This is a genomic window from Streptomyces tanashiensis, from assembly GCF_014648895.1.
GTDB classification, from domain to species: domain Bacteria; phylum Actinomycetota; class Actinomycetes; order Streptomycetales; family Streptomycetaceae; genus Streptomyces; species Streptomyces tanashiensis.
In genome coordinates this window covers 1-57,671 of sequence record NZ_BMRZ01000010.1, presented here as the reverse complement: position 1 = coordinate 57,671, position 57,671 = coordinate 1, and the positions used below count along the sequence as shown (strand labels likewise).

Genomic DNA, 57,671 nt, shown 5'->3' with positions numbered 1-57,671 from the left:
GGCGCCGGGTGCTGGACGCCCGCGAGGACGTCGCGGCCGAGGGGCGGCAGCAGATCGGGTACGAGCGGATGGAAGGGGGTGGCCAGACCCGCGTGTTCCACCTCTCCTCGCCCGATACGGTCATGGAGATCGGCCAGGAGTGGTCGGTTGCTGAGTACCCCTACAGCCGGACCATCGACCGCGGCGAGGTGACCAGCTACACCGGCGATACCGCCGTGCTGCGGATGACGCGGCCTGCATCGGTGCTTCCCTCCCGGGGTGTTCTCCTACCGTTTCTCGGGCCGAGTCAGGTCGCCATCAACCGTCAGCGCGATGCTCTGGGCGCTGTTGCTGCTGGCCAGACAGCCAACCCTCGCCTCCGGCAAATCATTGATGATCCTGCGACCATTGCTTCGAGGCCGCCGGCAGAGGTCACCAGCTGGTTCCGTGCCGACCTCGACAGGAGCAAGCGGGACGTCGTCACCCACGCCCTGAGCAGTCAGGAGCTCCTGCTTGTCGAAGGGCCGCCCGGCACTGGCAAGACCACCGTGATTGCCGAGATCGTCGAGCAGACCCTCAAGCGCGATTCGCATGCCCGGATCCTTATCGTGTCCCAGACCCACATCGCCATCGATAATGCGCTCAAGCGCATCGAAGACGCCGGCATCCAAGGCCTCGTCCGCTTGGGCAACGTTGGCGATCCGAGGGTGGCCGAGAGTGTTCAGCCGCTGCTGCTGGACCGGCAGATCAAGAAGTGGACCCAGGGCGTGCGGGCGCGGGCGGAGAAGTACCTGGACGCGGTGGCTACAAGACGCCAACTGGAGGCTCGTCACCTCAAGGCAGCCGTCGTGCTGGAGGAACTCGCCTCCGTGGCGGCCAGCCTCGCGCACGTGACGGCCAAGCTCGCGGAGTTGTCGAACCGGCCGGCTCCCGATCGAACCACCTCCGCCAGGGATCTCGCCGAGGAGCTCGTCACCACCCGCGCCCGCCAGGAGCAGCTCCTCCAGCAGCGCTCCGAGCTGTTCGCTCAGGTCCAGTCCATGCTCACCGGCGAGCTCACCCTGCGCGAAGACCTCAGTGCTGCCGACGCCCGTGATGCTGTTGAGGTCCTCCTCGGCCCGTCCGGGCCCGGACGGGAGCTGATGGATCTGCTGCGCCTGCAGGGTGAGTGGCTGCAGCGCATCGGCACCGACCAGAACCTCATCGGCGCGTTTCTCCGCACCCGGCAAGTCATCGGCGGTACGGCCCTGGGGTTCCTCGGCCACCGCGCAGTCAGGGATCTGGAGTTCGATCTGTGCATCTTCGACGAGGCGTCGAAGGCGACCGCGACCGAGGCGCTAGTACCGCTGGCCCGTGCCAAGCGATGGGTCCTGGTCGGCGACACCAACCAGCTGCCGCCCATCGATGAGGATCTGCTGCGCGACGAGAAGGTCATGGCTGACCATCAGCTCATTCCTGAGCTCGTGCAGACCACGCTGTTCCAGTACCTCGCCAACCACACGAATGAGCCGGTCAAACACCTGCTGCGCGAGCAGTATCGGATGACGCCGGCGATCGGCAACATGATCAGTACCTGTTTCTACAAGGGACAGCTGATCTCGCCCAGCAACCATGAGCTAACCGGATATGCCACGATCAACAAGCCGGTGCTTTGGCTGGACACCAGCGCGCTGCCCGGCCGACGTGAGTCCGACCGGAGCTCTGCCGAAACCAGCATCTCCAATCCCCTGGAGAGCAGGCTGGCGATGAGCCGTTTGGAGGTCATCGACCAGGCCATCGACAAGAAGGTCATCCAGGTTCCCGGCAGCAGGAAGCTGGACGTGCTGGTCATTGCCCCGTACGGGCGCCAGGTCACAGAGCTCACACGACGACTGGCTTCTCTGAAGCTCAAGCACATCACCCCAGAGGTTCTGTCGGTGGACGCCGTGCAGGGCCGTGAATGCGACCTCGCCGTGTTTTCCGTGACCCGCAGCAACGCCCAGGGACGTTTCGGGTTCCTCGGCCAGCCCTACTGGCGCCGCATCAATGTCGCCCTCAGCCGCGCCCGCTTCGGTCTGATTATCGTTGGTGACGCCGGCTTCTGCCGCAGCAAGCCCGGGGCCCTGCGCGACGTCCTCGACTACATCGGCGCTCACCCGCAGGAGTGCGAGATCCGTGACGCATAGTTTCAGCCCGGACAGCCTGCTGGCTGTCCGCTTTCACAACGCCCGCCCTGGCCTCGAGCTGATCACCGTCATCGATGCCGCGTTGCCCGTCGCCCTGGTCACGGCCGACGTACTCGCCCAGGACAGCAAGAACCTGCCGTTGTTGGACGAGTTCGTGCTGCGGCTGGTCCAGCAGGGGGTGACCAGCCAACGCGGCATCTCCGGAATGCTCGGCCTGCCTGAGCGCATGGTCGACCAGACCCTCGCCGAGTTGTTCCGTTCCGACGACCTCAGGTGGGCTCCGCCGGCACCAGGAACCGAGCCCGCCAACCTGCGGCTCCGACTGACGGACAAGGGCCGCGTCACCGCCGAGACGGCGGCTGCCGTGGAGCCTGTGCGCGTCAACCAGGCCGTGGTGTACGACCAGATGTTGTGGAAGGTGGCTCCCTACAACCGGAACGCCACCATGCGACGCGGCCAGGCTGAGGATGACGGTCTGATCATGCTGCCCGCCGCCCGGTCCGGGCCCGTTGAGGACGGCGACATCACCGCGGCCGACATTACCGCCCTGCTCCGCGAGAATGGCACGACCAACCGCGAGGTACTCCAAGTCAAGAGCATCTCCCAGGCCCCGTCACGTCGTGTGCTGCCCGTCAAGATCCTCGTGTACGCCGACGAAGAACGCGCCGACATCCAGCTCGGCGTCGTCGTCGACGGCGAGCTCAGTCACGCCCACGAGCTTGTCCTGATTGGCCACGGTGGCGCCAAGGCGCTCGGCATCACCGTTGCCCCGCCGCCCGAACGCCCCGTTCTCGAAGCCGACCTGGAAGCAGCTCGGGTGCCGCTTCAGGAAGTCACCCAGCACCGTGCGGAGCAAGCTGCCTTCCAGCTTGGCGCCCAGAACCCTTCCCCAGCACCGCCGGCGGCATTGGAGCCTCAGGCGGACGAGATCCGTGCCATTGGTGTCTTCGAGCACCCGGAGATCCTTGAGCAAGCCCTCACCCACGCCCGTCGCCGTCTGTTGCTCATCTCCCCGTGGATTAAGAACGCGATCATCACCACCTCGTTCCTTGGCAAGCTGGAGGCCCGCCTGAACCGTGGCGTGAAGATCGACATCGCCTACGGTTACGAGGAGAACGACACCAAGACCGACCCGGCGGCCGTCCGCAAGCTCAATAACCTCGCCGCCCGATACCAGGACAAGTTCACCTTCACCCGCCTGAAGAGCACGCACGCAAAGGTCCTCGTTTACGACGACGTCTGGGTCACCACGTCCTTCAACTGGCTCTCCTTCAAGGGCGATCCCGACCGAACCTACCGGATGGAAGAAGGAAGCCTCGTCCGCAACCGGCAGATCACCGATGTCCAATACACCCGCTACCTCGAACTGATTGACGAACAGCGTCGGTAGCTGTATCCAAACAGAGTTCCGGTTTCGCAGTTCCGCATCGGGGAGCAGCGGCTTCGTCGTGGCACTGTGGCGCGCTCGACCGCCGTGGGCAGACTGATTAGCGCGATGCGTGGTCGTTGAGTCGCGCCCATCGAAGGTCAAGCGGCATCACTGTCAGTGCAGCTGTCACCCTGCTGGTCATGACGCACACGGAATTCGGGAACATCTCGTTTCTCTGGGGCTGGTGGACTTTCTTCGAGGCCGTGTGGATCGCCACGCTGTGGCGGAGCCGCACCCGTGTACTGGGCGGCGGAGTGTATCGCCTACCTGGGGTGAGGCGTGTTCGTCGCAACGCTGCCGAAAGGCGCGTCGATGCTCTGCTCGCTGAACTGGAGCGCCTCGATGTACCGGCGGAAGCCTGGCCGGACAGGTGCGACCTCGTTGACCGGTGGCACCGTATCGTCGCCGGGCGGTGCGTCTCAGCTCTTCTGCAGGTGGTTCCCGTCGTGGTTACGGTGGTTCCGTTCTGGTGGGCAGCGTGGTCCGGGGGCGCGGTCGCGCCTTGGATGCCCGGGGTCGTTGCTGGCTTCACTGCCATCTCGCTTACGCTCATGGCGGCTGACTACAGGGCTGCCGTTGTTTCGGACGCGGCTGGGGTCGCTACGGTGGATTCAGTCCGCTTCTTGGAGTTGGTCCTCTTCCCGGCCAACCGCCGTACGCAGGATTCGGCACTTGAGGTATACGGCAGGGGCCTCAGTCGGCTCTGTAACTCTCTGAGTGCGCAGGCACGCCACACAACCCGCACGATGCCGCCGGAGGCCCGTGAAGGGGCGAGGGTCACCGCAGAACGCCTGATTGCGGCACTTTCCAGTGCAAGCCAGCGCTACCTCTTCTCTCAGGGAGCAGACCGCGACAGAGCAGTTCGAGACATGGCCTTGCTCGCTGCGGGCGCTCTACGTCAGAGCTGCCGCCCACGTCACCAGCACGACAGTCTGGTGATCATTGAGGGCGTACTCCTGGCGGAAGCGCCAGAGGTGGAGGTGGTGGGGGCAACGGCTGAGCCGCTTAGGGACCGCCTACTCGCGGGTTTGGGAAGGATGGCTGTGGCTGTGGGCCTCGTTGTCGGGGCATTCCTCTTCCCGGAAGGGGGCATCGTCCCCGATCTCTTGGGTGCTGCTGGGCTCGCCAGCATTGCCTTGGTGTGTGCACCCCTCCGCGAGGCCTTGCATCGAGCCAGGGAACTTATTGTCGGCGGCTCGCCCACCAGCGTCGGTTCCCCTGAGCTGGAGGTAGGAGCGCCGGCTTCTCCCGCGGCGGCGTCCTGCGCTCGATGTGCCGGCCGCGAAGGGGGGTCACGGCAGGGAGAGTAAGGAACGGCAGGCACGGCGGCAGATGACATGGTGACCAAGGAGAGTGGGCGGTCTGCTTGTGGAAGACGTTGAGGTCCGGAGAGGCGTGTCCCCTGATGGCCATGACGCTCATTTGACGCTCCGGGCCGCAGAAAGGGTGCTCGGAGCGGGCGCAGAAGCGCGGTGACCTGCGACTATGAGGGTCTCGGGTTCGGCTGACGTCTTTCCGATGACGCACCACGTGGAGTGCGTGGCGATCCTGGAGCCGGTGAAGAAGGGCGACTGACCTGGGGTTTTGTGGGTGCGCGGTGTGGGCGTTGCGGACTTGGCCCTGCAGCAGCTCTCCGAGGGGGGAGGAGCTGCCGACGACACTACAGGTGAGGGCAAGGTGCCGCAGGGTCGCGTGAGTTGACATGACTCGGAGGCTGCTCCACGTGCTGGAACAATGCCTCGCGGGGTCGGCATCGCGCTGATTGACGGGTCTACTCCGCAGGTACCGTCAGCGGGGAGCGCACCGTCGCCGGCGAGTCCCGCCCTGGCACGCCCTCACCGCCTACCTCCGTCTGGCCGCCCGGGACGAGCACGGCCTGTGAACCAGGGCCGACAGGCCGTTCCGGTGTTGCTCTGTCCCATGAGCCGGCGGCCTCAGGCGGTGACCCGTTCGGGGAGGAAGGGGCTCGGGATGCCGTGCCAGGAGACACGCAAGGCGTCCCTCGCCCGCGTGCAGGCGACGAACAGCAGACTCAGTTCGCCCATGAGATCCTCTCGGTGCTGCTGGGGATCGACCTCCTCCGGAGTGAGGGCGCTCTGCATCGGTACGACCGTGTCGCTCACACCGGCGACGGCCACGCAGCGGAATTCGAGCCCCTTCATGCGATGCATGGTCCCGATCCGGACTCCGTCACCGGCTGCCACCGACGCCCCCAGGACGAGCGAGGGAATCCCCGCCTGCTCCAAGGCCTGGGCGATGTCCTTGCCCAGCTGGACGTACCGCACGGCGACACCGATCTCGTGCGGCGCGACCCCCGTCCCGATCCACTCGGAGATCCGGGCGACCAGGCCCGCGATCTCCTCTGGCTTGGTGGCTGCGCCCCCGAGTTCCGGCCTGGCGCCCCGGTACGCGGACCGGTAGCCGACGAGTGATTCCTGCCCGCCGTCCATGTCGTCCACGCTCGCGTCGGCGAGGAGCCGGGTCGACCAGGTCAGGATCTCCTTCGTCGTGCGGTAGTTGATGCGCAGCCGGGTCGACCGGCCGGACACCGAGATGCCGAGACCACGCAAGGACACCCGGTTCCCGTAGATCCGTTGGTGGGTGTCGCCCGCGATGAAGAGGTCGTCCGGCCCCGGGGCGACAAGAGCGCGCAGCATGCGCCACTGGGCAGGGTGGAGGTCCTGCGCCTCGTCGATCACCACATGGCGGAAGGGGCGGTCCCCGCCTCGGTCCTGAAGGATGCGTGCGGCCTCCGCGCACACCTGGAGGAAGGTCCACTCGCCGGCCCGGCGCAGCTCCTGGGTGAACGCTTCGACGGCGCGCCACACCTGGGCCCGCTTGAGCGGGCTGAGGGCAGCTCCCCGCCCGGAGCGGGAAGCCTTCAGGTATGTCTCCGGCGACCGGAGGTCCTGGGCCAGGATGACGTGCCGCCATTCGTGGTCGAGGAAGACGTCGGTGAAATCGATCTCCAGCCTCTGGGCCGCCCGGCTCCAGCGGGTGAGGATCTCCTTCTGTGCGGCTACCAGCGCCAGCGGTGCGCCGTGGTCCTCCCGGACGATCTGGTTGGCCAGGGCGTCCACGTTGACGACTCGGATCTTCGCCCGCAGCGCGGGCTCGGGGATCAGGAGTTCGAGGTTGCTGCGCAGGTCGGCCGCGAGGTCGCGGGTGAAGGTGGTCAGGAGGATCGCCTCGTCGGGTGCGTCCGCCGGCAGCTGCTGGGCGAGGTGCAGGGCACGGTGCAGCGCGACCACGGTCTTCCCGGTGCCGGGGCCGCCGGTGACGCGTGCAGGACCCGTGTACGAGGAACGGTAGGCGAGCTTGCGCTGGCTGGGATGGAGGAAGATCCGCCAGGCATCGAAGGGCCGGGACAGGATGTCCGTCAACTCGTCGGGGCCGGAGACGAGCGCGATCCGCCCCTGGGACCGTGCCATGGCCGCGGAGAACTCGTCCTGCTCGACCGGGGTCGCGGGCGGCTCGGTCCGTGGAGCCCGTGCTTCGCGCGGTGTCGCGGAGCGCTGCTCCAGCTGTACGGCGACGACCTCGCGCCACACGTCCTCCGGCGTCATGCCCGCCGCAAGCCCGGCCAGCACGTCGTACTGCTGCTCGGGAAGGATCTTGTGCAGGGCGTCGAGATGGGCTTCGGTGCCGAGATGCCGGACCAGGGGAAGCAGGTCGGCATCGATGCCCAGCTTGATCAGGTCCTTGTCGGCGACCCCTCCGAACAGCCGCTCGGTGCCTTCGGCGGAACCGGGCCGGTCGTCCGGAAGGGGGTCGATGCCGGCCGTCGCGCGTTCCAGAGCGACGTCGTCGCGCAACTCGATTCCATGGGTGGCCGAGTTGACGGTCGCCCTGTGCTTGGCCGCCCAGGCGATGGCGTCGTCGTGAGGCATGACCTTGAGCAGGAGGAAGCTGTCCCCCACCTCCGGAGCCAGCACCACGCCGCGCATGAACTGGTTGATGCGGATGGTCCGGATACGCGGGTCGCGGGACTTCTCCAGCTTCTCCAGGTGCAGGCCCGCGTGCCGGTGCTCCCGGAACTTGTCGAAGACCTCATGCACACGTTTCTGGACAGGCTTCTCCAACTTGGCGAACTCCAGGAGGAAGTCCTTGTGGATTCCCAGTGTCGCCATAGTGCGCCCCCGGTCGTACGGTCGTCGATTCCGCTGATCACCGTACCCGGGTACGGCACAATGGCGGGCCGACGGGGCAAGAGTCGGGGAGGGGATGGGCGTGCACGCGCAGGAGACGACGTTCAGCAAACTGGTGCACGGTGAGACGCAGTTCCAGGTCCCGCTGTATCAGCGCACCTACACCTGGCAGCGTGACGAGCTGCGGCAGCTGTGGGACGACGTGCTGGAGCTCGTCGAGGACAAGCTGGAGGGCAGGGAGCCGGCGGCTCACTTCCTCGGGTCGGTGGTGCTCGCGCCCGAGCGGATCGCGGCGGGCGGGATGCAGCGCTGGCTCGTCGTGGACGGCCAACAGCGGCTGACCACGCTGATGCTCGCCTTCACCGCCCTGCGGGACCGGCACCGGGCTCAGGGGCGGGAGAAGAAGGCAGCCCGGATTCACGACCTCATCCTGGTCAACGGCTACCAGGACGGGAACGACCACTACCGTCTGCTGCCGACGCAGGCCGACCGTGAGGCGTTCGTCGCCTGTGTGGAGTCGCTCCCCACCGCCGGTGGTCCGGGCAACATCGGTGGCGCGTACCGGTTCTTCCTGGCCGCTCTGACCGAGGGCGAGGAGCGCGCCGGCGAGGAGTGGACCGCCGCCGTGGAGTCCGTGCTCAGGAACTTCCTCTCCATCGTCTCGATCACCGCCGCCGAGGGCGACAACGTCTACCGGATCTTCGAGTCCATCAACAACACGGGTGTCGGCCTCAGTCAGAGCGATCTGCTGCGCAACTACCTCTTCATGTGCCTCCCCAAGCGTGGCGAGGCCGTCTACCGCACCCAATGGCTGCCGATGCAGGAGCTGCTCGGCCCGGCCAGGCTGGAGCTGCTCGTCTGGCTCGACCTGGTCGTCGACGGTGACAACCGGGCCAAGCAGAGCGAGATCTACCGGGACCAGAAGAAGCGTCTCGAACCGATCAGTTCGGACGAGGACGCACTGGAGGCGGAGGTCTCGCGGCTGTATGTACGGGCCGGTCGCCTCATGCGGATCGTCGAGCCGTCGAGGGAGAGCGATCCTGGTCTGCGCGAGGTCCTGGAGCGGCTCGCCCGCTGGGGCGGCCAGACCCACTATCCGCTCGCGCTTCAGCTGCTCGACCGGCTGGACGAGGGGGACTGCGACCCCAAGGAAGCGAGCGCCGCCCTGGCGTACGCCGAGAGCTACATGGTGCGTCGCCTGTTCGCCGGGAACTCCACCACGGGCAACAACCGCACCTTCATGGAGCTGCCCAAGGAGGTGGAGAAGGAACTGGAGAACGGGTGTTCGCTCGCGGACGCGGTGCGACGCGCTCTGTCCTCCAAGACGGGGACGCGGGTCTGGCCCTCCGACGCGGTGACACGGGAGTCGATCCGCAGCCGACCCTTCTACAAGTCGGGGCGTTCGCACCAGCGCTTCGAGATTCTGCGCCGCTTCGAGGAGAGCTACGCCGCCAGCGAGCCCGTCGACTACGGCAAGGCGAAGCTCACCGTGGAGCACGTGCTGCCGCAGCACCCCGCCCAGCAGTGGTTCGACCTCCTCGCGGAGGAGGCCGGAGAGGCCGAGAGCCCGGAGGAGCTGCACAGCCAGCTGGTGCACACCCTCGGCAACCTCACGCTCTCCGGCGACAACACCCGTCTCTCCAACCACCCCTTCCACCGCAAGCAGCAGATCCTCGACTCCAGCGCCCTGCGCATGAACCAGCACATCGCGGCCCAGGAGCGCTGGGGGAGGGCGGAGATCCTCGCGCGCGCCGAGGAGATGAGCGACCGGGCCGTGGAGCTGTGGCCCGGGCCCATCGACGGGGTGGTCCACGCCGACGCCGAGTGGTTCGGCTGGGGAGAGCTGCGCCGGGCACTGCTGAGCATGCCGGCCGGTACGTGGACGACGTACGGTGACCTCGCCGCCCTCATCGGTACCCATGCCGTCGCGGTCGGCAGCCACATCAGCACCCGTCCCGCCCTGCACGGTGCCTATCGCGTGCTGATGGCCGACGGCAAGATCTCGCCCGGTTTCCGCTGGCCCGAGGGACAGGAGAACGCGCCCGACCCGCGGCGCGTTCTGGAGTCCGAGGGCATTCCGTTCGACGAATGGGGTCGCGCTCGCCGGGCCCATCGGCTCACAGCGGCGGACCTGGCCGCTCTGGTGGGCAAGGACGACTTCGAGGACGAGGCGCCGGTCCGAACCGCCGAGGGGGCGGGAGACTCCGGAGATATCCGCGACGGGGAGACCGCGGCGGCACGCTTCGAGACGCTGTTGCGCGACAACCAGACGCCCGGCACCGCGGAGGGAGTGCTCGCGAGCCTGCGGTTCTGGGAGGAGCAGGGAGGCTCCCTCGACTACGGGAAGAAGAGTGAGACCAGCTGCTTCCCGATGCTGTCCCTGGGCGGCGCTCCTGCCCGATCGCTCTGGCCCCTGGCCCTGTATCCGGTGACGGGCACCGCCGAGGTGGTCTTCCAGCACCTGAAGCGCCGTCCGCCCTTCGACGACGAGATGCCGCGGCGTGAGCTGATGGCGCGGTTGAACGAGGTGGAGGGCGTCGACCTCGCGGAGGCGAAGCTGGACCTGCGTCCCTCGTTCCCGCTGGAGGTCTTCGCCGGCCACGGCGAGGAGCTGCGAGGCGTCCTGGAGTGGTTCGTCCACACGGTCGCGCTGGCGGAGGCCCGTCGGCCCGTCGACGACGTTCCCGAGGGTCCCGCGTGAGCCCGCCCGACGCGACCTGACACAGTCGAGGGCCCTGGCCGGATCTGCCCTTAACGGAAGATCACTGCTCGGTTACTCTGCCGGGCAGTGATCGGTGTCACTCCGGGCGTGGGTGCGTGGCGGGTGGCCTGCGACCGGAGCGCGGGGGCGGATGGAGCACAACAACCACCAGGGGTGGTACGGGGAGACCTTCGTGGCCGTCATCGCCGCCGCGGCGGGATTCCAGGTCGCTGTGCCCTATCCGGACATCGGCAAGGACATGATCCTCGGGCGGGACCACGAGGACCCCGAGCTCGACGTCCAGATCGCCCTTCAGGTGAAGACCCGGAGGATCGGCGAACTCGACGTCACCGACGGCCTCAAGATCACCCTGACGATCGACCAGTTCAAGCGGTTGCGCGGCCGCCGGCAGGTGCCCTGCTATCTGGTGGTCGTCCTCGTGCCGCAGAACCCCGCCTCCTACATCCAGGTGAGCGAGCTCGAGTTGATCCTCTGGCACGCCGCGTACTGGGTCTCGCTGGAAGACCGCCCGCTGCCGATTCAGCAGGGACAGAAGAGTGTCACTGTCACTGTCCCGAGGGAGAATCTACTCACGGTCGACGCGCTGCACGATTTCTTCCACCGGGCGTGCGAGGAGGTACCCGCACCATGACGGCAGTAGGGGTGCCCGAGCGCGAGCTGGAGCGGCTGCGGCCGCGCGACGTGGAACGGTATCTGCGACAGAGGGGCTGGAGCCCGAGCGGCCGAGTCCGCTACAGCACCCGCTGGGAGCGGGAGTCGGACGGTCGGCCGCGCCGCGTACTGCTTCCCATGGACAGCGAGCTCGCCGACTATGCGGATCGCATGGCCGATCTGATCGGCGCGCTCGCCGAGCTGGAGGGGCGGCCCCCGGCCGCCGTGCACCAGGACCTGACCCTGTCCGGCCTCGACGTGCAGTACATCCGGACCATGCCGCGCACGCCCTCGGGCACCATCCCCGTACAAGCGGCGGTGCTCGCGGTCACGAGCGCGCGGGACCTGCTGATGGCGGCCGCGTGCGACACCGTGCTGGACGGGCCGAGGCTGGTCCACCCGCGGCGCAAGCCCCAGAAGGCCAAGGACTTCGTCGACAGGGCCCGGTTCGGCCCGTCGAGTCCTGGAAGCTACGTCTTCCAGGTGCAGGTGCCCCTGCCGGAGGAGGCGGCGTCGCCGGGACAGCTCTTCGAGGACGTGCCCGAGTGGGACATGGCGCCGGAGCCGTTCGCCCGTAAGGTCTCGCGCCGGATGTACGGGGCGGTGTCGGCCGCGCGCTGGGCAGCGGGGCTCGCGAACAGGCGAGACGACTCCGACCCGTTCGTGGCGGGCACCCGCCTCGGTATCTCGGCGGACCTCTGCGAAGCCCTCGCCGGCATGGGCGGGCACGATGGGCGAGACTCGCCGACGCTCCACGGCTTCTCCCTCTCGTTCGCCTGGTCCCCGCGCTGGCCGGCTCCCGCCGACACCGCCCCGGTTTCGTTCTCCCCGAGGGACGTCCACGTCCTACGCGAGGGCGCTCAGGACCTCCGGCGTCAGGCGCCCGAGCGCGGCGTGACGATCGTGGGCCGGACCACGAAGCTCAAGCGCGCCGCAGACATCGGCCCCGGCGATGTGACCGTCGTGGCCCGGCTGATGAGGGAGAACGGCGACCTCGTCGGTCAGGAGCGGCAGATCCACATCCACCTCACGGAAGCCGAGTACGACCGCGCCACCGACGCCCACCGGGACCGGCGGGACCTCCGGATCGAGGGCGACCTGACACGGCGCGGCAACTATCACGAGCTGTCCCGGATCACCGGTTTCGACGTGCTGTGACAACACCGGTACGCCAGGTGTCCGGCCGTGCCAGAGTGGGCCCGGTGGGCCGCCGCCCACGTGCTTGAATGGCTGTGTTTGACGTATTCGCCCAGGCCGGGGCGGTAAGAGGAGTGTGCGGAGAGCGATGACGACGCCGACCACCGACCTGGCAGGTGTGGCACACCGGGCGGTCCGCCGTAGCGCCGAGGCCCGGGACGAGCGGGCGGTCCCCGAGATCGGCGACCTCGTCGAGGTCCGGGGCCTGCGCTGGGTCGTGGCCGAGGTCGACCAGGGCGGGGCCGACACCGGTGGGACCGGCAGGCCCGGCGCGGGCTCACTGGTGACCCTCAACAGCGTCGAGGAGGGCCGCTACAACGACACCCTCTCCGTGATCTGGGAGGTCGAGCCGGGGCGCCGGCGGCTGCCCACCGGTTCCCTCCCCGACGTCTCGGCCGGCAAGTTCGACCCGCCGGAGCGGCTCGCCGCCTTCCTCGACGCCGTCCGCTGGTCGGCGGTCACCTCGGCGGACGTACGGACGCTCCAGGCGCCCTTCCGGTCCGGCGTCGCCATCGAGCCCTACCAGCTCGAACCGGTGTCCCGGGCCATCGCGGCGCCCCGCGTGAACCTGCTCCTCGCCGACGACGTCGGCCTCGGCAAGACGATCGAGGCGGGCCTCGTCGCCCTTGAGCTGATCCTCCGCAACCGCGCCCACAAGATCATGATCGTCTGCCCGGCCGGTCTCACCGTGAAGTGGCGGGACGAGATGGCCGAGAAGTTCGGCCTGGACTTCACAGTCATCGACTCCGAGCGCAGCGCCGAGGTCCGCCGCACCCACGGAAGCGCCGCCAACCCCTTCAACATCTACCCGCTGTCGATCGTCAGCCTCCCCTGGCTGCGGGGCGCCAAGGCCCAGCGCCTGCTCTCCGAGGTCCTGCCCGCCCAGGACTCCGACGCCGACACCGCCGTACCCGCCAAGCGCCCCTTCGACCTGCTGATCCTCGACGAGGCGCACCACGTCGCCCCCTCCGCGCCCAAGCAGCTGTACCCCGTCGACTCGCAGCAGACCAAGCTGATCCGCCGCCTCGCCCCGTACTTTGAGCACCGGCTCTTCCTGTCCGCCACCCCGCACAACGGCTACCAGGAGTCGTACACCGCCCTCCTGGAGATCATCGACGGCCAGCGCTTCGCCCGGGGCGTCGAGCCCGACCCGGATGCGGTCAAGGACACGGTCGTCCGCCGCCTCAAGGACGACATCCGTGATCCGAAGACCGGCGAACGCCGCTTCCTGAAGCGCGGGACCAAGGCGCTGCCCGTCGACTACACCGAGGAAGAGCGGCGCATCCACCAGCTCCTCAAGGAGTACGCCGCGCTGCGCCGCGCCAAGCTCGGCACCCGCTTCAAGGGCGGACGCAAGGCCGCCGATCTCGTCACCCTGCTCCTGAAGAAGCGCCTCTTCTCCTCCCCGGACGCCTTCGCCCGCACCATCGAGGTCTACCTGGAGACCCTGCGGACCAGGAAGCAGGAGGCGGCCGAGGAGATCCAAGACTGGCAGGAGACCTTCTTCGACGACTACGCGGACTACGAAGACGAGCCCCTGGCGGATGCCGAGGATGACGCCATCGCCCGCGCGACCACCCTCCAGCCCAGTACGGACGGCGACGAGGCCGGCCTCTTGGAGCAGATGCGGGAGTGGGCCGTCCGCCACCAGGCCCAGGCCGACTCCAAGGCCCGCGAACTGATCGACTACCTCAAGGCGGAGTGCCTGACCGCCGACGGCGGGCACTGGCTCAACGAGCGTGTGGTCGTCTTCACCGAGTACCGCGACACCCAGATCTGGCTCCAGAACCTCCTCCGTGACCACGGCCTCGGCGGCGACCGCGTCGCCCTCCTCCACGGCGGCATGAATGCCGAGGAACGCGAGCAGCTCCGCCTCGCCTTCCAGGCCGAGCCCACGGAGAACGACGTCCGCATCCTGCTGGCCACCGACGCCGCCAGCGAGGGCATCGACCTTCAGCGGCACTGCCACCGCCTGGTCAACTACGACATCCCCTTCAACCCCAACAAGCTGGAACAGCGGATCGGCCGCATCGACCGCTACGGCCAGACCACCGCGCCGCAGATCGTCCATTTCATCGGCAGCGGCTTCGAGAAGACCCTCGACACCTACGACGCCGACCTCGAATTCCTCTCCCGGGTCGCCATCAAGGTCGCCCGTATGGAAGAGGACCTGGGCAAGGTCAACGCCGTCCTCGCCGAGGCCGTCCAGCGGCGGATGACCGGCGACCTCGGCGCCGACTTCGACGTCGACCGGGCCGAGATGTACGCGAACAAGAAGGCCCGGCGCGGCGGCAACGTCACCGCCGAGCGCGACGCCCAGGCCCAGGCCCAGCGCCTCAAGGAGCAGGTCGACGCCACGGTCGACACGCTCGGCATCACCCCGGGCAGGGTGGCCCGGGTCGTCTCCACCGCCCTCCCGCTCGCCCGCCAGCACGACATCCGCCCGGTCCCCGACGAGCGGGGTCGCGCGGACGGCTTCTACGAGGTCCCCACGCTCACCAGCTCCTGGGAGCGTGCCACGCAGGGCCTGGCGGACAAGCTGCGCCCCGAGATCCAGCGCCCCATCACCTTCGACGCGGCCTCGGCGAAGGGTCGCGACGACGTGGTCCTCGCCCACCTCGGCCACCCCCTGGTCTCCATGTCCACGCGCCTGCTGCGCGCCGCCGTGTGGAACAAGAACCAGGCCGGCCTCGCCCGGGTCGCCGCCGTCGTCAGCGACCACCCCGAGCTGGAGACCACCCTCGTCGGCGCGTTCGCCCGCTTCGTCCTCGTCGGCGCGGACGGCATCCGCCTCCACGAGGAGGTGCTCCAGGCCGGCGGCTGGCTCCGCGAGGAGGCCGGAGCCCCGGCCCGCTTCAGCCGTCTGGAGAAGGTCACCACAGTCCGCGAGATTCTCGACGACGCCCTCACCGACTCCACCCAGGCCTCCCCGCTCCTCCGCGACCGCCTCACCACGGCCTGGCCCCACGTGGGCGAGGGCCTCGTCTCCTCGCTGGAGTGGCGCGCTCGCAACCGCCAGACCGCCCTGGAGAGCCGCCTGGAGAACCGCCGCCGCGACGAGGCGGAGCGGATCTCCGCCCAGATCGACCGCTTCCGGGACTCCCTGCGTGCCGCCATCGGCAGGACGGACACCGAGGAAGGCCAGCTGGAGCTGGAGTTCGAGGAGGCCGAGCAGCAGCGCCGCGACCGCGAGAACTGGGAGCGGCGCGTCCACGCCCTGGAGAGCGAGAAGGAACGCGAACTCGCCTCCGTCGCCGCGCGCTACGCCGACCCCAAGCCGCTCCTCTTCCCCGTCGCCGTCGTCTTCGTCGTTCCCCGCCGGGAGGCCGTCAAGTGAGCACTAACCGTACGAACGGCCCCGGCGGCCGGGGCCGAGCCCGCGGCGGAGCCTTCCGCCCGGCGGCTCCCGACGGCAAGCAGCAGCACCTCGACTGGCTCAGCCTGGTCGACGTGTCCGGCCCCTTCCTCACCCTGCCCGTCCTGCTCAAGGCCTGGCCACAGCTCGACGCGATCGACAAGCCCCTACGGACGAGCCTCCGCTACGAACACGGGGTCTGGCTCTCCGACCCGGCGGCCGGCCAGGAGGCGTGGACCGACTTCATCCTCGGCGAACTCCTCGGCTGGGGAGACGCGTTGCGGACGGGCGCGAGCCTGACCGAGCGCCTCGCCGTCGACATCCCGGAACACGACGGCGAGCGGGCGGCCCCCACCTTCGCCCTCCTGGAGCCCGGCAGCACGGCCACCGACACGGCCTCCCTGGTCGCCGACTGCGCGATCCTCGGCCTGTCCGTCCCCGCAGGCCAGCACCCCGCCAAGCGTGTCCCCGCCTCCACCTGGTCGGCCACCCCCATCGACCGCATGGCCCACCTCTGCCGCCACCACGGCATCGAGCTCGGCCTCGTCACCGACGGCCGCTGGTGGGCCCTTGTGTGGGCGCCGCGCGGCGGCGTCACCACCTCCGCCGTCTTCGACAGCGTCGACTGGCCCGCCCCCGCCGAACGCGTGGTCGTCCGCGCCTTCCGCTCGCTCCTCAGCCGCCGCCGCTTCTTCTCCGTCGAGGACGACGAGATGCTGCTACCGCTGCTCCGCGAGTCCCTGGACAGCCAGGAAGACGTCACTGACGCCCTCGGCGTCCAGGTCCGCCAGGCCGTCGAACTCCTCGTCGAGGCCATCGGCCGCGCCGACATCAACGAACGCGCCGAAGGCCGCCGCGGACTCGCCGAGGTCCCCGCCCACGACGTCTACCGGGGCGCCGTCGCCATCATGATGCGCGTCGTCTTCCTCCTCTTCGCCGAGGAACGCGGCCTCCTCCCCAGCGACAACGAGCTGTACGTCCAGTCCTATTCGGCCGGTAGGCTGAGCAAGGACCTTGAGGACCGGGCCGCTGAGACCACTGAAGAGGACCTGGAGCTCTCCTGGGCCGGCTGGCACCGGCTCATCGCCCTCTTCAACGCGGTCTACGGCGGAGTCGACCACCCGTCGTTGTCGATGCACGCCTACGACGGCTCGATCTTCGACCCCAACGCCTTTCCGTGGCTGGAGGGCCGAGGCACCGGCGCCGACGATCCCACGGACCCGCTCCCGATCGACGACCGCACCGTCCTCCACATGCTCCAGTCCGTCCAGTACGTCTCGATCGGCACGGGCAAGAAGCGCGAGCGCCGCCGCCTCACCTTCCGCACGCTGGACGTCGAGCAGATCGGTTACGTGTACGAGGGCCTGCTCTCGTACCAGGGCCGGCGCGCCGAGGACACGATCGTGGGCCTGGTGGGCAAGCCGGGCCTGGAGGCGGAAGTCCTCCTGACCCGCCTGGAGTCCCTGTCCCGCACGCACGGGGACGGCCTTGGCGCTGCCCTCGCGGACGAGTACAACAAGACGACGGGCCTGGGCGCGGCGGCCAAGGTGACGAAGGCGTTGGCCCCCTTGGACGACGCGGCGCGGGGCGAGGCCCGCCGCAAGCTCCTCGCGGCGACCGGCGGTGACGCGGAGCTCGCGGAGCGCCTGCTCCCCTTCCACGGCATCATCCGCCCGGACCTGCGCGGCCTCCCGGTCGTGATCCGGTCCGAGCCCTGTACGTGACGGAGTCCTCGCTCCGCAAGAACACGGGCACGCACTACACCCCGAAAACCCTGGCCCAGCAGGTCGCGGACGGGGCGCTGGAGCCGCTGATCTACGAATACGGCCCGCTGCAGACGGCGGACCGGACGCAGTGGCGCCCGAAGTTGGCGGACGACCTGCTGAAACTGAAGGTCGCGGACATCGCGATGGGCTCGGCGGCGTTCCTGGTGGCGGCGTGCCGGTACCTGGCCGTCGCGCTCGTGGAGGCCTGGAGCCGGGAGGGCGACGAGCGGGCTGCGGCCTACCTGGAGGCGGCGGCCTCGCTGTCCGCCTCGGCGGTGGACGCGGAGGCGGACCCGGTGATGGTCGAGGCCCGTCGGCAGGTCATAGAGCACTGCTTGTACGGCGTCGACATCAACCCGATGGCCGTCGAGATGGCGAAGCTGTCGCTGTGGCTGGTCTCGATGGACCGAGAGCGCCCGTTCACGTTCCTGGACGACAGGCTGGTGGCAGGTGACTCACTGCTGGGCGTCACGTCGGTGGACCAGCTGGAGGCGATGCACCTGGACCCGGTGCGGGGCCGGAAGCTCCACGGGGACGGCATCGACTTCACGGGCGGTGTACGGCGGGTGGTGACTGAGGTCGCCGAGAAGCGGCGGGAGTTGGCGAAGATTCCGGGCACGGACCTGGAGCAGCTGGCGGAGAAGCGCGCGATCCTGGCGTCGGTGAGGGAGAAGACCCGGCAGGCGAGCGTGTACGCCGATTTGGTGGTGGGCGCGGCGCTGGCGAGCGCGGGCCGGGGCGAGAAGGAGCAGGACCGGCTGTCCTTCGAGGCGGTGACCGCTGCACACAATGTGGCGGATGCGCCGGAGGGTGACGCTGAGGCGGCGGAGCTGCGGGCGGCGGAGCGGCTGGCACGGGGGTGGCTGGCTACGGGGCAGCCGGAGGGCGCGTTCGATAGGGAGCCGGTCCACTTGCCGCTGGTTTTCCCGGAGGTGTGGGAGGAACGAGGCGGGTTCGACGCGGTGGTGGGGAACCCGCCGTTCTTGGGCGGGCCCAAGGTTACCGGTGCTTTCGGAGAGACGTACCGTGAATACCTGGTTGGAGACGTAGGGCGTGGCGCCCGAGGCATCATCGATCTCGTCGCCTACTTCCTGTTGCGCGCGAGCGATCTATTGAATGTGAACGGTCAGGCTGCTCTTGTGGCTACTAATTCACTTGCCCAAGGAGACACCCGACAGGCGGGGCTCGACCAACTGGTCGCGGAAGGTGTAACTCTGCGGGCCGCAGTGAAGAGCGAGCCATGGCCCTCTCGTAGCGCTCTGCTAGAGTATTGCGCGGTGTGGCTGAGTCGCGTTCCGTTGAGAAATGAGGCCCGCATCCTGCTGGATGGGGCATCAGTCTCGGGAATCAGCACCTCTCTCGATGCGATGTCCCGGATCACCGTAAATCCGGAATCTTTGCACGAGAACCAGGGGTTCGCGTTCATCGGGTCCTACGTCCTAGGGTTGGGCTTCGTGATAGACCCTGATCGTGCATCGGCTCTGATCGGCAAAGACAGTCGCTATCGGGAAGTGCTCTTTCCGTATCTCAACGGAAAAGACCTCAATACTCGCCCGGATTTCACGCCGACTCGATGGGTTATCAATTTTCATGACTGGCCTGAGGAGCGGGCGAAGGGATACCCCGAGGCTTATGGGCAAGTCCTTCAGCTGGTCAAACCTGAAAGGGCTATGAACAACCGTAGGGTGTACCGGGATTATTGGTGGCAGTATGCCGAGAAGCGCCCGGCCATGCTGAAGGCGGTGGAGGGTCTTGAGCGCGTTCTAGTGATGGCTCAGGTCAGCAAAACCGCGGTCCCTGTGTTCGTGACCGGCGAGACTGTGCTGGACCAGAAGCTGATCGTCTTCGCCTCGGAGGACGCCGGGCTGCTGGCGCTGCTGAACTCATCGTTCCACTACTGGTGGGCCATCTCTCGATCCGCCAAAATGCGCACCGACTTGAGTTATTCTCCGTCGGATGTGTTCTGGACGTTCCCCCGACCTGACACGTTGGCCCTGCGCGACGTGGGTGAGATGGTCGACGCTTACCGGCGACGCCTCATGCTGTCTCGCGGTACCGGTCTGACGGCCACGTACAACCTCGTCCATGACGAGACCTGCGCCGACCCCGACATCGGCGAACTCCGCGAGATCCACCGCGCCATCGACGAGGAAGTCGCCCGCGCCTACGGCTGGGACGATCTCCTCACCGAGCCCGGCGGGCTCGACCACGGTTTCCACGACACGCGTCAGGGCCCCCGCTACACCGTCGGCCCCGTCGTCCGCCAGGAGATCCTCGACCGGCTCCTCGAAGAGAACCAGCGCCGCTACGCCGCCGAAGTCGCGGCCGGCCTGCACGACAAGAAGGGCGCCAAGAAGAAGGCGGCGGCCCCCGCCAAGCGGCAGTCGAAGCCTCCTGCCGAGGAACCGCCGAGTTTGTTCTGACCCGCAAGAGAAGGGTGGCGGCCTCACCAGGAGAAACCTGTCCCGGGACGCCGTCACCCCACCCTCATCCCGCACACCCCCGCAACACCGACGCCAGCCGCCTCGCCACATCCGGCCGGCACCGCCCGAGGTCCACGAGCACGGGCCCGTACGCACTGGCCAGGGACACGGCGTCGAGTCCCAGGGACGGCAGCAGCAGCACGTCCACCTCCGTCAGCGCCTGCCGCAGTTCGTCCCGCGCGGCCTTCGCGTCCGCGATCGCCTCAACAGTCGCCCTCTGACTCGCCGTTCCCATAGTTCGCGCACCTTCCTCGTCATCCGTGACTTCCTGTGACGAGCATGGATGCGTGTGGCTACGATCACTAGGGGTAACGGTTTTCGGAACCGCAGAGCGAAAACGGGGATCGCCAGTGCCCGCACCGAAGGAACTCGACCCATCGGCCTCCCTCGCGGCCCTGTATGGCGCGAAGTTGCGCAAGCTCCGCTTGCGCGCCGGGCTCACCCAACGCCAGTTAGGCGCTGAAGTCCCCATCGCACACAGCCGGATCGCTCAGTTCGAACTGGGCAACGAGGTCCCGCCGGAGGATGTGGACGCCAAGCTGGACAAGATCCTGGGTGCGGACGGTGACCTGACGGACCTGTGGGGCCATATCCACCGGACGCCGTTCCCGGACTGGGCCAGCAAGTTCATGGAGTACGAGAGCAAGGCCGTCGGCATGCACAAGTACGTGGCGGCCAGCGTGCCCGGCCTGCTTCAGACACCGGCGTACGCCCGCGAAGTCCTGCATCGCGGTCAGCCATGGTGCACCTCCGGGGAGATCGAGACGAAGGTCACGGCCCGGATGAAGCGGCAGTCGCTGCTACGAAAGCAGCAGCCGCCCCTGCTCTGGGTTGTCCTGGACGAGGCGGTGATTCGACGCTCGGTAGGAGGCGGGGCCGTCATGCGCGAGCAGTTGGCCGTGGTGGTCGAGGCAGCCAGGGCCCCGTTCATTGAGATCCAGGTGCTCCCGTTCTCCGCAGGCGGTCACTCCGCGATGGGCGGCTCACTCACCGTCCTGTCCTTCGAGAATCGGCCCGATGTGGCCTACCTGGAGGCCGGGCACTCGGGTGAGCTGGTCGAAGACCGGGCCATGGTTGCGCGGCACTCGTATCGATACGATCTTGTGCACGCCCAAGCGCTCTCGCCAGAGGCGTCAACAGCCTTGATCCAGCAGGCGATGGAGGAATTCGGAGCATGACGGACACCCGAGTCGACCTGGCGGCCGCGACATGGCGGAAGAGCTCGTTCAGCGACGGGGGTGGCGGCGACTGCGTAGAGATCGCTGACAACATCCCCCACACCATCCCCGTCCGCGACAGCAAGAACCCCACCGGCCCCGCCCTCCTCATCCCCACTCCCGCCTGGGCCGCCTTCGTCGAGGCGATCAAGCGCGCGTGATCGCCTACCGGGACGCGCTCCGGCGCGTCCCGGTCTCGCGCGCCATCCAAAGAAAAAGAACCGGGTGAGAACCCACCCAACCAATCCCCGCCCCCACTCGCACGGGTGACAGATCGTCCGGAACCCGGACAGGTGCGGTACGGTCGGCCCCGACAACCTCATAAACGTATTCGGCCCTCGCCAGGACGGGAATCCTGACAAGGGCCTGACCAATCTGGAAGAGAGAAGCTTCCCGATGGCTGACCCGCAGTCTAACGCGGCCACATCCGCGTACCCCGCGATCCCCGCCGACGCTCCACCCTCCGGCGTGATCCACATTCGGCATCGCCACACCGAGCGCTTCACGGTCGTCGGCAACCACCTCGCCCAGCACGCCGAGCTCTCCGCCGCCGCGATCGGCATCGCCGTCTACGTCCAGTCGCTCCCGGACGACGTCTCCGTGACCGCCAAAGCCCTCGCGCTCCACTTCAGCGAAGGCGAGACGACCATCCGCCGGGCCCTGAACGAACTGGAGCGCGCCGGATACATCGCCCGCCCCCGCATCCCCCTCGGCGGCGGCAGGTTCGCCACCCGCACGTTCTCGTACGACAAGCCCGGCTGCGTACCGGAGCCGAAGCCGAGGCCGAAACCGGCCTCCGCGCAGGCTCCCGCACCGAGCGGTCCCCAGGTGCAGCCCGAGCCCCAGCCCCCGGCCCGTCCAGAGCCGCCGCACCCTCCCACCGGCCCCGCCGCCGACCTCCTCGCCCGCCTCCGCCTCGCCGACCCCCGCCTGCTGCTCTCCGCCGGAGACGTCCAGCGCCTCGCGCCCGCCGTCGAGACCTGGCTCTCTCGCGCCGCGACACCCGCCCAGATCACCCGGACTCTGACCGCGAACCTCCCGCCCGAGCCCGTACCAATCCACCACCCGGCCCGGTTCCTGGAGTACCGGCTCAGAAACCTCCTCCCGCCGCCCCTCCCTACGGAGGAGTCACAGCCGCCCGGCCCCGCGCCCCTCGTCACCTGCGACGGCTGTGAGAGGGCCTTCCGCAGTCACGACCCGGACGCGTCCTGCGGGGATTGCCGAGAGGTCGCCGCCGCGTGAGTCAGGCCCCGTCCACGACCGCCAGGTGATGGCGCAGTTCGTCGGCCACCCGCGCCGCGTCGCCCGCACCCGGCAGGCGCCAGTCCGTCTCGATGCCCTGGTCAACGGCCGCCTCGCTGCTGAAGCGGATCAGATCGGGAGCGGGCAGGTGGTTGTCCCGCAGCCAGATCAGGAAGGGCGCGGCCTCACCGGCCGTCGTGTCGGCCAGCACCACGCAGTCCCGCCCGTGGACGGTGGCCGTGCCGTCGTATTCGGTGCCGTCGTCGGTGGCAGCCCAGAAGGAGAGGTACGGCTCGCCCTGGTGGGTGTGGTCCTGGCGGACCTTGTAGCGGGCCTCGGTGAACGACTGCCGCAGCGCTTCACCCAGGCCGGCGAGGTCCAGGGACCAGGCATGCGGCTGCCGCTCCGGCGCGTAGAAGAGAAAGGTGGTCCGGTCGTCGTCATCGGGCGTCACGAGTAAGTCCTTAGGAGAGGGGACGGTCAGGAGGAAGGCAAGGGGAACGGGGCGGCGACGAACCCCGCGTCACTTCACATAACGGGCCGTGCCAGGCACCTGCTGGAGGGCCATGAGCGTCTGCCAGTACGGCACGGAATCCTTGTCGTTGGTGACGATCTCCAGACCCCGGATCTGGTCGTGCTCGTTCATCGCCTGGCGGTACTTCTCGAGTTCACCCTCGTCCTTGCCGATGAGGACGTCCTTCTTGTTCCACTTCTTCGTCCCGTCCTCCTTGTACTCGTCCTCGATCTCGAACGTGGACTGGCGACGCCACGTGCTCTTCCGGCAGTCGTCGTCGGCGTCCTTGACGTACTTGGCGTCCACCATCATCCCGTCGGCGGGCCGCATGCCGTCCGCGCCGATCGCCGGCTTCTCGTAGTCGGCGGGCAGGGGGATGATCCGCTCGGGGTATCCGGCGATCCGCAGCTGGTAGGCGTTCTCCGGACTGGTGGCATCCGGCTTGCCCCCGAAGCCCGCCGGCTTCAGGCCGTTGACCCAGCTGACGAAGTCCTTCCGCTCCTCCGGCGTGAGCAACCGTGGCGGAGGTGCCGCGGCCGGCGGAATCGGATCCCGCCACGGGATGCCTGGATCGGGGTCCCGGTAGACCGCGGGCACGATCCCCGGCATCCCGCCGGTGTACGAGGCGAGGACGAGCGGCACAGGTGCCGGTACCGGCACCGGAACAGGGATCAGCGGAGGCAGGAACGGCAGACCCGGTGAGCTCGGACCCCTACCGCCGTCCTCCGGCAGCCGTACCCGCTTCTCGGCCGAGTCCAGGGCATGTCCCACCTCGCCCAGGCGCCGGATCCAGGGGTCGCCCAGGACCGCGTCGAGAAGGCCGCCGTCGAAGCCGTTCCCGCCGAACATCGGACTGTCCCAGGGCATGTCCATCGCGAAGAGGTCCAGCTTGTGCTGCCGGATCGCCGACTCGGCCGCTTCGACGTGCTCGGCGTATCGGTCGCAGGCCTTCGCGATCTCGTTGCAGGCGGCCACGAGGTTGGCGACGAGCGGCTCTTCCTCCTGGACCTGGCCGGGTGGGCAGGTCAGTCCGACGGATGTCTTGAAGTACGCCCGGAACGCGTCGGCGGCTTCACCCGAGTGCGCCTTGTCGGCCGTCATGGCCGATGCCTGGGCGTCCTCCAGGAACCGCAGCATCAGCCTGCCCCCACGGCGCCAGGACCCCGCCACCTCGCGCAGCTTCTCGGGTGATCCGCGGTAACGGTCGCTGCCGCCGCCGGGGGCGTACTGCTCGTACCACGCGGTCTCCCCGACCGCTTCCGGAAGTTCCCGGCCCAGGCCGAGGTAGTTCTCGGGGCAGCCCTCCCCGGGGTCGCCCATGCCGGCGGTCAGATCGGCCTGCCTGCCGAGGAGCGCGGCCACGACGGCGCTCTCCTGGGCCATGAATTCGCGGGCGTTGCGCATCAGCCCGCGGCTGGCCTCGCCGAGCACGTACGAGCTGGAGCCGATCTTGTCCAGCGTGGCGGCGGCCGCCGATCGATACACCTTCGCGAACGCGCGCCCCGCGTCGTCGTCCCCTGCCATCCCGCGCTGCCGGTCCAGCTCGTGGTACAGGGCGATGGCGGTGTCCCGAGCCCCCCGCATGGTGTCGGTCAGGCCCATCGCGCCCTTGATCATTCCTTCGGCGATGAACTTGAGGTGTGGTGCCAGTCCGCTCGTCACTTCGCCCCTCCCGTACCCCGCGTCGCGGGTGCGAACAATGGAACGTGCGACGACAGTTCTATCGCACGGCGACGACAACCGGGTCCGAAGGCAGTGGGCTGCGGTAACTTGGCCGGTGTGACTGCCCTGGCCATCGAAGAGGTCCGCCTCACCGCGTTCAAGAGCTTCCGGGACGAGAGATTCCCGCTCGCGCCGCTGACCGTCCTCATCGGGCGCAACAGCAGCGGCAAGTCGAACGCGCTCGACGGCCTCGAAGTGCTGTCCAGGCTCGCCCGGGGCGAGGACATCATCGAGGCCCTGGAGAGCCGGCGCAGCTCCTCCGGACCGGTGCGCGGCGGCCTCGCCGGGTGCGTGCCGCACGGGTCCGACCGGTTCTCCCTCGGTTGCACGGTGCGGACCGAGGACGGGCCACTGGACCTGGACGTGACGGTCCAGGTGGAGCCCGAGGTGCGGATCATCGACGAGCGGCTGACCAGGCGTACCGCCGAGGGGCTCCGAAAGATCCTCGTCAGCGGCCAGCCGAGCCCGTACTCCGGCGACATCCAGGCGTCCTGGCGCAACGGCAAGTCGGGAAGGGACCCCAGCGGTCCCTTCCGCGGATCCCGCCTGCTGACCTCCCAGCTCCCCGGTCGCGTCGCCGGCGACACCGAGGGAGAGGTGGAGACGATCTGGTGTGCCGAGGCCATGCTGGCCGCCCTCGTCGGGGTCTTCCACCTGGACCCGGTGCCGCACCTCATGCGCCAGTACGTCCAGTCCCGGGACAGCAGCCTCCGGCGTACCGCAGAGAACCTGTCGGCAGCCGTCGGCGGCATCCAGCGAACCCAGCCCGAGCTGTTCGAGACCCTGGTGCACCAGCTCCGGGACCTCGCCGACCACGACATCGAACGGCTGTCCGTCACCAGGTCCGAACTCGGCGATGTGATGCTCGCGCTCGACGAGGGCGCTCTCGGTCTGACCCCCGCCCGGGAGATGAGCGACGGAATGCTTCGCTTCCTCGCCATCACCACGGCGCTGCTCACCGGCGGCGGCGGGCTCGACCTCGGATCCTCGCCCTCCTCCATCTTCAAGGAGGGGACGTTCCTGATGCTGGTGGTCGAGGAGCTGGAGAACGGACTGCACCCCACCCAGGCGTCCCAGGTGCTCAAGCTCGTACGGGACGCGAGCACGGCCAATGGCACCCAGGTTCTCGTCACCACGCACAGCCCGGCGCTCCTCTCCGCTCTCGACAACACCGACCACGAAGGTGTCGTGGTGTGCTCCCGCGACCGGAAGACGGGCACGAGCAGACTCACTCGGCTCACCGAGCTCGACGGTTACCCCAAGGCGATGGCGGCCGGTTCGTTGGGGGACGTCGTCACCCAGGGGCGGCTCGACTTGGCCGGCCGGGCCGAGCGCGACTACAGCGAGTTCAACCGGCTCTTCGGGATCGGGTGAGGCATGGCCCGCCGAGTGGAATTCGTCGACACATCGATCCTGTGCAACCTCCTCGAGGTGCCGGGCAAATGCCAGGACCTGGAGAAGGTCAGGGAAGAACTACAGGGAAAGCTGGCGGCGCACGACTGCGACCTCCTGCTCCCGGTGACCGCCGTCATCGAGACTGGCAACCACATCGCGCAGCTGGCCGACGGGTTTCAGCGCCGCACCTGCGCGGAGAAGTTCGTCGCCGTGCTGCGCTTGGTCGTGGCGGGTGAGGCGCCGTGGGCGCTGAACGAAGTCGAGTGGAACGCGGCCCACCTCGACGCACTGATTGTGGGCGGCAGCTCGGGAATGAGCCTCGTGGACCATGCCGTCAACAGGGTCGGCTGTGGAGACGTCAACATCCTCATCGAGCGCGACCGCTACCTCGCCCGCACCTCCGGCGTGGATGCCACGGTCTGGACGCTCGACGGGGGACTGGCCGCGCACACCTGACGGAAATCCGCTCCGCCCCTGGTGGCCCGGGCGCTCCGGGCGCTGTGGCCGCAGATCCGGACCGGCGAGCTCCTCCTCGTATGGAGGCTCCTGGACGCTGAAGCGGTCCCGCCGCAGATGAGCGCGCAAGAGGCAGTGAGGAGGCGCTCGCCGCTCTGGTGCACGTGCTCCTTGAGCAGGCGCCGGCCGGGCCCGTTCCGATGAACTGACTGTCGGAGCAGGCCGTTAGCATCGGGACCGTGGCGGGTCGTCACGGTCCCGGCGACACAGCCGCACGATCGAACGGCCGGCACGGGGCCACGTACGAGGGATGAGAAGGGGACGCCGCGGATGCCGCCGACCAGGAACGCCGACGTGTCGCCCGGATCGCTGGAGCAGGACCTCCTCCAGCGGGTCCGTGAAGTGTCGCAGTCGTTCAGCCCCGCGACGTCCTACCAGGTCAGAGAGGAGCTGGGGGAACTCATCAGCCGTGACCTGCTGGGACCTTGGGGCGGCTCCGACGAGGAATTCGACTACCGGGCCGCCGGCCCCCGGGACCGCTATCTGGTGGGGCTCATCGGCCCCAAGCGGGCGCTGACCACCTCGCTCGCGGCTGCCGACACCCAGACCCTGGACGACTCCGATGGCGAGGGTGACGGTACCGACCAGGGACTTCCCGAACGGCTCACCACGCAGAATGCCGGGCGCATGTGGGCCTCCTCGATGGGCCTCATGTGCGCCGTACCGGCGGACGAGGGCGTGGACGCAATCTCCGTCAGGGCCCGCTGGGGCCGCTACCACCGTTCCCAGGTGCTGAACGACGAAGGTGTGGCGCGGTCGACATGGACGCGGGAGCAGGTCGAGGAGACCCGGGAGGTCCGGCTCGACGGCCCGGCCCGGCAGGTGCTGCCGCTGACCTCCGACGACCCGGCGGCGCCCGGAGTCCGTCTGCTCGCCGAGGTCCGGCACCGCCCAGGGCCCGCCGGACCCACCCGCGTCGTGGAGCTCGCCCTGGTCAACGCTCAGGAAGAGCCCCCGGCGGCCAAGGACACAGCCTGGCTGTTCCAGACGGAGCTGCACATCACGGCTCTGGACGGTGGCTCTCCCGTCTTCCTTCCGATCTCCGACCCTCTCGACGAGGCATCGCAGAGCGACGACGCCTGGGGGCTCGACGACCCTGAGGAGCAGCACCTCACGCTCCTCTACCGCGACCGCCTGAAGCACGCGGCCGGCCGCAACGTCGCCGTGGACGTCATACGCGAGGACGGCAATCGCCGGGCACACGTGCTCACCACGACCTGGCTTCCCACACACGACGTACCGGCCACGATCGCCCCGTCCGGGGAGCACGCGACACATCTGGACGGTCTCGAACTCTCCATGGACGAGCTCGCCCAGCTGCCACCAGCGGCACTGCGGGAGGCTCTCGCTCCGCTCGCGGACGGATACAGCGCGTGGCTCGACGAGCGTGAGTCCGAGGCCGAGCTGCTGCCGGGAGCCCTTCGGGACAGCGCCCTGAACGCTGTGCGACAAGCCCGGGACTCGTCCGTCCGCATCGCACTCGGCGTGGACCTGCTGTCGCACCCCGACCGTCCGGACGTCCTGGAGGCATTCCGCTTCGCCAACCGGGCCATGGCGCTCCAGCGGCGTCATACGGCCATCGCTGCCCTCCGCGAGCGGGAGGGCCTCGGCTTCGAGGCAGCCCGCGAACGGGTAGCGGAGCAGGGTCCGGAGGCCGCGTCCTGGCGCCCGTTCCAGCTGGCGTTCGTCCTGCTCAACCTGAGGGCACTCGCCAATCCCACCTCGGGCGAGCGGGAAGCCGCTCCCGGCGCCTTGGTCGACCTGCTGTTCTTCCCGACCGGTGGTGGCAAGACGGAGGCCTACCTGGGGCTCGCCGCCTTCACGTTCGCCATCCGCAGACTCCAGGGCACCATCGGCACAGGTGAGGACGCCCGCAGCGGCGACGCGGGCGTGGCCGTTCTGATGCGGTACACCTTGCGCCTGCTCACCGCCCAGCAGTTCCAGCGTGCCGCCGCGCTGGTCTGCGCCGCCGAGGTGCTGCGCCGTGAGGCGTACGACGGGGGCGACTACCGATGGGGCGCCACCCCCTTCCGTATCGGGCTGTGGGTCGGCGGAGCGGTCTCACCGAACCGCTACGAGGAAGCCGCGCAGCAGATCGCCGAGGCGAAGCAGGCGGGCAACGGGCGGGGCGCCAAGGTGCTCCAGACCCTCGCCTGCCCGTGGTGCGGCACGGCCCTGAGCGCCCAGGACGACCTGCACCCCGACGACGACCTGCGCCGGGTCCTCCTCTACTGCGCCAACGGCGAGGGCAAGGGCGCCTGCCCCTTCTCGAAGCGCCGCTCGCCCCGCGAGGGCCTGCCCATCCTCACCGTGGACGAGGAGATCTACCGGCTGGCGCCCAGCCTGCTGATCGCCACCGTGGACAAGCTCGCGCAGCTGCCGTGGCGCGGAGCGGCGGGCATGCTCTTCGGCCGGGTCACCGACCTCTGCCCGCGCCACGGTTACCGGCACGCTGATCTAGACGCCCGCACGAAGTGCGGCGAACGACACCACGCCAAGGGCAAGCTGGAGGCCGTCAAGAGCACGGAGGTGACCCGGCTACGCCCGCCGGACCTGATCATCCAGGACGAACTCCACCTGATCTCGGGTGCCCTGGGCACGACGGTCGGGCTCTTCGAGGCGGCGGTCGACGAGCTGTGCACGTGGCGCGCACCCGCCCCGGACGGTGGCCTTCGGCTCGTCGGGCCCAAGATCGTCGCCTCCACGGCGACCACCAAGCGCGCGGCGGAGCAGATCACAGGCGTCTTCGCGCGGAAGTCGGCGATCTTCCCGCCCCAGGTCATCGACATCGGTGACACGTTCTTCTCGCAGCAGGTCGAGCTCTCGGAGAAGGCTCCGGGCCGTCGCTATCTCGGCATCTGCGCCCACGGCGTCAGGATGAAGCAGGCCGAGATCAGGGTGGCGGAGATCCTCCTGCTGGCGGGCCAGACGCTGTTCGACGAGCACGGAGCCGTCGCCGACCCGTACATGACGCTCGTCGGCTACTTCAACGCCACCCGTGAACTGGCCGGTATGCGGCGCTTCCTGGACGACGATATCTCCACGCGCGTGCGCGTCCACGGTACTCGCAAGGGGCTCTCGAACCGCCTGCTCCGCCGGACCGAGATGCTCTCCGTCCAGGAGCTCACCTCCCGTATCTCCTCGGGCGACATCACAGAGGTGCTGGCCCGGCTGGACATCGGCTTCGATGAAGAGATGGATACGACGATCCGCCGCCAGGCGGTCGTCGAGGAACTGAAAGCGGCGGCGCAGCACAAGCAGCGTCTGGACGTCTCGAAGCTGGGCCTCCGCAACGAGGGGGCCGGCGCCGTGGACGCGGTGCTCGCCACCTCCATGCTCCAGGTCGGTGTGGACGTGTCCCGCTTCGGCCTGATGCTGGTGGTGGGCCAGCCCAAGAACACCGCCGAGTACATCCAGGCGTCCTCGCGTGTGGGCCGTGACGCCAAGCGCCCCGGACTCGTCGTCACGCTCTACAACTGGACCCGGCCACGGGACCTGGCACACTTCGAGAACTTCGGCCACTACCACGCCACCTTCTACCGGCAGGTCGAGGCTCTCTCCGTCACCCCGTTCGCGCGCCGCTCCCTGGACCGCACGACGGCGGCCGCCTGGATTGCCGCCGTGCGCAACGCGACCGCACCCCATTCCCGTAACCAGGACGCGTACGACGTCGACCTGGACGGCGCGATCGCGCAGAGCGTCACCGAGCGCTTCCTGGCCCGGGCCGATGTCGTGGGCGGCCCACGAGCCCGGGGCTACCTGGCCGAACGCATCGAGGTGCTCAAGGACGCCTGGGCACGCAAGAAGCAAGGCAGCGCCCGTCTCGGCTACGAAGAGGCCAAGTGGCAGGGGCAGCAGCTCAGCGGACTGCTCAACCGTGCGACAGGCGCCGGCTGGGACGAACTCACAGTCGCCCAGTCGATGCGTGAGACGGAGAACGAGATCAATCTGCTGCTGCCGGGCAGCGGTCTGTTCGACGTGGTCGGCGGAGCCCCGGACTGGAGCTACTCCGGCTCGGGCGGACCGGACGGCACCGGGTACGAGGAATCGCCCGAAGGAGACGAGACCGGCGCGGTACTGGACACCCGATCCGGAGCCGCCGGGCAGCACGGGAAGAAGGCCCAGGCATGACGGACCAGCCCCAGTACCGCCGACGCGTCGGCTCGGTGCGCCCCAGCCACCTGATGTTCACCGGTGGTGTCGGCGCGCTCGTCGACCTGCCCAACTTCGCCGTACTCGTTCGGGGAATCGACGACTGGAACTACGACTCCTTCGACTGGACGGAACTCAAGGAGCCTCGGCTGCTGCGGGCAGTCAACGGACTCCTCGGCGACCAGAACGGATCGCAGGTCACCCAGCTGCGGCCGGCCCCTTGGACGGACGGGACGGACTCCGACCCCAGTGGCCCCGCCGCAAGAGTGGGGGTGCCCGTTCTCCCGTTCCCGCAGTGGCTCCGCTGTACCGCCTGCAACGCGCTCGGCGGACTGGACTCGAAGATCTTCAAGTTCGAGAACTCCAAGCCGCGCCGTCCCGACCACGCCCGCTTCTTCCACGAGAACTGCACGGCCAAGCGCAAGGGCAAGCGTCCGCTCGCGGTGGCCGCTCGTTTCGTCCTGACCTGCTCCGACGGACATCTGGACGACTTTCCCTACACCTGGTTCGTGCACCGGGGAGGCGAGTGCGACAAGGCGAGTCACCCCCGTCTGGAGATGCTCGACCATGGCGGTAATCAGGCCGCCAACGTGAAGGTGCGCTGTGTGAACTGCGGCAAGGACCGCAACATCCGTGACGCCATGGGGCAGCGCGGCGAGTCCACCTTGCCGCGCTGCCGGGGCCGGCACCCTCACCTGGCGACGTTCGCCCCCCAGGGATGCCGTCAGTCCCCCAAGCCGCTGGTCATCGGAGCCTCCAATCAGTGGTTCGCGCAGACCCTCAGTGTGCTCGCCGTTCCCCCGACGAGCGGCAGCGCCCTCCAGGGCAAGGTCGAGCAGCTGTGGGGGGACCTCCAGGCAGCGACCTCTCCCGAGATCCTCAACGCCTTCTGGGGGCTCCAGCAGTTCCGCAATCTGCACCAGTGGAGCCAGTCCGAGGTATGGGAGGCGATCGAGGCACAGCGCTCGGGGGCCCAGGACACGCCAGGCGCGCAGCTTCCCTCGTACCCCGACCTCCTGACCCCCGAGTGGGAGATCTTCACGAGTCCGCAGGTACCCGAACCGACCGAGGACTTCGCACTCCACGATGTCCCCGTCCCTTCGGCTCTGAGCGGCATGTTCTCCCACGTGGTCCAGGCGGAGCGGCTGCGAGAGGTGCGCGCGCTCATCGGGTTCACCCGGCTCGACGCGCCGGATCCCGAGGATCCGACCCTCGTGGCCCGTGCCCCGCTGTCCCGTGCCCGGGTCCCCTCATGGGTGCCGGCCAGCGAGGTGCGTGGCGAGGGGATCTTCCTGCGCGTCGAGGACTCCCTGGTCGCCGACTGGGAACAGCGTGTCGCGGGATCCGCCGCTCTCGCGGCCCATCGCGACGCCTACGTCGAGTTCCGCCGCAATCGGTACTCGGGCCGGGTGCTGGATGCCGACGACCCTCTGCGCGGTTGGCCCGGGGCCCGCTACATCGCCCTGCACACCTTGTCGCACCTGCTGATCCGTGCGATCTCCCTGGAATGTGGCTACTCCTTGGCGAGCCTGTCCGAACGGATCTACGCCGGCCGTGAGGACGACCGGCGTACCGGCATCCTCATCTACACGGCGGTTCCGGACGCGGAGGGAACGCTGGGTGGCCTGGTCTCACTTGCCGAGCCGGAGAAGTTCGTACGGATCGTCCAGCGCGCGCTCAGGGACGCCCAGCGCTGTTCCTCCGACCCGCTCTGTGCCGACCGGCTGCCCCGCCCCCCGCACGAGGACTTCCTGCACGGCGCGGCCTGCCATGTCTGCCTCTTCGTCTCCGAGACGACATGTGAACGAGGGAACCGGTTCCTGGACCGTCGATTCGTCGTCCCCATCGACGACCCGGAACTCGTGCTTCTCCAGGGCCTCAAGTGAAGCCGGCGACTCTGCATCCGGCAGCCTCGCAAGCGCTGGCCGCGATAGGTGCCGAAGCACTCAGGACGCTGGCCGACGCCATGGCGTCGGGTCGCCCTCGGGCAGAGTTGCTGACGGCCCGTGCCTCGACGGGCTACATGGAGACAGCGGCCGCGGTCCTGGACGCCGCGGTAACCGATGGGGCGTCACCGCAGGAGGCAGCGGCATACCTGCACGGTCTTGCTGCGGGATATGAACTCAGAGCGCTGGAGCAGGACGTCGCCCTGGTGTGGAGCGGACCGTCGACCCATCGCGTCCCCGTGAGATCGACAGCTCGGGTGCTGCTCCAACTCGTCACGGAGGCGAGGGCCGAGCTGACCCTGATGACCTACTCGGCAAGACGCTACGCACCGCTGGAACAAGCCCTTCGGGCCGCGATCGCCCGGGGTGTCGTCGTCGACGTCGTCGTCGAGACCCTGCAAGGCGCGGGCAACGCCCTCACGGGAGTCGAGCCCGCAACGGCATTCGCCGATGTGACCGGGATCCGCCTCTGGCACTGGCCCACAGGCCGCAGAACCGAGAAAGGGTCCAAGACCCACGCCAAACTGGCGGTGGCCGACCGGCGCACGCTCCTGACGACGAGCGCGAACTTCACTCTCTCGGGAGTCGACCGCAACATAGAGGCAGGCGTGCTTATCACGGGTGGCTCCGCACCTGCGCGAGCGGCGGAACACGTGCAGGAGCTCCAGCGTCGGGGGGTGCTCGAGCGCTACTGGTGAACCTGGGGCCGTCCACTGTGAACAGCCCCAGACCTCATGGCAGAACGTCGCTTTCGCCGGTGACAAGTAGCCCGATGCGCTCTGTCAGACCCGACCTCCATGATTGAGGGCGTAAGTCGCATGAGACGGAGGCCGAGTTGGAGAAGGTGACCGCCACGCAGCTCAAGGAGCTGTTCGGGTTGTCGGAAGAGGTATGGACGCGTCTCGCGGACGGCATGATCAGGCCTCTCGACGACGGGGCTCTCGCCGGCGGTCCGAAGAGATGGTCGGGATACGCGTTCGCGCGGTGGCTCGCATCCGCCCATCCTGAACTGGCGGGCATGGTGCCTCTCCTGCTGCGCCCGGCACCGGAGGCTGAGTACCGGTACCTGGGAGGCGAGTACCGCGACGCGGACGACGGAACGGACGTCCGTGCCGAGTACTTCACCGGGCGTTGGGACACTCGGGAGGGTGTCATCGCCATCGTCTTTCCGTGCGGCGGTGTCCCCGACGCGCGGAGCCTCCTCGACGTGCACACGGACACCGCCGGCGTTGTCGTCGTCGAGCACCGCTACGGCCTCGACGGGCCTGAACTGCAGGCGGTGGACCGGGAGCGGCCCGAGCTCGTCTACCACCCTTCGTGGAGCGAACTGGCCTCGCATGTGGGTGGTCCCGTCCCGTGGTGGCCCAGCGCGTTGCGGCGCCGTGCCCACCTCACGGGATGGACCCCCGGAGACGCTCCCGTCCCTGTCGACATGGCCACCTATCCCTCCTGGGAACCGCTCTACGAGCTGGCGCGCCAGGAACCCGAGGGTTCCCCGGTGCGACGAGCCTGCTTCACGATCGGCCACCGCATACGGACCAGTGCGGCGGAGCACGCGTCGTGGGAGATGGAGAACCTCCGCACCTGGTCGACAGGGCCGGGCGACTCGATGGAGTATCCGGCCGTTCCGGCCGTGGCCGACCTCGGCCCCGGAGAGCTCGCGACGGACGCTGTCGTCGGCGCCGGACTCGCCGAACTCTGCGGGCGTACGGACGACCTGGCCGTGGAGTGTCTCGAACATGTCAGTGCCTGGAGCAGCGAAGATCTACCCTACGGTGGCACTTTTCAGGTGACCCGAACGGACGTCACCCGGGTCGCGGCCGAGTGGATCAACCGGCTGCGGGCCGTCCCGCCGACCGCTCTCCACCGGGTGTGGGAGGAGAGCTACGACACCGTGGGCACCTTCGTGGATCCGGTGACAGGCAGCCCGGTGGTCGCGGTGAAGGGGAAGTTCGCCTTTCGTAGTGTCCGTGAGATCACCTACATAGGCCTGGCCCCCAAGCGTCTGCCCGAGGGGACGGTGCTCAAGGAGGTCATCCTCGACGACCCGATCTGGGTGCGCACCGATGACGGAGTGCTCTACCCGGCTCCCGTCATGGACGCGCCAGGGCTGTCCTGGGGGTACGACGGTTCGGGACCCCACACGCTCGCCCAGTGCGTAGGGCGGCTGCTCGATGACGGAGGCGCCCACGCCGTCACCTATGGCGACGTCCGCAAGGACGAGCCCGGGCTCGGGGAGTGTTTCCGGATCAAGCACAAGCGGGGGACGCGTCTGACGCGGCGTGACCTCGTACGCGCGCGTACCGGCGGATGACGGTGGGCCGCACCGCTTTCCGACCGCGCCGCCCGTGACCGCGTCCCGTCCCGCGCCACACCCCGCCCCCTCCGAAAGGCCCTTCGTTCATGTCCCGACGCCGCCCGCGCCCCGCCTGGCAGGTCGCCGACTTCTTCGCCCTGGAGCGGGAGGCGGAGGTGTACCTCGCGGCGGTCGATGCCTGCCTGGCCGTACCCGCCGTTGCACGGCGCCTCGGAGTGCGGCCCCAGGCCACAGCCGAGAACGCCCGTGCGGCTCTGCTCACCGAGCCCAACGTCGAACAGGCCGTCGCGCCTTGCAGGGCCACCCAGGAGCGCTTTCGCGCCTTGCTGGAGCGCAGCGAGCGGCAGCGTCGCCGGCTCGACTACCTCCACGACCGCACACATCCTCTGACCGTGGTCCTCTGTGCCATCACCGTGCTCGCCCTGGGCGTAGCGGTCTTCTCCTCATGGCCCACGGCCCTCGCCGCCGCGGCGGCTCCGCCGCTGACCGCGGTGGTGATCTGGCGGCACCCGGTGTGGCGCATGCGCGTCCTGCTCAACCTGCGCGAGTGGACCCTGCGTCCGCGCGCCGCCCTGCTGCACAGAAGGACCGCGTGGGCGGCAGCCGCCTGGAGCCGGGACCTCCAGGAGAACGGCGTTCGCCCGCTGACGGAACTGGTGGTCGAGGCGCTGCTCGGCGAGGACCACGACTCGCTGCTCCTCGCGGACAACTTCCATGGCCTGCGCTCGCCGCGCAATCCGCGGTACGTGGTCGAGAGCCTGGCCGCCCGGAGCCTTCGTCGCAAGATCGCTCAGCTCGAAAGCGGCGGGACGATCGCCGTCAGCGGCTCCCGGGGCGCGGGCAAGTCGACCCTCCTGGAGACCTGTGCGGGCGAGGCCGGGTTCGCGGTCGTCGTGCAGGCCCCGGCCACCTACTCGCCGTACGACTTCCTGCTGTCCCTCTACGTGCGGACCTGCGAGAGTTACCTCGTTCACCAAGGTCATGTGCCTCCCGCGTTCCTCCGGCTCTCGCCCTTCCGGAGAGTGGCGCGCCGACTGCTGCCGGCGCTGCGGAAGGGATTCACGCTGCTGGCTTTCGGGTTGGCGGCGGGTTCACTCGTCTTCCTCGGCCTGGCCGCATCCGTGCGTTCCCTCACGGACCGGCAATGGCCGACCGTGCGCGCTCGGGCCGTGGATCTCTGGCGCCAGGCGGTGCACGTGGTGGTCGACATCTGGGAGGGCGAGCGGATCGGCGCGGCGGTCCTGGTCGCCGTCGCCGGCGTCCTGCTGTGGAGCCTGCGACGGTGGGAGCGGTGGCGTGCCGTTCGCCGATACGCCCGGGTCACCCTCGTCGTCGCGGGTCTGGGCCTGATCGTCGCCGTCTTCTTCTCGCTGTTCGGCGACGACGACCTGCGCACCCTCGTGGGGGAGGCCGTCGGCCGGGGCGGCGGGAAGGGGCTCTTCCTGCTTTCTGTGTCGCTGGTCGGCCTTGCCATCCTGCTGAGCGAACAGCCATGGGAGATCCGCGGGCGCGTCCTCCTCGCCCCTCGCCGGCGGCGTCCCGCCGGATGGGCCCTCTTCGTCACCGGGCTCGCGTTGCTCTTCACCATGCCCCTGACGCGGGCTCTGGCGGCCGACCCCGAGAATCCGCTCCGCCTCACCGCCGCTCTCCTGGGCCTGATGCTGATCAAGACAGCCACATGGAGCCCGACGAACCCGATCCCGCCCCTCGTCACCACGTGCCGTGACGAGCTGTTCAGGCTGCAGACCGTACAGACGGCTTCCTCCGCCGTGACGGCAGGACCGCCGCAGCTGCTCGCCGCGCAGACGACGTCGCTGTCGACGGTGCCGCCGAACTTCCCCGAACTGGTCTCCGACTTCCGCACGCTGCTGCAGGAGATCGCCGCCGAGCAGCACCGTCAGGAGCGGCGGGTCGTGATCGCGATCGATGAGGTGGACCGGCTGGGCTCCGATACCGCGGCGCTCGCTTTCCTCGGCGAGATCAAGGCCATCCTCGGCGTGCCCCACGTCCACTACCTGATCTCGGTAGCCGAGGACGTCGGTGCGTCCTTCGTGCGGCGTGGGCTGCCTCATCGGGGGGTCACCGACAGCTCGCTGGACGACATCGTGCACGTTCTTCCGTGCACGCTGGAGGAGTCCGAGGAGATCCTGGAGCGTCGGGCGTCCGGTCTCTCCGAGCCCTACAAGGCGCTCACGCATGCCCTCTCGGGCGGAGTGCCCAGGGACCTGATCCGCTATGGCCTGCGTCTGGACGAGATCGAGGCCAAGACGCGGTTCGTGGAACTCGACGACATCGCGGGGCAACTGATCCTCGAGGAGCTCAGCGACACGCTCGCCGGGTTCCGCACACTCCTGGGCAAGCAGCGGTGGACGGCGCGGACCGGCACGATCCTCGTCGCCTTCCGGAACGTGATGGACCATCTGCGTCCGGCTTGTCCTTGCGGCTCGACCGAGCTCCGGTGGGCTCTGGAACACGTGGCCTTCCACGACCTCGGCGGGCACCTGGGGGAGGAGGCTGCCGCAGAGGTCTCGGACGAGGCCCGGGAACTGCTCGACGAGGCTTCGGCCTACGCCTTGTTCTCTCTGACCCTGCTCGACATCTTCGGCAGGGGCGACTTCGCCCGCCGTCGGGACGAGGCAGCGGCCCGCGGCCCCTCCGGGGCCCTGGAGCTGCTCGGCCGCGCTCGTCAGGAGCTGGAGGTGTCGCCGTACAGTGCGCGGCACCTGATGGGATCGATCCGTAGCGCGTGGCAGCTGCCGGAAGGCCCGACCGCCGACCCGCGGGTCACTGTCCCGATGCCACGCGACGCCGACTGCCCGCGCCATCCGAGGGTGTCGGTCTGACGCTGTCCGAGGTCACGCGGTGGTGCCTCACGGTGGTCAGGCGAGGGTGAGGGGGAGGGTGGTCAGGCCTCGGGTGAGGCGGGATCGGTGGTGGGGGAGGGGGTCTGCGGGGGCGGTCAGGTGGGTGTTCGGGAAGCGGGTCAGTAGGGTGCTCAGGGCGATTTCCGCTTCCGCTCGGGCCAGTGGGGCGCCCGGGCAGCGGTGGATGCCGTGGCCGAAGGCGAGGTGGGCGCCGGCGTCGCGGTCCAGGTTCAGGTGGTTCGGGTCGGGGAAGGTCGCCGGGTCGCGGTTCGCCGCTCCCGGGGCGATCAGGATCGGGTGGCCCGCTGGGATGTCGACGTCGCCGATGCGCAGGTCCGCCGTGCTGTGGCGGAAGGTTGCCACGCTCACCGGGGAGTCGTAGCGGAGCAGTTCGTCGAGGGCGCCGGGGATCAGGTCCGGGTTCCGGCGCAGGCGGTCGAGCGCCTCCGGGTGTCGGAGCAGGGCCAGGACGGCGTTGCCGATGAAGTGGGTGGTGGTCTCGTGCCCCGCCACCAGGAGCAGGGCGGCCAGGGAGACGCTCTCGTCGCGGTCGAGGCCGCCTTCCTCGCAGTCGCGCAGGAAGGAGTGCAGCGGGCCGTCGCCGGGGGTGGCGCGGGCCGTGTCGACGAGGTCGGTCAGGTAGGTGCCGATGTGGTGGGATGCGGCGTCGATGATCCCGTTGTCGGTCGCGTCGAAGAGGTCGTGCGATCGGGCGGCGAGCGTGGTGCGGTCGGCCTCCGGGACGCCCAGGAGTTCGCAGACGACGGTGACCGGCAGGGGGACCGCAAGGTCCGCCACCAGGTCGATCCGCGTGCCCGGCCGCCATGTGCTCATGAGGTCGTCGACGACCCGGGTGATGTACGGGCGCAGTTCCCGGACCCGGCCCGTGGTGAACAGCGGCGTCGCCACCCGGCGGTGGCGCGTGTGCGCGGGTGGGTCGCTCGTCAGCATGGTGCGGGAGATCGCCGGGTGCAGGTCGCGGTTCGAGGGCCGGTCGGCGAAGAAGCGGGCCGTGTCCTTGGACAGGCGGGGGTCGGTGAACGCCTCGCGGGCCTCGGAGTGACCGGTGATCAGGTACGCGTGGTGTCCGCCGGAGCCGGTGGGGATCCGCTGGACCGGGCAGCCCTCGCGCAGCCGGTCGTAGGTGGGGTAAGGGTCGGCGAAGAAGCGCGGATCGCGCAGGGGGTCCTGCCGCTGCGTGCTCATGAGGCCTCGCTCGCGTTCTCGGGCGCCGGATGCCGGGCGGGGGCCTTCTTCACGTTCACGCCACCAGTATGTGAGGCGCTCCGTCGTCGAGTCGCGCACCGCTGTCGGCGGAATCGACTCGTCCGGATGTGTGCGTGTGGTTACGAACTGTCAACTCTGAGGATGTTTAGGCAATTTGGCCGCATGCAGACTTGCGGCGTACTCAACAGCGCTCAGAGACACGAAGGGCTCACGCATGCCGGAAATCTTTCCCGTCATCGACCTCACGCCATGGTTCGAAGGCGGTGGTGACGAGCGGGCCGAGGTCGCGAAGCAGGTCGACGAGGCCCTGCGGACGTCGGGAATCCTCCTGGTCACCGGTCACCGGGTGCCCTCGGAGCTGAGGGACCGGACGCGGGCGGTGGCGCGGGAGTTCTTCCGGCTGCCCGCCGATGTGAAGGGCCGTTCCTCCATCGCCTTCGGCGGCCGGGGCTGGATCGCGCCCCGCTTCGCCGAGGCCGAGGGGTACGAGGGGACCGCCTCGATGGCGCCCGACCTGAAGGAGTCCTTCTCCTTCGGCGCCGACCGGGTGACCGGTGACGACGCCGTCGACGCCCGCTGGTTCCGGCCGAACACCTGGCCCGCCGAGGTCCCGGGGATGCGCCCCGTGGTCACGGAGTACATCGAGCGCATGCACGCACTGTCCGACGAGCTGATGTCGCTGTGCGCCGTCGCCCTCGGGCTCGGTGCGGACTTCTTCGCCTCGTACCTCGACCACCCCACGTACGGCTTCAACTTCAACCGCTACCCGCCGGTCGACCCCACGCGCCCGCCGGCGCCCGGGCAGTTCAACGTCGCGCCGCACACCGACTTCGGCACCATCACCGTGCTGGACCGCGAGCCCGGCCCCGGTGGTCTTCAGGTCTACACGTCCGAGGACACCTGGGTGGACGCGCCGTACGTCCCCGAGGCCCTGACCGTGAACATCGGCGACCTCCTCGCCCGCTGGACCGGCGACCGCTGGCACGCGACCCGGCACCGTGTCCTGCCTCCGCAGGCGAGCGCTCCCCAGGACGACCTGATCTCGCTCGTCTACTTCTTCGAGACGAACCACAACGCTCTCATCGAGTCGATGGAGCCGTCCATCGGCCGCACGAGCTTCCCGTCGGTCCTCTCGCACGAGTACCTGCGGTCGAGGCTGGCCTCCATCGCCCCGAAGGCGAAGCACTGACCCGGATCCCGGGCGTACATCCACACACCACATGACGCAACAGGGGGGAATCATGAAGGAACAGGCAGCAGCGGGGGCGGACAGATCGATGGTTCGACGTCTCGCCGAGATGTCGAACCTCTACACGCCGTGGTCGCTCAGGACCGCGGTGACGCTGGGGCTGCCGGACCTGATCGCCGAGGGACCGGAGGGGGTCCTCGGCGTCGAGGAGCTGGCGAAGCGGTCGGGAACCGACACCGACGCCCTGCGGCGGCTCACCCGGCACCTGGCCAACCTCGGCCTGTTCGAGGAGGTCCGGCCGGACGGACTGCGGCTGACCGAGCTGGGCGAGGCGCTCCGCTCGACCCACCCGGCGAGGATGGCCCACTTCCTCGACCAGAACGACGCGTTCATCCGGTCCAACGACGCGGTGATCCCCGCCATGGCGGACTCCATCCGCACCGGCGCGGCCGCCTGGGGGAGCGTCTTCGGGAAGGACCTGTGGGGGAGCCTGGCCGCGGACCCGGAGCTGTCGGCCTCGTTCGACCGCACCATGTCCCAGCACGCCGACATCCTGGGCCGGCGGCTGGCCGGGATCGGGGAGTGGTCCTCGGTCGGCAGCGTCGTGGACGTCGGCGGCGGCAGCGGCCAGCTGCTGGCCAACATCCTGCGTGAGCACGGCCATCTGAAGGGCACGGTCGTCGATCTGCCCGACACCGTGGCCAGGGCGGCCGCGATCTTCGACGCGGCCGGGGTCTCCGACCGGGCCGAGGGCGTCGGCCGGAGCTTCTTCGAGCCGCTGCCCGCGGGAGCCGACGTCTACCTTCTCGTGCACGTCCTGCACAACTGGCCGACCGGTGAGGCGGCGAAGATCCTGAGGAACTGCGCCGAGGCGGCGGGCGGTTCCGGCAAGGTGTTCGTCGTGGACCAGGTCATCGCCCTCGAGGGGCACGCGGCGCCGTTCATCAGCACGCAGCGCGACCTCTGCATGCTGGCCATGGTCGGCGGTCAGGAGCGCACCGCCGAGGAGTTCGAGGCACTCGGGGAGGAGGCCGGTCTGCGGCTCGTCCAGGTGACCTCGCTCGGTCCGGACGGCAACTCCCTGCTGGAGTTCGAGAGCCGGGGCTAGCACGCGTGGCGAGGTCACGGCCGTTCGGCTGTGGCCTCGCCACTTCGGTGGGAGAGCCGGCGATGAGGGGGCGCCGTTCACCCGGGTGCTATAGCCAGGAGCGCTGGGCCGCCTTGAGGCCGGCTTCGAACCGGCTGGTCGCGCCGAGACGTTCCATGATGGACGCCATCTGACGGCGGACCGTGCGGACCGAGACCCCGAGGCGCTGGCCCGCCGCCTCGTCGGTCAGGCCGGACGCCAGCAGCCGCAGGAGCTGCCGTTCAACGGGGCTGAGGCCGGTGTCGGGGTCGCGGCGGGTGCACGCCCCGAGGGGCTCCGCCTGCGACCAGGACTGCTCGAAGAGGGTCACCAGCGAGAGGACGATGCCGGGTTCGGTGACGTACAGCGCGCCCTTGCGGCTGTCCGCCGGGTCGAGCGGGACCAGGGCGTGGCTGCGGTCGGTGATGACCATGCGCTGCGGGACGACCGGGGCCGTGCGGACCTCGCCGCCGTGCCGCAGAAGCCAGTTGGCGTGCTCGACGGTGGCGGCGTCGTTGCGTACGCAGTCCTGGTAGAGCGTGCGGAACGTGACCCCGCGCGACAGCGCCTCGGCGTTGGGCTCCCGGCTGGCGAGCAGGTCCTCGGCGCGCTGTGCCCGGCCGGGGTGCACTCCCATGCACTCCTCGGTCATGGTGCGGCCCATGATCTCGAGGCGGTTCTGGATCGCGTCGAGCCCCAGCAGTCGCTCCCCGTGGGCTCCGTTTCGCCGGCCGTCGTCGGCGTGAGCTGCGAAGAGCTCGGTGACGACGGCGCGCGAGGCCGCCAGCTCCGCCTGTCTTCGGGCCAGCTCGGCCTCCTGCTGACGGAGGATGTTCGCGAGCCCGACCTGAGGGCTGACGGCGCACAGGTCGCCGGGGTGGTCACGGGACACGCGGACGAGCATGAGCCGGCCGAGCTCGTCCAGGGCGGCGCGTACTTGATTCTCGGTCAGTAACGTTGCAACTGCCAACTCCGCAACACCCGATTCGGGCTGATCGAGCATGGCCCGGTAGATGGAACTGGCTTGTACGGACAGCCCAAGCGTCTCGAGCACCGTGGTGTTTCCCCCTTGTTCTGAGGCCCCCGTAGGGGTCTCCTGCGCTGAGGATCATGGCAGCAGGTCCGGAATGATTCAAGGTCAGGCGGCATGTGCGGGGTCGGTCGGAGGTCCCGGCTGGCAGCAAGCTGTCAGACCTGATGATGTCGCCCGATGCGGCTTCCCCCATGGCCAGATGACGTTCACAGTGGATCTCGAGCCGCTCGGCATCAACCGCCGGGACAAGGCTTCGCAATTTGCACGATCATTACCGTCACTTGAGTAAGGGTTTCCCTCATGGCCTTCTCCCCTCGCCTCGCCCTCTTCGCCGCGGTCTGCGCCACCGCGCTCACCGCTCTCCTGGCCGCCCAGTCGGGCACCGCCGCGGAGGCCGGCCAGGGATGGGTCGCGAGCGACATGAGCGCGCCGGTGGTCCAGGTCCAGAACGACCTGTCCTGGGGCTGACAGACGGTGCAAGCCGTCTACGCGTCCCTGACCGCCTTGCCCGGGGTGGTCGTCGGACCGGACGACGCCAACGAACTGGCCGACGGACTGTGGGCGCACGCCACACAGGCGGACGGCTTGGAGCATGTCGTGGTCCAAGCGCAGTCGGCAGGCCGCGTCGATCTCATCATGTTCCTCCTGGGGGGAGCGCACCCCGACCCCGTGCGCCGGGCAGCTGCCTTGATCCGAGGGTGCTACAGCGCGTCGGGAACCTTGCCGTTGAAGTACGAGGCGCCCGCCGCACCCGGGCCCGACAGGCCGCAGGCCGGCGCCAGTTGAAAGGCTTGACCGAGAAGTGGGCTTTGATCGTTTCGTGGAAGCAACCGCAGTGATCGACCGATGCGCGGCGTTTCCCTCGCCCTGCGGGTCGGGGGCATGTGACACGGCGCGCCTGCTGGCCCTTTCCGACGAGGCCTGGCGCGACGGCCGGCTCGAGGACGGCATCACCCTCGCGGAATCGGCCACCCGCATCGGGTGCGACGCGTCGACCGGCGAGTGCGCGTTCCACGCGCACATGAAGCTGGCGCTGCTCCTGTCCCAGGTCCGCAGGTTCGAGCAGGCCTGGAAGATCCTCGACGCCGTCGGCGCCGCCGCCGAGGGCGGGCGGAAGTTCGCCGTCTCCGTACTGGTCAGGGCGCAGGTGACCGCCGCCTCCGGAGACCTGGCGAAGGCCGTCGACCTCGCCCGGGCCGGACTGGTCGCAGCGGAGGAGGCGGGCCTGCGGGCCTGGATCCCGCTGGGCCACTTCGTCCTCGCCTCGGCCGCGCTGCGCCAGGGCGAGCTGGCGACCGCCATCCGGTACGCACGCCAGCTGCAGGAAGACGCCATGTTCGGCCGCGAGATGCTGCCCGCGGGCCAGTCCGCCTGGGCCGTGGTCCAGGTCGCCGAGGCCGACCGGGGCGGGGAGCGGACCGTGCGGCTCGGCGCGGAACTCCTGCTGTCGGGATCCGTCACCCGCCAGCTCTTCATCGCCGAACCGGCAGCGGTTCCCTGGCTCGTACGGCTCGTGCTGAGCGCCGGCGACACGGCACTGGCCGCCGAGGGCGTCCGCGCGGCCACCCGGCTCGCGGAGCGCAACCCGGGGGTCCACTCCGTCGCCTCGGCCGCCCTGCACGCCGCCGGACTGCTGGAGAACGACACGGCGAAGCTCCGGAAGGCCGCGGAACTGCACGTCGATCCCTGGGCACGGGCCTCGGCGCTCGAAGACCTGGCGATGGTGCTGGCCCGTACGGAATCCGGCCGCTGCGAGGCCGCGCAGACGTACGAGGAGGCCATGCGGATCTACCTCGACACGGGCTCCGTGCGGGACTCCTCGCGGGTCCGGAGCCGCCTGCGCTCCATCAACGCGAACCCGAACCCCCGCGACCCGGGCCTGCCGCGCAGCGGCGTGCCCAGCCTGACGGACACCGAGTACGCCGTCGCCAAGCTCGCCGCACAGGGGTTCACCAACGGCCAGGCCGCGGAGCAGCTGTTCCTGTCCCGGCACACGGTGGCCTTCCACCTGCGCAAGATCTTCCGCAAGGTCGGCGTCGGCTCGCGCGTCGAACTCGCCCGGGAGTGGAGCCTGCTGGACGTCGACGGCGCCGCCGGCGAAGGAATATGACGTGGTGTCGCACCCCCTCGCCGGCCGGACCGTCCCCCGGTCAGACCTGTGCGGCGGGAGCGGGCTTCACGTTGGGATTGCGCGCGAAGACGTTCTCCGGGTCGTAGGCCCGCTTCACGGCCTGGAGCCTCGCGTACGTCGCCGGCGGATAGGCGGCGGCGATGTCCTCCTCGTCCGCCTCACTGAGGAAGTTGCTGTACGCACCCCGCACGTACGGGGAGAGCGACTCCCAGAACGCGGCGAGCGCGGGTGCCGCCGCCTCGTTCTCCTCCCGCGTCCCCATGTTGATCGTGTTCATCAGGACCTCGGAACCGCGGTGCGCGAAGGCCGTGGCGTCCTCCGGCACACGGTTCACGGCGCCGCCGAGACTGCGGAACTCGAGGAACAGGGTGCGGAAGGCGCCCGCCCCCTCCAGCGCCGCGTCGACGAACGCGTCGACGCACTCGGTCACGAACCGGCTGCGCACCGTCGGCTCCCAGCCCGGCGGGAGCCCGCCGGACGGTGCGAGCACCTGCGGGACCGGCACCAGGTCGACGGTCTTGCTCTCGGCCGTGCCGAGGGCGAGGAGCGGTGCGATCGCCTCGTCGCCGTCGTCCCCCGCGTAACAGAAGATCACCGTGATCGGGGCCGGCGTGTCGCCGCGCGTGGGGAAGAGCGTCACATGGGACATGAGGGCGTCGGGCGCCTGCCGCATGTGCCGGGCCCAGCCCTTGAGCACCTGGGCGGCCTCGGCGCCGGGGTACACGACCCGGCCGTACTGGACGCGCTCCAGCGGGCGGGCGGTGATCTCGAAAGAGGTCACGATCCCGAAGTTCCCGCCTCCGCCGCGCAGCGCCCAGAACAGCTCCGGGTTCTCCTCGGCGCTCGCCCGCACGACGCGCCCGTCGGCGGTGACGAGCTCGGCGGCGGTCATGTTGTCGAGGGCCAGGCCGTCGGCGCGGGCCGTCCAGCCGATGCCGCCGCCGAGCAGCAGCCCGCCGACACCCACCGACGCCGTGTCCCCGGAGGAGAACGCCAGGCCGTGTCCGGCCAGGTACGCGGCGACCTCGCTCCACACGGCGCCCGGCTCGACGCGCACCCGGTGCCGCTCGGCGTCGAGGAGCTCGACGGCCTTCATCGGCGACAGGTCGACGACGAGACCGCCCCGGCCCGTGCCGTAGCCGGCCAGGCTGTGCCTGCCGCTGCGGACGGAGATCTCCAGACCCCGCTCGCGCGCGAACAGGACCGCCCTGCGGACGTCGTCCGTGCCGTGGCAGCGCACCACGGCCGCCGGTTCGCCCTTGCGGGAGAACACATGGCGCAGTTCTTCGTACGTCTCGTCGCCGGGCAGGACGACCTCGCCGGCCAGACTCCCGGCCAGTGCCTCGACCGTCTCGTGGTTCATGCGTTCCGCTCCATGTGCGTGGTGGGCTCGGTTCGTACGCCGCTGTCGGCGGGGTTCAGGTGCATCAGGGCCCGGGCGGCCAGCCGGTAGCCGAACGAGCCGAGGCCGACCACCACACCGCTCGCCAGCGGAGCCATCACCGACTCGTGGCGGAACCGCTCGCGCGCCCAGACGTTGCTGAGGTGCACCTCGATCCAGGGGCGCGGGTACGCGGCGAGCGCGTCCCGCAGGCTCCAGCCGGCGATCATGAGGGCGCCCGGATTGACGATGGCACCCACGGTGTTCGCCCGGTGCTCGTGCACGGCGCGGACCAGGTCGCCCTCGGAATCGTGCTGCACCGAATGGACCTTCCACCCGCGCTCCGCGAGCTCGTCGCCCACGGCGGCCGCGATGTCGGCCAGGGTGTCCGTTCCGTACACGTCCGGTTCGCGTTCACCGAGAATACCGAGATTGGGACCGTTCAGAAGAAGAATTGCGCTCAAGGGCCACCTCTTGTATCGGAAGGGCGCAGTGCGGCGAGGAGCGCGTGAGACAGCCTGTGCCGCATGCGCACGTACACGCAATCCTGCGCGACGCACAACGTGTTCGGCATCGCACAGGTTGACAGTGCTGCCCCGGCCGCCCAAGAGAACTGTCAGGCTGAGGGATGCCGCTCCGGTATCCCGCTCACTAATGTGGGACCTCGCCACACGAACGTCCGGGAGCGGGCGGATCACCCGAATTCGGCGCCTGAATCGCAGATTCGTCGATCGGTCGATCGGTCGAGTCGATTCGCCGAATTGGCGAGCCGATTCAGGATTCGCCGATCCGCGGTCCGTTCCACGCCTGTCGAAAAAGGAGAGCCGCCGGCCATGACGCAAGCGTCCACGCGCGAGGATCTGTGGGTTCGCCGCTACCACTCGGCCCCCGACAGCCCGATGCGTCTGGTGTGCCTGCCGCACGCGGGCGGATCGTCGACCTTCTACTTCCCGGTCTCCAAGGCGCTGTCGCCCGCCGTCGAGGTGCTGGCGGTCCAGTACCCCGGCCGCCAGGACCGCCTCGCCGAGCCCGGCATCGAGTCCCTGCCGGAGCTTGCGGACCGGATCTTCGAGGCGCTCCAGCCGTTCACGGACCGGCCGCTCGCCCTCTTCGGCCACAGCATGGGCGCCGTCCTCGCCCACGAACTGGCCCTGCGGATGCGGGACGCGGGTCTTCCCGACCCGGTGCGGCTCTTCGTCTCCGGCCGACGTGCGCCGTCCTGCCGTCGCGACGAGGACATCCGGCTGCGCTCGGACGCCGGAATCCTCGACGAACTGAAGGCGCTGCACGGCACGGACGAGTCCATGCTGAACGACCCCGACGTGCTCGACATGATCATGCCGGCGATCCGCAGCGACTACCGCGCCGTCGAGACCTACCAGCTCGCGTCCGACGGTCTGCTCAGCTGCCCCATCACCGTGCTGACCGGGGACGACGACCCGCGGGTCGCTCCCGCCGAGGCGGACCTCTGGCGCGAGTACACCACCGGTGAGACGGACCTGCACGTCTTCCCCGGCGGCCACTTCTTCCTCGCCGACCGCGCCGCGGACGTCGTCTCCCTGGTCGCCGACCGGCTGGCAGCCGGGAACGCCACGACGGCCGTGGCGGGTTGAGCGCGGTGAACGCCGGCACGAGTGAGGAGCGCCGCGAGATCTCCCAGGCCGTTCCGGAGACGTCGCGGAGGATCGACGTCGCGCTCGGCGAGCGCTCGTACGCCGTGCACATCGGGCCGGGCGTACGCATGCTGCTCGCCGGCGAGGTGGCCGCCACCGGCGCGCGCCGGGCCGTGGTGGTGACCGCGCGCGGGCCCGAGGCGGTTCCCGACCCGGGTGTCCCCTTCCACGTGGTGGAGGTCGCCGACGGGGAGGACCACAAGAACCTGGCCTCCGTGGAGGCGCTCTGCCGGTCGTTCGCCGAGTCCGGACTGACCAGGGAGGACGTCGTCGTCTCCTGCGGCGGCGGCACCACCACCGACCTCGTCGGCCTCGCCGCGTCCCTGTACCACCGGGGCACCCCGGTCATCCATCTGCCGACGTCACTCCTCGCGCAGGTGGACGCGAGCATCGGCGGCAAGACGGGCGTCAACCTCCCCGCGGGCAAGAACCTCGTAGGCGCCTACTGGCAGCCGAGGGCCGTGCTCTGCGACACCGACTACCTCGACACCCTGCCCCCACGCGAGCGGCTGAACGGCTACGGCGAGATCGCCCGTTGCCACTTCATCGGCGCCGGGGACCTGCGGCGGCTGCCGCTGCACGAGCAGATCGCGGCCAGTGTGGCCCGTAAGGCCGAGGTGGTCGCCGCCGACGAGCGCGACACGGGCCTGCGTCACATCCTCAACTACGGCCACACGCTCGGGCACGCGCTGGAGCGGGCCACCGACTTCGCGCTGCGGCACGGCGAGGCCGTCGCCGTCGGAACGGTCTTCGCCGGACGGCTCGCCGGCGCGCTGGGACGCATCGGCGCGGAGCGCGTCGCCGAGCACCTGGAGGTCGTCGGACACTACGGCCTGCCGACCCGCCTGCCGGCCGGCGTGGACGCCGGAGAACTCGTCGCACTGATGCGGCGGGACAAGAAGGCGACCTCCGGTCTGGCCTTCGTCCTGGACGGACCGGCCGGGGCGGAACTGGTCCGCGACATCGACGAGGCGACCGTCATGGACTGCCTCCGCGCGATGCCCCGCGAAGGCCGCTGCCCCGCAAAGGGCCGCTGACCCGCAAGGGCTGCTGACCCGCAAGGGCCGCTGACCCGCGACGGGTCCCGTACTTCCTTCTCTCGCCCGCTCTCTCAACGCCGCGGAGGCCAGTCAGCATGCTCACGGACACCGAAACCGGCACCGACACGGCCGCCGGTACCGACACCGACACCGATGTCGTCGTCGTCGGATACGGGCCGGTCGGCGGGGTGCTGGCCATCCTGCTCGCCCAGCGCGGCCGGCGGGTGACCGTGCTCGAACAGCGCGCCCAGCCGTACCTCCTCCCGCGCGCCACCAGCTTCGACGGCGAGACCGCCCGCCTCATCGCCGGCACGGGCATCGGCCCCCAGATCGGCGAGTTCACCGAACCGGCCGACGGCTACCGCTGGCAGAACGCCGCCGGGCAGGCCCTGCTGGACATCGACTTCGCGGCCGTCGGCCCGTACGGCTGGCCCGACGCCAACACCATGCACCAGCCGACCCTCGAAGCACGCCTCGCCGCCCGGCTGTCCGCCCTCCCCGGCGTGGACATCAGGCGCGGGGAGCGGGTCGTCGGTCTCGCCGACGACGGGGAGCGCGTCGAGGTGACCACCAGCGGCCCCGACGGCGCGACGCGCTCCGTCACCGCCCGCTGGGTGGTCGGCTGCGACGGCGCCCGCAGCTTCGTGCGCGAGGCGCTCGGCGTCCCCGTCACGGACCTCGGATTCTCGTACGACTGGCTCCTCTGCGACGTCGAACTCGCCGAGCCCCGCGTCTTCACCCCCAGCAACGTCCAGATCTGCGACCCGAAGCGGCCGACGACCCTGGTCGCCAGCGGCCCGGGCCACCGCCGCTGGGAGTTCATGCGCCTGCCCGGCGAGAGCAACGCCGAACTGGAGCGGCCCGAGACGGCATGGCGGCTTCTCGCGCCCTTCGACGTCACCCCGGCCAACGCGACCCTGCTGCGCACGGCCACCTACACCTTCCAGGCCCGCTGGGCGGACCAGTGGCGGGTGGGCAGGGTCCTGCTGGCCGGCGACGCCGCGCACCTCATGCCGCCCTTCGCGGGCCAGGGCATGTGCTCCGGAATCCGGGACGTCGCCAATCTGGCGTGGAAGCTCGACCTCGTCCTGCACGGCCTGGCCGACGTCTCCGTGCTCGACAGCTACACCACGGAACGCCGGAAGCAGGTGGAGGAGTCGATCCGCTCCTCGGTGAAGCTCGGCAAGGTCATCTGCGTGTCCGATCCGGGCGCCGCGGCCGACCGGGACGCGGCGATGCTCGCGCGGGCCTCGTCCGGTACGAGCACCCGGCCCGAGCCCGCACCGCCGCTCTCCGGAGGGCTGCTCTACCAGCGCTTCACCGGGGTCACCGAGCCGCCCGCCGGCGACGTCGCACCGCAGGGCCGGGTCCGGTACCGGGGGCGTACGGGTCTGTTCGACGAGGTGGTGGGGCGCGGCTTCGCCCTGCTCACCACCGAGGACCCGCTCGCCGCCCTCGGCGAGGAGCGGCTCGGATTCCTCGCGGGCCTGGGTGCCCACGTGGTCCGTCTCGTTCCGCCCTCAGGCGGTGACGGCGGTGACCGTGGTGACAACGGTGACGCCGGTGACGACGGCTCCGCCGCGGCCGATCTGGACGGCGTCTACCTCGCGCATCTGGGGCGCTGCGACGGTACGACCCTGCTGGTCCGGCCCGACTACCACGTCTTCGGCGCGGCGAAGGGGGCTGCGGAGGCGGCGACGCTCGTCGACGACCTGCGGGCCCAGCTCACCGGAGCGGCGCGGGCCCCACGGTCCCGGCTCGGGATCTGAGACCCCGTCCCTCCCTCGATTCTCCCCCCGTACACCGAGTCCCCGTTTCCTACTTCTCTCGTGGAGGTTCCCATGTCCGAGACGCTCACCGCACGCGACGTGTTTCTCCGGGTGATCGACGCCGTCCCCAAGCTGGTCGCCGGCGACGCCTCCCAGGCCGACGTGCTCGCCGCGCTCTACGCCGAAGAGACCCGCGTGGAGCACCCGATGGCGCCGGTCGGCGACACCCCGATCCTCACCCGCGAGGCCATGCGCACGCACTTCGCCGAGGGCCCCGGGAAGTCCGCGGCCTCCGGCCTGCGCGACTACCGCGCGGAGGACGTGGTCATCCACGAGTCGACCGACCCCGAGGTCGTCGTCGCCGAGTTCACCTACCGCGGCACGGTCAACGGCAAGGACCTCGCCCTGCCGTGCGTGTACGTCCTCCGGGTCCGCGACGGGCTCATCATCGAGTCGCGCAACTACACCAACCACCTTGAGGGTTCCCGCGTCTTCGGTCGCCTCGACCAGCTCTTCGCCGCCCTGAAGCAGCTCTGAGGCAGCTCTGAGCTCTGAGGCAGCTCTGAAGCAGCTCTGAAAGAGCATGAAGAAGGCCCGGTCGGGCGGAACGGCTGACACGCCGTCCCGCCCGACCGGGCCTTTCTGTTCCGTGCTGTTCCGTGAGAGCCGTCGCCCGCCGCCGTCAGAGCGAGCGGGCCAGCGCGCACGCGCCGCGCAGCGAGGACAGGCCGCCGAGGACGGCCGGGCGGACCGGCGTGGCCGGGCCGCCGTCCCGGGCCAGCCGGGAGACCTCCCGGGCCACCCTGTCGACGAATCCGGGCATCCCCTCGGCGAAGCCCCCGCCGATCAGCGTGAGCCGCGGATGGAGCAGTTCGTGCACGCTGACGACCGCGGCGGCCAGCGCCGCGCCCGCCTCGTCCAGGGCCGCCAGGGCCCAGGGCGCACCCTGGACCACACCCGTACGCAGCGCCTCGAAGGTGACGTCCGTGCCGCGCAGTCGAGAGGCACGCCGCAGCGTGGCCGGGCCCGAGGCGACGGCCTGCACGCATCCCCGGCGCCCGCAGACGCACGGGGCGCCGTCCCGTTCGACGACGACGTGCCCGATCTCGAAGGAACCGAGGGCAGTCCCCGGGCAGATGGCGCCGTCGGCGACGAATCCGCCGCCGACACCGGTGCCCACCCCCAGGTAGAGCAGCCGGTCGCAGCCCGCGGCTTCCGCCTCGGCGAGCGCGCCCAGATCACCGTCGTCGGCCCAGCCGACGGCCGCCTCGGGGAACAGCCCCCGCAGGGCCGCCGCCAGGTCGAGGCCCGTCCACTCCGGCCGGCTCGGCCAGGTCAGGACCCGGCCCGCAGGGTCCACGGTGGCGGGCATGGCGACACCCACCGCCCGGAACCCGCCGCCGGTGCCGGCACCCGTGCCCGTGCCCGTATCCGTCCCCCCGCCCATGCGAGCGCGCAGCCCGCCGACGGCGTCGGCGAGCTGCGCGAGATCCGCTGTGGCGCTGTGGCGTTCGTTCCACGGGAAGGACACCTCGTACGGGTCCTCTCCTTCGGACTCGACCCGGAAGGCGACCTTGGTGCCTCCGACGTCGACGCCGAGGTGACGTCCCGTCCGCACTGTGCGATCCACCGCGTGTGTCCCCGTCTTTCAGTGACCGGGGATCGCGGGGCAGACCGCGAGCAGGTCGGCGGGCCCGCGCAGGACCACGTCCGGCCCGCAGGCGAGCAGCTCCTCCTCGTCGATGGTCGCCCACACGGCCGCGGCCGTGGAGACCCCCGCGCCCTGCGCGCTGGCCATGTCGGTGGGCGCGTCGCCCACCATGACGGCGCGCTCGGCCGGCACGCCGAGCAGATCGAGGGCGTGGAGCACGATGTCCGGGGCGGGCTTCGGCCGGGGGATCTCGTCCGATCCGATCACATGGTCGAAGTACGGGAGCAGGCCGAGGACGTCGAGCAGCGAACGGGCCCGCTCGCCGGCCTTGCCGGTGGCTATCGCGAGGCGCAGCCCGCGGGAGCGCAGGGTCGTCAGGAGTTCGACGATGCCGTCGAAGACCCGTACCTCCTTCGCGAGGCGATAGCTCTCACGGACGAAGGGCTCCTCCATCTCCAGCGGGAGCCCCATGATCTCCATGATGTCGGTGAAATAGCGGCCCTGGTGGCGCTGGTACTCCTCGAACGGCGCGGGGCCGTCGCCGACGACCTCCGCGTAGGCGCGGGTGAAGGCCTCGTTCATCACGGCGAGGCTGTCGACGATGACGCCGTCCAGATCGAAGATCACGGCGTCCCTGACCGGAATCAGCGTCGCCGTGGTGGTGTCGGACGGTTCGACCGGGCTCGTTGTCATGACATTCCCAGGGGGAGGAGGGGAGAGGGTTCGGGGGAGGACGCGCCGAGCGCGAGGGCGGACTCGTAGAAGCGCTCCGTGATCCGGATGTTCCTGCGGATGTCCGCCACGGCGCTGCCGCGGTGGGAGGGATCGGCGAGGAGCCGGGGCAGGTCGTCGAGCTGGCGGCCGTACTCCACGCCGATCGGCTCGGCGGGCAGCGCGATGTCCTCGGTGCGGCCCTCGCGGGTCAGCGTGAGCGTCGGCACGGGCTCCCGGTTCGGGCTGAAGCCGAAGACGCAGCGGAGGGTGGCGGTGCCCGCACTGCCCTCGACCCGGACCAGCGTGAGGTCGCGGGCCGCGTGCGAGGCCCAGCTGGCGCGCAGCGCGACCGAGGTGCCGTGCTCCGACACCAGGAATCCGCGGGCCGTGTCCTCCACGTCGCCGCGGAGCTCGGCCTGCGGGCCGTCCTGGCGCCAGGCGGCGCCCCACGACGGGTCGTTGACGAAGTCGTCGGAGACGGTGCCCGAGACCTGGACCATGGGAACCGGCCCGAGGATCGCGTCGAGGGTGTCCAGCAGATGCCAGCCGAGGTCCAGCAGCACACCGCCGCCCGCCTGGCTGCGACTGGTGAACCAGCCGCCGGACTTCGGCACGCCGCGGGCGCGCGTCCAGGAGAGCTCCACGTGACGGACGGTTCCCAGCGACGGCACCAGGTCCAGCAGGACACCGATGTCGCCCCGGTAGCGCGAGGCACTGCCGGCGAGCAGCATCGCACCGCCGTCGGTCTCCGCCTGCGCCAGCTTCTCGGCCTCGGCCGAGTTCAGGCAGACCGGCTTCTCCACGAAGACCGGGATGCCCCGCTGGAGCAGGGCGACGGCCACCTCGGCGTGCAGGTGGTTGGGTACGGCGACCACGGCGAGGTCGACCGACCGGCGGTCGAGCTCGTCCACGTCGGCGAGGACCGCGGGACGGGAGTGGTCCGACGCGCCCGCCCGAACGCCGTCCCGCGCACCGTCTCGTACACCGTCCCCCGCGCCGTCCTGCGCGCCGTCCTGCTCGTAGGCGGCGCGGGAGGCCGGGCTCGGGTCGACGACGGCCACGACGTCGAACGCGGGATGCTCCCGCAGCCGGGGCAGCCACAGTTCGCGGCCCGCCCAGCCGAGCCCGACGACCGCGACCCGGACGCTCATCGGGCGGCCAGGGTCTCGGCCACCACCTCGGCCACGATGGCCGCGGTGACGTGCATGTCCTCCTCGGTGCCGAGGAGCACGCGGTGCTGGAGCCAGACGCAGTCCCGCGTGATGGCCTCGGTGTGGGGGCAGAGCTCGGCGAGCTCCTCCACCGTCATGTCCGGCGCGCCCGTCTCCCAGAACGCGTCGGTACGGTAGACCGCGCGGAAGGCGACGAACGCCGGCAGCCCGCGGGCGACGAGCGCCTCGACCAGCGCGTTGCGGCCCTCCTCGGAGATGCCGGGGATCCGGAACATGGCCATGTAGTGCGAGTTGTGGTCGGCGCGCGGGTCCACGGTCTGCGGGACCACGCCGGGGATCTGGCGCAGCAGCTCCTGGAGCACGGGCCAGCGCTGCTGACGCGTCGCGATCTGCGCGTCCAGGCGCCCCAGCTGCGCGCGCAGGACGGCCGCCGAGAACTCGTTGAGCCGGAAGTTGGAGCCGCTCGTCTCGTGGAAGTACCGGCGGTCGGTACGGGGACGGCCGCAGCTGTGGCGGATGAACGCCTTCTCGTACGTCTCCGCGTCCGGGAGGAGCACCGCGCCGCCCTCGCCCGCCGTCATCAGCTTGCCGTTCTGGAAGCTGAACGCGGACACCGGGCTCAGCTCGCCGACCCGCTTGCCCTCCCAGCGCGCGCCGTGCGCGTGCGCCGCGTCCTGGAGCAGCGGGACGCCCGTGTCGGCGGACAGCTTGCCGAGCGCGTCCATGTCCGCGATCTGACCGGCCATGTGCACGGGCATGATCGCCCGCGTCCGCGGCGTGATCGCGGCGGCCACCGTCACCGGGTCGATGTTGTACGTGTCCGGGTCGACGTCCACGGGGACCGCGACGGCGCCCAGACGCTGCACGGCCTGCGACGAGGAGATGAAGGTGAAGGCGGGGACGATGACCTCGTCGCCCGGGCCGATCCCCATCACCTGGAGGGCGAGCTCCAGCGCATGGGTTCCGTTCGTGACCGCCAGCGCGAACGGCGCACCGTGGTGGGCCGCGAACTCCCGCTCGAAGGAGTCCACCTCGCTGCCGCCCATGCGCCACCACTGGCCCTGCTCCAGCGCACGGATCAGGCCGGTCCGCTCGTCATCGCCGAACTGGGGCCATGCGGGGAATTCCGGTGCCTGTCGGGGATTCATGAATCTCCTGTTCTCCCGCCTGGGCGGGAATGCGTCCGAGGGTGCCCGGGAACATGCCACGGACGGGTTCCGCGTCCCGAAACACCGTCACCGTGCCGAAAATCGCCTGCGATTGCCGTCGCCCGGTCGACATGGGTGATGACGCGGACGGCATCGTGGCTGGGGTTTCCTCAGGGTAGTGCGGCGCCTTCGGCCGGACATCCCCCGGTCTGGTAGTGATCAGCCCCCTCGCCGGGGCCCCGCAAGGGCCCTGCCAGGCCCTACCAGGGTGAGGGATGTCGCGCCGCCGACCCCCGAACTAGCCTGGCCGAAAGGTCCAGTCTTGGGACTTCTCTCGAACGATTCTGGTAATTCCGGAAGGTGTGACGTCATGGTGCAGGGCGAAATCATCAAGACCCTTCCGGAATTCCTTCTGGAGCACGCCGAACGATTCGGCGACAAAACCGCTTTCGTCGACCGGGGGCGCTCGGTCGGCTACCGGGAACTGGAGGCGAGGACGGCCCGGCTGGCCGGCCATCTGGCGGACCTCGGCCTCCGGCGCGGCGACCGCGTCGCCCTCCTCCTCGGCAACACCGTCGCCACCGTGGAGAGTTACCTCGCCGTCGTCCGCGCCGCCGGTGTCGGCGTCCCCGTCAACCCGCGCTCCACGGCCGGCGAACTCGACCACATGCTCGGCGACAGCGGCGCCCGGTTCGTCATCACCGACCCGCAGAACGCCGCCCGGCTCCTCGACCGCCCGGACGACGCCCCGCCGCTCGGCCCCCTCACGCTGCTCGTGACCGGCGCCGGACCGGTGCCGGCGGGCTGCCTCTCGTACGACGAACTCGCCGCCGGAACCCCGTCGGGCGACCGTACGCCGACGCCGTCGGGTGACGCACCGGTCCTCCCGGAGGCCGCGCCGGCCCCGTCCCGCCCCCGCGACGACCTCGGGCCCGACGAAGTGGCCTGGCTCTTCTACACCTCCGGCACCACCGGGCTCCCCAAGGGCGTGCTGTCCACCCAGCGCAACTGCCTCTGGTCCGTGCTGAACTGCTACATCCCCGTCCCGGAACTCTCCGCCGACGACCGCGTGCTGTGGCCCCTGCCGCTGTTCCACAGCCTGTCCCACATCGCCTGCGTCCTGTCGGTCACCGTGGCCGGCGCCACCGCCCGCATCCTCGACGGACACTCGCCGCAGGACGTCCTCGACGCACTCCGCGACGACCGGTCGACGTTCCTCGCCGGCGTCCCGACGACGTACCACTACCTCGTCGAGGCCCTCAGGGACGGCGGCTTCACCCTGCCCGACCTGCGCATCGGCCTCGTCGGCGGCGGCGTCACCTCCGCCGCCCTGCGCCGGGCGTTCGAGGACACCTTCGCCGTGCCCCTCGTCGACGCCTACGGCAGCACCGAGACCTGCGGCGCGATCGCCATCAACGCCCCCCACGGCACCCGCGTCGAGGGATCCTGCGGTCTGCCCGTCCCGGGCGTCGGAGTCCGCGTCGTCGACCCCCGCACGGGCGAGGAGGTCCCGGCCGGGCAGGAAGGCGAGGTCTGGGTCCAGGGACCGAACGTCATGGTCGGCTATCACAACAGCCCGGAAGCCACCGCCGAGGCCCTGCGCGACGGCTGGTTCCGCACCGGCGACCTCGCCCGCCGGGACGAGGCCGGCCACCTCACCATCTGCGGCCGCATCAAGGAACTCGTCATCCGCGGCGGGGAGAACATCCACCCCGTCGAGGTCGAGACGGCAGTGCGCTCCTTCCCGGGCGTCGCCGACGCGGCCGTCGCCGCGAAGCCGCATGAGGCGCTCGGCGAGGTCCCCGTCGCATACGTGGTCCCCGCGCCCTCCGGCTTCGACGCGGAAGCACTCCTCGCGCACTGCCGCGCCCGACTGGCCGCCTACAAGGTCCCCGAGGAGATCCACGAGATCGAGGCGATCCCCCGCACGGCGTCGGGGAAGGTCGTCCGGCACCGCCTCGCGGAGGTCCCCGGACGCCTGAGGATCGCGGCCGACACCGCGGGCCGGTCGTTCCGGCTCGCCGAACCCGACCCCGCCGTCCACGCCGCCCTCCGGGCGGACCTCGCGGGCCGCGAGGAGAACGCACAGCTGCGCGTACTCGAAGAGCTGGTCCGCACACAGGCGGCCGACGTGCTCCGCCTTCCCGCGACGGAGGACATCACCCCCGACCGCGCCCTGCGCGACCTGGGATTCACTTCGCTCGCCGTCGTCGAACTGCGCAACCGGCTCGTCCTCCACACCGGCCTGAGCCTGCCCACCACGATCACCTTCGACCACCCGACCCCGCGCGCCCTGGCCGCCCACCTGCGCGCCGAGATCCTGGGGATCACCGAGTGGTGGGACGCCGACGCGGCCGCCGCGGGAGGGACGGACACCGACCCGCACGATCCGATCGCGATCGTGGGGATGGCGTGTCGTCTGCCGGGTGGTGTGACGGGTCCGGAGTCTTTGTGGCGGATGGTGAGTGAGGGGCGTGAGGGTCTGTCGGGGTTCCCGACGGATCGTGGTTGGGACTTGGAGGGTCTGTTCGACGCTGATCCGGACAATCCGGGGACGACGTATGTGCAGCGGGGCGGTTTCCTGCATGAGGCGGGTCGGTTCGATGCGGGGTTCTTCGGGATCTCGCCGCGTGAGGC

At 69.9% G+C, this 57,671-nt stretch carries 40 protein-coding genes (1 of these 40 running past the window's edge); 28 read left to right on the top strand and 12 right to left on the bottom strand.

All coding sequences use genetic code 11. From position 1 onward, the window contains the following. The 3 genes from IE237_RS26250 to IE237_RS26240 all read left to right on the top strand — a co-directional run. On the top strand, positions 1–2,144 hold the 3' portion of the coding sequence (locus IE237_RS26250) for a serine/threonine-protein kinase (RefSeq protein WP_189804591.1). The gene continues 1,276 nt to the left of window position 1, outside the view; 2,144 of the gene's 3,420 nt are visible here — the last part of the coding sequence; its start codon lies off the left edge, out of view; it ends in the stop codon at positions 2,142–2,144. Next, a complete protein-coding gene (locus IE237_RS26245) occupies positions 2,134–3,534 on the top strand; it encodes a phospholipase D-like domain-containing protein (RefSeq protein ID WP_189804590.1) in 1,401 nt (466 codons plus the stop codon). Before IE237_RS26250 ends, IE237_RS26245 begins: the two co-directional genes overlap by 11 nt. Before the next feature lie 179 nt (positions 3,535–3,713). Then, positions 3,714–4,883, top strand: coding sequence for a hypothetical protein (locus IE237_RS26240; RefSeq protein WP_189804589.1), 1,170 nt, complete (start codon positions 3,714–3,716; stop codon positions 4,881–4,883). A gap of 624 nt (positions 4,884–5,507) precedes the next feature. On the opposite strand, the gene IE237_RS26235 is transcribed toward IE237_RS26240, so the two are convergent. Beyond that, positions 5,508–7,703, bottom strand: a complete 2,196-nt coding sequence (locus tag IE237_RS26235; protein WP_189804588.1) for a UvrD-helicase domain-containing protein — start codon at positions 7,701–7,703, stop codon at positions 5,508–5,510. 94 nt (positions 7,704–7,797) lie between these two features. Here IE237_RS26235 and IE237_RS26230 point away from each other — a divergent pair, with 94 nt between their 5' ends. From IE237_RS26230 to IE237_RS40890, 6 genes are all read left to right on the top strand, one after another. Further along, complete coding sequence (locus IE237_RS26230) at positions 7,798–10,422, top strand: GmrSD restriction endonuclease domain-containing protein (RefSeq protein ID WP_229842901.1); 2,625 nt, start codon at positions 7,798–7,800, stop codon at positions 10,420–10,422. Positions 10,423–10,615: 193 nt separating this feature from the next. Next, positions 10,616–11,074: a DUF4365 domain-containing protein gene (locus tag IE237_RS26225; RefSeq protein ID WP_189804586.1), complete on the top strand. Its 459-nt coding sequence runs from the start codon at positions 10,616–10,618 to the stop codon at positions 11,072–11,074. Beyond that, a complete protein-coding gene (locus IE237_RS26220) occupies positions 11,071–12,252 on the top strand; it encodes a hypothetical protein (protein WP_189804585.1) in 1,182 nt (393 codons plus the stop codon). Before IE237_RS26225 ends, IE237_RS26220 begins: the two co-directional genes overlap by 4 nt. 127 nt (positions 12,253–12,379) lie before the next feature. Then, a complete protein-coding gene (gene drmD / locus IE237_RS26215; RefSeq protein WP_229842900.1) occupies positions 12,380–15,628 on the top strand; it encodes a DISARM system SNF2-like helicase DrmD in 3,249 nt (1,082 codons plus the stop codon). Then, positions 15,625–17,370 carry a hypothetical protein gene (locus IE237_RS40895; protein ID WP_229842899.1) on the top strand — a complete coding sequence of 582 codons (1,746 nt, stop codon included), beginning with the start codon at positions 15,625–15,627 and terminating at the stop codon, positions 17,368–17,370. The genes drmD and IE237_RS40895 overlap by 4 nt, the downstream gene beginning before the upstream one ends. Further along, a complete protein-coding gene (locus IE237_RS40890; RefSeq protein ID WP_229842898.1) occupies positions 17,367–19,835 on the top strand; it encodes an Eco57I restriction-modification methylase domain-containing protein in 2,469 nt (822 codons plus the stop codon). Before IE237_RS40895 ends, IE237_RS40890 begins: the two co-directional genes overlap by 4 nt. Positions 19,836–19,899: 64 nt before the next feature. Here the strand turns inward: IE237_RS40890 and IE237_RS26205 are convergent, their stop codons facing one another. After that, positions 19,900–20,130, bottom strand: a complete 231-nt coding sequence (locus IE237_RS26205) for a hypothetical protein (RefSeq protein WP_189804584.1) — start codon at positions 20,128–20,130, stop codon at positions 19,900–19,902. A gap of 115 nt (positions 20,131–20,245) precedes the next feature. Between IE237_RS26205 and IE237_RS26200 the strand changes: the two genes are divergently transcribed. The 3 genes from IE237_RS26200 to IE237_RS26190 all read left to right on the top strand — a co-directional run bounded on the left by IE237_RS26200 (position 20,246) and on the right by IE237_RS26190 (position 22,354). Next, complete coding sequence (locus tag IE237_RS26200; RefSeq protein WP_229842897.1) at positions 20,246–21,073, top strand: helix-turn-helix domain-containing protein; 828 nt, start codon at positions 20,246–20,248, stop codon at positions 21,071–21,073. After that, complete coding sequence (locus tag IE237_RS26195) at positions 21,070–21,273, top strand: DUF397 domain-containing protein (RefSeq protein WP_189804583.1); 204 nt, start codon at positions 21,070–21,072, stop codon at positions 21,271–21,273. The genes IE237_RS26200 and IE237_RS26195 overlap by 4 nt, the downstream gene beginning before the upstream one ends. Before the next feature lie 307 nt (positions 21,274–21,580). Further along, entirely contained in the window at positions 21,581–22,354 is a 774-nt protein-coding gene (locus tag IE237_RS26190; protein ID WP_229842896.1) for a helix-turn-helix domain-containing protein, read from the top strand. Position 22,355: 1 nt separating this feature from the next. Here IE237_RS26190 and IE237_RS26185 read toward each other — a convergent pair whose 3' ends face one another. Next, the gene (locus tag IE237_RS26185; protein ID WP_189804581.1) at positions 22,356–22,808 is read right to left on the bottom strand and encodes a hypothetical protein; all 453 of its coding nucleotides are present in this window, start codon (positions 22,806–22,808) and stop codon (positions 22,356–22,358) included. Positions 22,809–22,877: 69 nt separating this feature from the next. Beyond that, on the bottom strand, positions 22,878–24,530 hold the full coding sequence (locus tag IE237_RS26180) for a restriction endonuclease fold toxin-2 domain-containing protein (RefSeq protein WP_189804580.1): 1,653 nt from the start codon (positions 24,528–24,530) through the stop codon (positions 22,878–22,880). Between the two features lie 117 nt (positions 24,531–24,647). Between IE237_RS26180 and IE237_RS26175 the strand changes: the two genes are divergently transcribed. The 7 genes from IE237_RS26175 (at position 24,648) to IE237_RS26145 (ending at position 37,759) form a co-directional block, all read left to right on the top strand. Further along, positions 24,648–25,964 (top strand): AAA family ATPase, encoded by a 1,317-nt coding sequence (locus IE237_RS26175; protein WP_189804579.1) that lies wholly within the window; start codon positions 24,648–24,650, stop codon positions 25,962–25,964. A gap of 15 nt (positions 25,965–25,979) precedes the next feature. Beyond that, a complete protein-coding gene (locus tag IE237_RS26170; RefSeq protein WP_229842895.1) occupies positions 25,980–26,441 on the top strand; it encodes a hypothetical protein in 462 nt (153 codons plus the stop codon). 330 nt (positions 26,442–26,771) lie between these two features. Continuing rightward, on the top strand, positions 26,772–30,632 hold the full coding sequence (gene drmA, locus IE237_RS26165; RefSeq protein WP_189804577.1) for a DISARM system helicase DrmA: 3,861 nt from the start codon (positions 26,772–26,774) through the stop codon (positions 30,630–30,632). Further along, a complete protein-coding gene (drmB, locus tag IE237_RS26160; RefSeq protein ID WP_189804576.1) occupies positions 30,629–32,539 on the top strand; it encodes a DUF1998 domain-containing protein in 1,911 nt (636 codons plus the stop codon). The genes drmA and drmB overlap by 4 nt, the downstream gene beginning before the upstream one ends. Next, positions 32,536–33,297: a DISARM system phospholipase D-like protein DrmC gene (drmC, locus tag IE237_RS26155; protein WP_189804575.1), complete on the top strand. Its 762-nt coding sequence runs from the start codon at positions 32,536–32,538 to the stop codon at positions 33,295–33,297. Before drmB ends, drmC begins: the two co-directional genes overlap by 4 nt. A gap of 137 nt (positions 33,298–33,434) precedes the next feature. Beyond that, positions 33,435–34,913, top strand: coding sequence for a hypothetical protein (locus IE237_RS26150; RefSeq protein WP_189804574.1), 1,479 nt, complete (start codon positions 33,435–33,437; stop codon positions 34,911–34,913). Between the two features lie 89 nt (positions 34,914–35,002). After that, entirely contained in the window at positions 35,003–37,759 is a 2,757-nt protein-coding gene (locus tag IE237_RS26145) for a P-loop NTPase fold protein (protein ID WP_189804573.1), read from the top strand. Between the two features lie 36 nt (positions 37,760–37,795). Here the strand turns inward: IE237_RS26145 and IE237_RS26140 are convergent, their stop codons facing one another. Then, positions 37,796–38,986: a cytochrome P450 family protein gene (locus IE237_RS26140; protein ID WP_189804572.1), complete on the bottom strand. Its 1,191-nt coding sequence runs from the start codon at positions 38,984–38,986 to the stop codon at positions 37,796–37,798. Between the two features lie 235 nt (positions 38,987–39,221). Between IE237_RS26140 and IE237_RS26135 the strand changes: the two genes are divergently transcribed. Together IE237_RS26135 and IE237_RS26130 are read left to right on the top strand one after the other, a co-directional pair. Continuing rightward, the gene (locus tag IE237_RS26135; protein WP_189804571.1) at positions 39,222–40,196 is read left to right on the top strand and encodes an isopenicillin N synthase family dioxygenase; all 975 of its coding nucleotides are present in this window, start codon (positions 39,222–39,224) and stop codon (positions 40,194–40,196) included. An 88-nt stretch (positions 40,197–40,284) separates the two neighbouring features. Further along, complete coding sequence (locus tag IE237_RS26130) at positions 40,285–41,304, top strand: methyltransferase (RefSeq protein ID WP_189804570.1); 1,020 nt, start codon at positions 40,285–40,287, stop codon at positions 41,302–41,304. A gap of 88 nt (positions 41,305–41,392) precedes the next feature. On the opposite strand, the gene IE237_RS26125 is transcribed toward IE237_RS26130, so the two are convergent. Further along, on the bottom strand, positions 41,393–42,214 hold the full coding sequence (locus tag IE237_RS26125; RefSeq protein ID WP_229842894.1) for a helix-turn-helix domain-containing protein: 822 nt from the start codon (positions 42,212–42,214) through the stop codon (positions 41,393–41,395). A gap of 441 nt (positions 42,215–42,655) precedes the next feature. Between IE237_RS26125 and IE237_RS26120 the strand changes: the two genes are divergently transcribed. Both IE237_RS26120 and IE237_RS26115 read left to right on the top strand, forming a co-directional pair. Further along, positions 42,656–42,823: a hypothetical protein gene (locus tag IE237_RS26120; protein WP_189804568.1), complete on the top strand. Its 168-nt coding sequence runs from the start codon at positions 42,656–42,658 to the stop codon at positions 42,821–42,823. Positions 42,824–43,175: 352 nt separating this feature from the next. Beyond that, entirely contained in the window at positions 43,176–44,465 is a 1,290-nt protein-coding gene (locus IE237_RS26115; protein WP_189804567.1) for a helix-turn-helix transcriptional regulator, read from the top strand. Between the two features lie 40 nt (positions 44,466–44,505). On the opposite strand, the gene IE237_RS26110 is transcribed toward IE237_RS26115, so the two are convergent. After that, complete coding sequence (locus tag IE237_RS26110) at positions 44,506–45,849, bottom strand: FAD-binding oxidoreductase (protein ID WP_189804566.1); 1,344 nt, start codon at positions 45,847–45,849, stop codon at positions 44,506–44,508. Next, entirely contained in the window at positions 45,846–46,331 is a 486-nt protein-coding gene (locus tag IE237_RS26105; protein WP_189804565.1) for a type II 3-dehydroquinate dehydratase, read from the bottom strand. The genes IE237_RS26110 and IE237_RS26105 overlap by 4 nt, the downstream gene beginning before the upstream one ends. 369 nt (positions 46,332–46,700) lie before the next feature. On the opposite strand from IE237_RS26105, the gene IE237_RS26100 reads away from it, so the two are divergent. From IE237_RS26100 to IE237_RS26085, 4 genes are all read left to right on the top strand, one after another. Further along, a complete protein-coding gene (locus IE237_RS26100) occupies positions 46,701–47,480 on the top strand; it encodes a thioesterase II family protein (protein ID WP_189804564.1) in 780 nt (259 codons plus the stop codon). A 38-nt stretch (positions 47,481–47,518) separates the two neighbouring features. Then, complete coding sequence (locus IE237_RS26095) at positions 47,519–48,577, top strand: 3-dehydroquinate synthase family protein (protein ID WP_370468285.1); 1,059 nt, start codon at positions 47,519–47,521, stop codon at positions 48,575–48,577. A 98-nt stretch (positions 48,578–48,675) separates the two neighbouring features. Further along, the gene (gene mhpA, locus IE237_RS26090) at positions 48,676–50,349 is read left to right on the top strand and encodes a bifunctional 3-(3-hydroxy-phenyl)propionate/3-hydroxycinnamic acid hydroxylase MhpA (protein WP_189804563.1); all 1,674 of its coding nucleotides are present in this window, start codon (positions 48,676–48,678) and stop codon (positions 50,347–50,349) included. A gap of 72 nt (positions 50,350–50,421) precedes the next feature. After that, positions 50,422–50,886, top strand: a complete 465-nt coding sequence (locus IE237_RS26085) for a nuclear transport factor 2 family protein (RefSeq protein ID WP_189804562.1) — start codon at positions 50,422–50,424, stop codon at positions 50,884–50,886. A gap of 145 nt (positions 50,887–51,031) precedes the next feature. Here IE237_RS26085 and IE237_RS26080 read toward each other — a convergent pair whose 3' ends face one another. Genes IE237_RS26080 through IE237_RS26065 form a run of 4 tightly spaced genes read right to left on the bottom strand, consistent with a single transcriptional unit; the run spans position 51,032 to position 55,034 of the window. Further along, a complete protein-coding gene (locus IE237_RS26080) occupies positions 51,032–51,979 on the bottom strand; it encodes an ROK family protein (protein WP_229842892.1) in 948 nt (315 codons plus the stop codon). Positions 51,980–51,997: 18 nt separating this feature from the next. Next, complete coding sequence (locus IE237_RS26075; RefSeq protein ID WP_189804561.1) at positions 51,998–52,693, bottom strand: HAD-IA family hydrolase; 696 nt, start codon at positions 52,691–52,693, stop codon at positions 51,998–52,000. Beyond that, on the bottom strand, positions 52,690–53,865 hold the full coding sequence (locus IE237_RS26070) for a Gfo/Idh/MocA family protein (RefSeq protein ID WP_189804560.1): 1,176 nt from the start codon (positions 53,863–53,865) through the stop codon (positions 52,690–52,692). The genes IE237_RS26075 and IE237_RS26070 overlap by 4 nt, the downstream gene beginning before the upstream one ends. Then, entirely contained in the window at positions 53,862–55,034 is a 1,173-nt protein-coding gene (locus IE237_RS26065) for a DegT/DnrJ/EryC1/StrS family aminotransferase (protein ID WP_189804559.1), read from the bottom strand. Before IE237_RS26065 ends, IE237_RS26070 begins: the two co-directional genes overlap by 4 nt. A 370-nt stretch (positions 55,035–55,404) precedes the next feature. Between IE237_RS26065 and IE237_RS26060 the strand changes: the two genes are divergently transcribed. Beyond that, positions 55,405–57,671, top strand: a 2,267-nt coding sequence (locus IE237_RS26060; RefSeq protein ID WP_229842891.1) for an AMP-binding protein, incomplete at its 3' end; no start/stop codon positions are given.

Coding starts and splice junctions, on each gene's coding strand:
- IE237_RS26135 (WP_189804571.1), top strand. CDS start 39,222: ATGCCGGAAATCTTTCCCGTCATCGACCTCACGCCATGGTTCGAAGGC.
- IE237_RS26110 (WP_189804566.1), bottom strand. CDS start 45,849: ATGAACCACGAGACGGTCGAGGCACTGGCCGGGAGTCTGGCCGGCGAG.
- IE237_RS26205 (WP_189804584.1), bottom strand. CDS start 20,130: ATGGGAACGGCGAGTCAGAGGGCGACTGTTGAGGCGATCGCGGACGCG.
- IE237_RS26240 (WP_189804589.1), top strand. CDS start 3,714: ATGACGCACACGGAATTCGGGAACATCTCGTTTCTCTGGGGCTGGTGG.
- IE237_RS26120 (WP_189804568.1), top strand. CDS start 42,656: ATGGCCTTCTCCCCTCGCCTCGCCCTCTTCGCCGCGGTCTGCGCCACC.
- IE237_RS26145 (WP_189804573.1), top strand. CDS start 35,003: ATGTCCCGACGCCGCCCGCGCCCCGCCTGGCAGGTCGCCGACTTCTTC.
- IE237_RS26195 (WP_189804583.1), top strand. CDS start 21,070: ATGACGGACACCCGAGTCGACCTGGCGGCCGCGACATGGCGGAAGAGC.
- IE237_RS26230 (WP_229842901.1), top strand. CDS start 7,798: ATGGGCGTGCACGCGCAGGAGACGACGTTCAGCAAACTGGTGCACGGT.
- IE237_RS26085 (WP_189804562.1), top strand. CDS start 50,422: ATGTCCGAGACGCTCACCGCACGCGACGTGTTTCTCCGGGTGATCGAC.
- drmA (WP_189804577.1), top strand. CDS start 26,772: ATGCCGCCGACCAGGAACGCCGACGTGTCGCCCGGATCGCTGGAGCAG.
- drmD (WP_229842900.1), top strand. CDS start 12,380: ATGACGACGCCGACCACCGACCTGGCAGGTGTGGCACACCGGGCGGTC.
- IE237_RS26130 (WP_189804570.1), top strand. CDS start 40,285: ATGGTTCGACGTCTCGCCGAGATGTCGAACCTCTACACGCCGTGGTCG.
- IE237_RS26235 (WP_189804588.1), bottom strand. CDS start 7,703: ATGGCGACACTGGGAATCCACAAGGACTTCCTCCTGGAGTTCGCCAAG.
- IE237_RS26075 (WP_189804561.1), bottom strand. CDS start 52,693: ATGACAACGAGCCCGGTCGAACCGTCCGACACCACCACGGCGACGCTG.
- IE237_RS26220 (WP_189804585.1), top strand. CDS start 11,071: ATGACGGCAGTAGGGGTGCCCGAGCGCGAGCTGGAGCGGCTGCGGCCG.
- IE237_RS26065 (WP_189804559.1), bottom strand. CDS start 55,034: ATGAATCCCCGACAGGCACCGGAATTCCCCGCATGGCCCCAGTTCGGC.
- IE237_RS26100 (WP_189804564.1), top strand. CDS start 46,701: ATGACGCAAGCGTCCACGCGCGAGGATCTGTGGGTTCGCCGCTACCAC.
- IE237_RS26140 (WP_189804572.1), bottom strand. CDS start 38,986: ATGAGCACGCAGCGGCAGGACCCCCTGCGCGATCCGCGCTTCTTCGCC.
- IE237_RS26070 (WP_189804560.1), bottom strand. CDS start 53,865: ATGAGCGTCCGGGTCGCGGTCGTCGGGCTCGGCTGGGCGGGCCGCGAA.
- mhpA (WP_189804563.1), top strand. CDS start 48,676: ATGCTCACGGACACCGAAACCGGCACCGACACGGCCGCCGGTACCGAC.
- drmB (WP_189804576.1), top strand. CDS start 30,629: ATGACGGACCAGCCCCAGTACCGCCGACGCGTCGGCTCGGTGCGCCCC.